This window comes from Amphritea sp. HPY, from assembly GCF_050870985.1.
In the GTDB taxonomy this organism is placed as follows: Bacteria; Pseudomonadota; Gammaproteobacteria; order Pseudomonadales; family Balneatricaceae; genus Amphritea.
On the sequence record NZ_CP194015.1, the window covers coordinates 3,791,817 to 3,849,487 of the forward strand.

General features: G+C 50.8%; 46 protein-coding genes, 1 tRNA gene and 3 rRNA genes (2 of these 50 cut by a window edge). 23 read left to right on the top strand and 27 right to left on the bottom strand.

Annotation, left to right across the window (positions count from 1 at the left end):
- The 6 genes from ACQUQM_RS16820 to ACQUQM_RS16845 all read left to right on the top strand — a co-directional run.
- Positions 1-888: the 3' portion of a 4Fe-4S binding protein gene (locus ACQUQM_RS16820; protein WP_432471034.1), read on the top strand. The gene continues 825 nt to the left of window position 1, outside the view; the window shows 888 of its 1,713 coding nt (coding positions 826-1,713); its start codon lies off the left edge, out of view; its stop codon occupies positions 886-888.
- Positions 889-1,004: 116 nt separating this feature from the next.
- A complete protein-coding gene (locus ACQUQM_RS16825; protein ID WP_432471035.1) occupies positions 1,005-1,637 on the top strand; it encodes a TorD/DmsD family molecular chaperone in 633 nt (210 codons plus the stop codon).
- Between the two features lie 47 nt (positions 1,638-1,684).
- Positions 1,685-1,888 (top strand): twin-arginine translocation signal domain-containing protein, encoded by a 204-nt coding sequence (locus tag ACQUQM_RS16830; protein WP_432471036.1) that lies wholly within the window; start codon positions 1,685-1,687, stop codon positions 1,886-1,888.
- Between the two features lie 193 nt (positions 1,889-2,081).
- Positions 2,082-4,943 carry a formate dehydrogenase subunit alpha gene (locus ACQUQM_RS16835; protein ID WP_432471037.1) on the top strand — a complete coding sequence of 954 codons (2,862 nt, stop codon included), beginning with the start codon at positions 2,082-2,084 and terminating at the stop codon, positions 4,941-4,943.
- Between the two features lie 13 nt (positions 4,944-4,956).
- Positions 4,957-5,583, top strand: a complete 627-nt coding sequence (gene fdh3B, locus ACQUQM_RS16840; protein WP_432471038.1) for a formate dehydrogenase FDH3 subunit beta — start codon at positions 4,957-4,959, stop codon at positions 5,581-5,583.
- A 58-nt stretch (positions 5,584-5,641) separates the two neighbouring features.
- The gene (locus ACQUQM_RS16845) at positions 5,642-6,622 is read left to right on the top strand and encodes a formate dehydrogenase subunit gamma (protein ID WP_432471039.1); all 981 of its coding nucleotides are present in this window, start codon (positions 5,642-5,644) and stop codon (positions 6,620-6,622) included.
- A gap of 210 nt (positions 6,623-6,832) precedes the next feature.
- Here ACQUQM_RS16845 and ACQUQM_RS16850 read toward each other — a convergent pair whose 3' ends face one another.
- Positions 6,833-8,032, bottom strand: coding sequence for an amino acid aminotransferase (locus tag ACQUQM_RS16850; protein WP_432471040.1), 1,200 nt, complete (start codon positions 8,030-8,032; stop codon positions 6,833-6,835).
- A 37-nt stretch (positions 8,033-8,069) separates the two neighbouring features.
- Positions 8,070-11,585, bottom strand: a complete 3,516-nt coding sequence (locus ACQUQM_RS16855) for an indolepyruvate ferredoxin oxidoreductase family protein (RefSeq protein WP_432471041.1) — start codon at positions 11,583-11,585, stop codon at positions 8,070-8,072.
- A 193-nt stretch (positions 11,586-11,778) separates the two neighbouring features.
- On the opposite strand from ACQUQM_RS16855, the gene ACQUQM_RS16860 reads away from it, so the two are divergent.
- Both ACQUQM_RS16860 and ACQUQM_RS16865 read left to right on the top strand, forming a co-directional pair.
- Positions 11,779-12,258, top strand: a complete 480-nt coding sequence (locus ACQUQM_RS16860; protein WP_432471042.1) for an Lrp/AsnC family transcriptional regulator — start codon at positions 11,779-11,781, stop codon at positions 12,256-12,258.
- A 53-nt stretch (positions 12,259-12,311) separates the two neighbouring features.
- Positions 12,312-12,926 (top strand): LysE family translocator, encoded by a 615-nt coding sequence (locus tag ACQUQM_RS16865; protein ID WP_432471043.1) that lies wholly within the window; start codon positions 12,312-12,314, stop codon positions 12,924-12,926.
- Between the two features lie 348 nt (positions 12,927-13,274).
- Here the strand turns inward: ACQUQM_RS16865 and ACQUQM_RS16870 are convergent, their stop codons facing one another.
- Positions 13,275-14,882, bottom strand: a complete 1,608-nt coding sequence (locus tag ACQUQM_RS16870; protein ID WP_432471044.1) for a methyl-accepting chemotaxis protein — start codon at positions 14,880-14,882, stop codon at positions 13,275-13,277.
- 233 nt (positions 14,883-15,115) lie between these two features.
- On the opposite strand from ACQUQM_RS16870, the gene ACQUQM_RS16875 reads away from it, so the two are divergent.
- From ACQUQM_RS16875 to ACQUQM_RS16890, 4 genes are all read left to right on the top strand, one after another.
- Entirely contained in the window at positions 15,116-16,261 is a 1,146-nt protein-coding gene (locus ACQUQM_RS16875; RefSeq protein WP_432471045.1) for a methyltransferase, read from the top strand.
- A 355-nt stretch (positions 16,262-16,616) separates the two neighbouring features.
- Positions 16,617-18,683: a TonB-dependent receptor plug domain-containing protein gene (locus tag ACQUQM_RS16880; RefSeq protein ID WP_432471046.1), complete on the top strand. Its 2,067-nt coding sequence runs from the start codon at positions 16,617-16,619 to the stop codon at positions 18,681-18,683.
- A 19-nt stretch (positions 18,684-18,702) separates the two neighbouring features.
- Positions 18,703-19,680, top strand: coding sequence for an ABC transporter substrate-binding protein (locus ACQUQM_RS16885; RefSeq protein WP_432471047.1), 978 nt, complete (start codon positions 18,703-18,705; stop codon positions 19,678-19,680).
- A complete protein-coding gene (locus ACQUQM_RS16890; RefSeq protein ID WP_432471048.1) occupies positions 19,677-22,376 on the top strand; it encodes an ATP-binding protein in 2,700 nt (899 codons plus the stop codon). Before ACQUQM_RS16885 ends, ACQUQM_RS16890 begins: the two co-directional genes overlap by 4 nt.
- Before the next feature lie 6 nt (positions 22,377-22,382).
- Here ACQUQM_RS16890 and ACQUQM_RS16895 read toward each other — a convergent pair whose 3' ends face one another.
- A complete protein-coding gene (locus tag ACQUQM_RS16895; protein WP_432471049.1) occupies positions 22,383-22,757 on the bottom strand; it encodes a hypothetical protein in 375 nt (124 codons plus the stop codon).
- Positions 22,758-22,764: 7 nt separating this feature from the next.
- Complete coding sequence (locus tag ACQUQM_RS16900) at positions 22,765-23,244, bottom strand: DUF2489 domain-containing protein (RefSeq protein WP_432471050.1); 480 nt, start codon at positions 23,242-23,244, stop codon at positions 22,765-22,767.
- A 206-nt stretch (positions 23,245-23,450) separates the two neighbouring features.
- Here ACQUQM_RS16900 and ACQUQM_RS16905 point away from each other — a divergent pair, with 206 nt between their 5' ends.
- A complete protein-coding gene (locus ACQUQM_RS16905; protein ID WP_432471051.1) occupies positions 23,451-23,891 on the top strand; it encodes a PaaI family thioesterase in 441 nt (146 codons plus the stop codon).
- Here ACQUQM_RS16905 and ACQUQM_RS16910 read toward each other — a convergent pair.
- The 6 genes from ACQUQM_RS16910 to tyrS form a co-directional block, all read right to left on the bottom strand.
- Positions 23,888-24,112: a hypothetical protein gene (locus tag ACQUQM_RS16910; RefSeq protein WP_432471052.1), complete on the bottom strand. Its 225-nt coding sequence runs from the start codon at positions 24,110-24,112 to the stop codon at positions 23,888-23,890. The two genes, ACQUQM_RS16905 and ACQUQM_RS16910, sit on opposite strands and share 4 nt — an antisense overlap.
- 764 nt (positions 24,113-24,876) lie before the next feature.
- Positions 24,877-24,992 (bottom strand): 5S ribosomal RNA (rrf, locus tag ACQUQM_RS16915).
- A 120-nt stretch (positions 24,993-25,112) separates the two neighbouring features.
- Positions 25,113-28,005 (bottom strand): 23S ribosomal RNA (locus tag ACQUQM_RS16920).
- A gap of 371 nt (positions 28,006-28,376) precedes the next feature.
- Positions 28,377-28,453: transfer RNA gene (locus ACQUQM_RS16925), tRNA-Ile, on the bottom strand.
- 170 nt (positions 28,454-28,623) lie between these two features.
- Positions 28,624-30,164 (bottom strand): 16S ribosomal RNA (locus ACQUQM_RS16930).
- The 16S, 23S and 5S rRNA genes sit together here with 1 tRNA gene alongside, the layout of an rRNA operon.
- 673 nt (positions 30,165-30,837) lie before the next feature.
- On the bottom strand, positions 30,838-32,157 hold the full coding sequence (gene tyrS, locus ACQUQM_RS16935; protein ID WP_432471053.1) for a tyrosine--tRNA ligase: 1,320 nt from the start codon (positions 32,155-32,157) through the stop codon (positions 30,838-30,840).
- A 236-nt stretch (positions 32,158-32,393) separates the two neighbouring features.
- Between tyrS and ACQUQM_RS16940 the strand changes: the two genes are divergently transcribed.
- Both ACQUQM_RS16940 and ACQUQM_RS16945 read left to right on the top strand, forming a co-directional pair.
- On the top strand, positions 32,394-33,725 hold the full coding sequence (locus ACQUQM_RS16940) for an OapA family protein (RefSeq protein ID WP_432471054.1): 1,332 nt from the start codon (positions 32,394-32,396) through the stop codon (positions 33,723-33,725).
- 30 nt (positions 33,726-33,755) lie between these two features.
- On the top strand, positions 33,756-34,865 hold the full coding sequence (locus tag ACQUQM_RS16945; protein ID WP_432471055.1) for an anhydro-N-acetylmuramic acid kinase: 1,110 nt from the start codon (positions 33,756-33,758) through the stop codon (positions 34,863-34,865).
- A gap of 425 nt (positions 34,866-35,290) precedes the next feature.
- On the opposite strand, the gene erpA is transcribed toward ACQUQM_RS16945, so the two are convergent.
- Entirely contained in the window at positions 35,291-35,641 is a 351-nt protein-coding gene (erpA, locus tag ACQUQM_RS16950) for an iron-sulfur cluster insertion protein ErpA (RefSeq protein WP_432471056.1), read from the bottom strand.
- 82 nt (positions 35,642-35,723) lie between these two features.
- Positions 35,724-36,755, bottom strand: a complete 1,032-nt coding sequence (argC, locus tag ACQUQM_RS16955) for an N-acetyl-gamma-glutamyl-phosphate reductase (RefSeq protein ID WP_432471057.1) — start codon at positions 36,753-36,755, stop codon at positions 35,724-35,726.
- Between the two features lie 127 nt (positions 36,756-36,882).
- Between argC and ACQUQM_RS16960 the strand changes: the two genes are divergently transcribed.
- The 4 genes from ACQUQM_RS16960 to ACQUQM_RS16975 are packed head-to-tail and all read left to right on the top strand — an operon-like array spanning position 36,883 to position 41,217.
- Complete coding sequence (locus ACQUQM_RS16960; RefSeq protein WP_432471058.1) at positions 36,883-38,625, top strand: chloride channel protein; 1,743 nt, start codon at positions 36,883-36,885, stop codon at positions 38,623-38,625.
- Positions 38,625-39,269, top strand: coding sequence for a thiamine phosphate synthase (gene thiE, locus ACQUQM_RS16965; protein ID WP_432471059.1), 645 nt, complete (start codon positions 38,625-38,627; stop codon positions 39,267-39,269). The genes ACQUQM_RS16960 and thiE overlap by 1 nt, the downstream gene beginning before the upstream one ends.
- A 24-nt stretch (positions 39,270-39,293) precedes the next feature.
- On the top strand, positions 39,294-40,574 hold the full coding sequence (hemL, locus tag ACQUQM_RS16970; RefSeq protein WP_432471060.1) for a glutamate-1-semialdehyde 2,1-aminomutase: 1,281 nt from the start codon (positions 39,294-39,296) through the stop codon (positions 40,572-40,574).
- 31 nt (positions 40,575-40,605) lie between these two features.
- Positions 40,606-41,217 carry a hypothetical protein gene (locus ACQUQM_RS16975; protein ID WP_432471061.1) on the top strand — a complete coding sequence of 204 codons (612 nt, stop codon included), beginning with the start codon at positions 40,606-40,608 and terminating at the stop codon, positions 41,215-41,217.
- Between the two features lie 82 nt (positions 41,218-41,299).
- Here ACQUQM_RS16975 and ACQUQM_RS16980 read toward each other — a convergent pair whose 3' ends face one another.
- From ACQUQM_RS16980 to ACQUQM_RS17015, 8 genes are all read right to left on the bottom strand, one after another.
- Positions 41,300-41,941, bottom strand: coding sequence for a Crp/Fnr family transcriptional regulator (locus ACQUQM_RS16980; RefSeq protein WP_432471062.1), 642 nt, complete (start codon positions 41,939-41,941; stop codon positions 41,300-41,302).
- Positions 41,942-42,089: 148 nt separating this feature from the next.
- Positions 42,090-43,952, bottom strand: a complete 1,863-nt coding sequence (locus ACQUQM_RS16985; RefSeq protein WP_432471063.1) for a nitric oxide reductase activation protein NorD — start codon at positions 43,950-43,952, stop codon at positions 42,090-42,092.
- Between the two features lie 27 nt (positions 43,953-43,979).
- Positions 43,980-44,792, bottom strand: coding sequence for a CbbQ/NirQ/NorQ/GpvN family protein (locus ACQUQM_RS16990; RefSeq protein WP_432471064.1), 813 nt, complete (start codon positions 44,790-44,792; stop codon positions 43,980-43,982).
- Positions 44,793-44,801: 9 nt separating this feature from the next.
- Positions 44,802-45,056, bottom strand: coding sequence for a cytochrome C oxidase subunit IV family protein (locus ACQUQM_RS16995; RefSeq protein ID WP_432471065.1), 255 nt, complete (start codon positions 45,054-45,056; stop codon positions 44,802-44,804).
- A 10-nt stretch (positions 45,057-45,066) separates the two neighbouring features.
- Positions 45,067-45,660, bottom strand: coding sequence for a cytochrome c oxidase subunit 3 (locus ACQUQM_RS17000; RefSeq protein ID WP_432471066.1), 594 nt, complete (start codon positions 45,658-45,660; stop codon positions 45,067-45,069).
- Complete coding sequence (locus tag ACQUQM_RS17005; RefSeq protein WP_432471067.1) at positions 45,657-46,607, bottom strand: 4Fe-4S binding protein; 951 nt, start codon at positions 46,605-46,607, stop codon at positions 45,657-45,659. The genes ACQUQM_RS17000 and ACQUQM_RS17005 overlap by 4 nt, the downstream gene beginning before the upstream one ends.
- A 53-nt stretch (positions 46,608-46,660) precedes the next feature.
- Positions 46,661-48,064 carry a cbb3-type cytochrome c oxidase subunit I gene (locus ACQUQM_RS17010; RefSeq protein ID WP_432471068.1) on the bottom strand — a complete coding sequence of 468 codons (1,404 nt, stop codon included), beginning with the start codon at positions 48,062-48,064 and terminating at the stop codon, positions 46,661-46,663.
- A 9-nt stretch (positions 48,065-48,073) separates the two neighbouring features.
- Complete coding sequence (locus ACQUQM_RS17015) at positions 48,074-48,508, bottom strand: c-type cytochrome (RefSeq protein WP_432471069.1); 435 nt, start codon at positions 48,506-48,508, stop codon at positions 48,074-48,076.
- A gap of 227 nt (positions 48,509-48,735) precedes the next feature.
- Between ACQUQM_RS17015 and ACQUQM_RS17020 the strand changes: the two genes are divergently transcribed.
- Positions 48,736-49,119 (top strand): hypothetical protein, encoded by a 384-nt coding sequence (locus tag ACQUQM_RS17020; protein WP_432471070.1) that lies wholly within the window; start codon positions 48,736-48,738, stop codon positions 49,117-49,119.
- A 122-nt stretch (positions 49,120-49,241) separates the two neighbouring features.
- Positions 49,242-49,724 (top strand): CBS domain-containing protein, encoded by a 483-nt coding sequence (locus tag ACQUQM_RS17025; RefSeq protein ID WP_432471071.1) that lies wholly within the window; start codon positions 49,242-49,244, stop codon positions 49,722-49,724.
- A gap of 61 nt (positions 49,725-49,785) precedes the next feature.
- On the opposite strand, the gene ACQUQM_RS17030 is transcribed toward ACQUQM_RS17025, so the two are convergent.
- Complete coding sequence (locus tag ACQUQM_RS17030) at positions 49,786-50,358, bottom strand: tetratricopeptide repeat protein (RefSeq protein WP_432471072.1); 573 nt, start codon at positions 50,356-50,358, stop codon at positions 49,786-49,788.
- Between the two features lie 23 nt (positions 50,359-50,381).
- Positions 50,382-52,727, bottom strand: a complete 2,346-nt coding sequence (gene mrcB, locus ACQUQM_RS17035; protein ID WP_432471073.1) for a penicillin-binding protein 1B — start codon at positions 52,725-52,727, stop codon at positions 50,382-50,384.
- 52 nt (positions 52,728-52,779) lie between these two features.
- On the opposite strand from mrcB, the gene ACQUQM_RS17040 reads away from it, so the two are divergent.
- Positions 52,780-54,306 carry an AAA family ATPase gene (locus tag ACQUQM_RS17040; protein ID WP_432471074.1) on the top strand — a complete coding sequence of 509 codons (1,527 nt, stop codon included), beginning with the start codon at positions 52,780-52,782 and terminating at the stop codon, positions 54,304-54,306.
- Positions 54,307-54,329: 23 nt separating this feature from the next.
- Here the strand turns inward: ACQUQM_RS17040 and ACQUQM_RS17045 are convergent, their stop codons facing one another.
- Both ACQUQM_RS17045 and ACQUQM_RS17050 read right to left on the bottom strand, forming a co-directional pair.
- A complete protein-coding gene (locus ACQUQM_RS17045; protein ID WP_432471075.1) occupies positions 54,330-55,085 on the bottom strand; it encodes a heme ABC transporter ATP-binding protein in 756 nt (251 codons plus the stop codon).
- 246 nt (positions 55,086-55,331) lie between these two features.
- Entirely contained in the window at positions 55,332-56,330 is a 999-nt protein-coding gene (locus ACQUQM_RS17050) for a FecCD family ABC transporter permease (RefSeq protein ID WP_432471076.1), read from the bottom strand.
- A 187-nt stretch (positions 56,331-56,517) separates the two neighbouring features.
- Between ACQUQM_RS17050 and ACQUQM_RS17055 the strand changes: the two genes are divergently transcribed.
- On the top strand, positions 56,518-56,835 hold the full coding sequence (locus ACQUQM_RS17055) for a Rieske (2Fe-2S) protein (protein ID WP_432471077.1): 318 nt from the start codon (positions 56,518-56,520) through the stop codon (positions 56,833-56,835).
- A 45-nt stretch (positions 56,836-56,880) separates the two neighbouring features.
- Here the strand turns inward: ACQUQM_RS17055 and sfsA are convergent, their stop codons facing one another.
- Positions 56,881-57,585, bottom strand: a complete 705-nt coding sequence (sfsA, locus tag ACQUQM_RS17060) for a DNA/RNA nuclease SfsA (protein ID WP_432471078.1) — start codon at positions 57,583-57,585, stop codon at positions 56,881-56,883.
- On the bottom strand, positions 57,585-57,671 hold the 3' portion of the coding sequence (locus ACQUQM_RS17065) for a pyridoxal phosphate-dependent aminotransferase (protein ID WP_432471079.1). It continues 1,071 nt past the right edge of the window; 87 of the gene's 1,158 nt are visible here — the last part of the coding sequence; the start codon falls outside the window, past its right edge; the stop codon is at positions 57,585-57,587. The genes sfsA and ACQUQM_RS17065 overlap by 1 nt, the downstream gene beginning before the upstream one ends.

Consider the following 57,671-nt stretch of genomic DNA (forward strand, 5'->3'; position numbering starts at 1 on the left):
CTGTTGCATGACCACGAGCAGGGCCGCGAGATCGTAAACCAGGTTCTCCCGCAACTGCCAGGCAACCTGATTCCGGTGGAGCTGGAAGAGCTTGCAGCTGCCGGCCAGGATATCTGGCTTACCGCGCTGGCAGGCGGCGCCAGCCACATTATTCTGCTGGATACGCCGGCGGTACCCGAATCAATGCGCAGTCTTCTGCAGCGTGAAATAGAGCTGACCCGAACCATACTCAGCGGCCTGGGATATGGCGCCTCACGGATTAATCTGCTGCAGCAGGCAGAGCTTTCACAAAACCTGGTAGCGGCACTCAATCAGCAATACGCCGGGCAGCAGATAGAAGCTCAGCCAGCAGCCTCAACTGAAAACAAAAGAGACCGCCTGTATAGCGCTTTAAACCACCTTATTACCCATGCACCACAGCCATTAGCCGATTACCTCACCCTGCCGGCGGGCTCTCCTTTCGGTCTGGTTACCGTTGATCAGTCAAGTTGCACACTTTGCTTGTCCTGTGTAGCGGTCTGTCCTACCCAATCCCTGACCAGTGGAGGAGAAAAGCCGGCGCTTAATTTTACCGAACAGAGCTGTGTGCAGTGCAATCTGTGCGAACGCGCCTGTCCGGAAAATGCGATCCAGCTGGAATCACGTTTACTACTGACTGACACGCGCAAGCAGACGGTTGAAATCCATACCGATGAAGCCTTTGCCTGTATCACCTGCAGCAAACCTTTTGCGCCGCGCAGCACAGTAGAAAAAATGATTGAAAAGCTGAGTGGGCATCGCTTGTTTGAAGGCCCGGCGATCAATCGCCTGAAAATGTGTGAAGACTGCCGGGTTACGGACATCTATGCAGACCTGACACAGCACCCTGAAAAGCAATTAGAACTGTAAGGATAAAGGAGAGTGACACGATGAATACGATCAATGCTATTCCTGCCCTTACAGGTAATCGACCTGACGCGGCAATGTCCGAAAAACAACTTGAACTGTAGGAACAGGAGTCAGACATGATGAATATGATTAACGCTGCCCCTGCCCTGCAGGAAACCGATCAGCTACGCGCCGATATTTACGCCCTGTTAGCTACGTTGTTACGTCAGCCACCCCAGGGAGACTTGTTGCAGTGGTTGTCCGGACTGGAACCGGACCAGGATGAAGACACCCCCATGGCCCGTGCCTGGAGCACTCTGGCCCTGGCTGCAAAACATAGCCGGCCACAGCAACTGGATGATGAATACCAGCACCTGTTTATTGGCGTAGGCCGTGGTGAGCTGATGCCATTTGCCTGCTGGTATCTGACCGGTTCGCTGATGGAGAAACCTCTGGTTCTGCTGCGTGAAGACCTCAGTTTGCTGGGCTTCGAGCGCCAGCCTGATGTGAAAGAGCCGGAAGATCATATCGCGGCCTTGTGTGAGGTGATGAGCCTGCTGATCAGCAATGGTCGGGGCTATGAGATACAGCACCGGTTCTGGCAGCAACATCTGCAGAGTTGGAGCAACCGATTTTTTACCGATTTGCAAAATGCGGAAAACGCGGTGTTTTACACCGCCGCTGGCCTGTTAGGCGCCGCTTTTATGCAACAGGAGGATAACTGGTTCCTGCAGCTATCCCCTGCCGCACTTGAGGGCGGACAACAATAAAAACAGGACGCTTACCCGGTAAGTGACTTATAGAGCGGAGATAAACAATGAGCCAGCAAAAGAAGCCTGACACAGGGCGCCGCGGGTTCCTGAAAACACTAGGTCTGGCAGGTACTGCCGTCGGAGCTGCTGCCGTTGCCGGTACAGTTCAGGCAAAAGTCACCACTGCTGAATCCGGTGAGAAACAGGAAAGTTCCGGTTACCAGAAAACTGAACATGTTCGTAGTTACTACGAAACGTTACGTAACTGATAACGCGCACAGATAAACAGATTAAAAGTTGAGGATTTAAGGACATGAGACTAACAACAAAGTCTGACCAATCTACAACTTCAATTCTGTTCCGGATATATCAGATAAAAACAGTCAATGTGCTTGTGCCATTACGATCAGCATTGACGTAACTGATAACCGCGCACAGATAAAAAGGTGAGGATTTAAGGACATGAGACTAACAAAAAAGTCTGATCAGCCCGCGGCATCAAGCGCATCAGGTTTAGGCCTGAGCCGGCGCCGTTTTCTGCAGAATTCAGGTATTGCTGCCGGTGGTGTAGCCACTGCCGGTATGATGGCACCGGGCATGATGCAACAGGCTGAAGCTGCAACTGTACCAACCGGTGCGCCAACGGAAATTAAGCGAACCATCTGCTCGCACTGCTCAGTTGGTTGTGGTGTCTACGCGGAAGTACAGAACGGTATCTGGACCGGCCAGGAACCCGCTTTTGACCACCCGTTCAATGCCGGCGCCCATTGTGCCAAAGGTGCAGCACTGCGTGAACATGGCCATGGCGACCGCCGCCTGAAGTACCCGATGAAGCTGGTTGACGGCCAGTGGAAGAAGCTGTCCTGGGACCAGGCGATCGATGAAGTCGGCGATAAGATGCTGCAGGTTCGTAAAGAATCAGGCCCGGATTCTGTTTACTGGCTCGGCTCTGCCAAGTTCAGCAATGAGCAGGCCTATCTGTTCCGTAAATACGCCGCCCTCTGGGGTACCAATAACGTCGACCATCAGGCCCGAATCTGTCACTCCACCACTGTTGCCGGGGTAGCCAATACCTGGGGCTATGGTGCGATGACCAACTCGTTCAACGATATCCATTTCTCCAAATCGATTATCCTGATCGGCTCTAATCCGGCGGAAGCACACCCGGTTGCAATGCAGCATATCCTGCGGGCCAAAGAGCGCAACAAGGCGCACATCATCTGTGTTGATCCACGCTTCACCCGTACTGCAGCTCACGCCAACGAGTATATCCGCATCCGTCCGGGCTCCGACGTCGCCTTTGTCTGGGGTCTGCTGTGGCATATCTTTGAAAATGGCTGGGAAGACAAACAGTTCATCCAGCAGCGCGTATATGGCCTGGATGAAGTTCGCGAAGAAGTTAAAAACTGGACGCCGGAAGAAGTTGAAAACGTTACCGGCGTTCCGGGCAGCCAGATGCGCCGCGCAGCTAAAGAGCTGGCGGAAAACCGTCCGGGCACCGTTATCTGGTGTATGGGTGGCACCCAGCACACCACCGGAAATAACAACACCCGTGCTTACTGCATCCTGATGCTGGCGCTGGGTAATATGGGCACCTCCGGTGGCGGTACTAACATTTTCCGTGGCCACGACAACGTTCAGGGCGCTACCGACCTGGGCATCCTGTCGCACACTCTGCCGGGCTACTATGGTCTCTCGGACGGCGCCTGGAAGCACTGGTCCAAGGTATGGGGGCTGGACTTTGACTGGGTGCAGAACCGTTTCGACCAGAAGGTTCATCGCAAGCTGAAACCGATTAATAACAAAGGTATACCAGTATCACGCTGGATCGACGGCGTACTGGAAGATAAAGCGCAGATCGATCAGAACGACAATCTGCGGGTGATGGTCTGCTGGGGGCACGCGGTGAACTCCCAGACCCGTGGCACCGAGATGAAGAAAGCGATCGAGAAACTCGATACGCTGGTAATCGTCGACCCGTATCCAACCCATGCTGCCGTAATGTCGGATCGTAAAGATGGCGTTTACCTGATCCCGGCCTGTACTCAGTTTGAAACTTACGGTTCCGTGACTGCGTCTAACCGCTCTCTGCAATGGCGTGACCAGGTCATCGAGCCGTTGTTTGAATCTAAGCCAGATCACGAGATCATGCTCCTGCTGTCGAAAAAACTAGGCTTCAGCGAGCAGCTGTTCAAGAATATCGAGATCAAAAATGGGCAGCCGCTGATCGAAGACATTACCCGCGAATTTAACAAAGGTATGTGGACCATCGGCTATACCGGCCAGAGCCCTGAGCGTCTGAAATTGCACCAGCAAAACTGGCACACCTTCAACTACGATACGTTGAAAGGCGAAGGCGGCCCGATCTCCGGCGAATACTACGGCATGCCGTGGCCTTGCTGGGGTACTGCGGAACAGGGCCATCCTGGTACGCCGATTCTGTACGATACCAGCAAGCCTGTAGCCGAAGGCGGCTTAACCTTCCGTGCCCGCTTCGGTGTTGAACGTGATGGCGTCAATCTGCTGGCTGAAAACTCCTTCGGCAAAGGTTCCGACATCAAAGATGGTTATCCGGAATTCAGCGATAAGCTGCTGAAAAAGCTGGGTTGGTGGAACGACCTTACCGCAGAAGAGAAAGCCCTTGCAGAAGGTAAAAACTGGAAAACTGACCTGTCCGGCGGTATTCAGCGGGTTGCGATCAAACATGGCTGCTCACCTTTCGGCAACGCTAAAGCCCGCGCCGTGGTCTGGACCTTCCCGGATAAAGTACCACTGCACCGCGAGCCGCTGTACACCCCGCGTCGTGACCTGGTGAGTAAGTACCCTACCTGGAACGATTCCGAGTCCCTGTATCGCCTGCCGACTATGTACAAGTCGATTCAGGACAAAGACCTGTCTCAAGAGTACCCGATCATCCTGACCTCCGGCCGTCTGGTGGAGTTTGAAGGTGGCGGCGAAGAGACCCGTTCCAACCCCTGGCTGGCCGAACTGCAACAGGAGATGTTTGTTGAAGTGAACCCGGTTGATGCCAATAACCTGGGCTTCAGAGATGGCGACGATGTCTGGGTCGAGGGCGCCGAAGGCGGCAAGGTCCGCGTTAAAGCGCTGGTTACCCGTCGCGTCGATGAAGGCGTTGTCTTTATGCCGTTCCACTTCGGCGGCCAGTTCCAGGGTAAGGATCTGACCGATAAATACCCGGCCGGAGCAGCGCCTTACGTTACCGGTGAAGCGGCTAACACAGCGACAACCTACGGTTATGACCCGGTCACTCAGATGCAGGAAACGAAAGTTACCTTGTGTCGTATCAACAAAGCTAACGCATAAGGGGTAACAGATTATGGCTAGAATGAAATTCCTCTGTGACTCCAAGCGCTGCATCGAGTGCAACGGTTGCGTCACGGCCTGTAAGAACGAAAACGAAGTTGAATGGGGCATCCAGCGCCGTCGCGTTGTTACCATCAACGATGGCGATCCCGGCGAAACCTCGATTTCAGTGGCTTGTATGCACTGTTCAGACGCGCCTTGTATGGCGGTTTGTCCGACGGATGTTTTCTATCAGACCGAAGATGGCATCGTACTGCACAATAAAGACGGTTGTATCGGTTGCGGTTACTGCTTGTTCGCCTGTCCGTTTGGTGCGCCGCAGTTCCCGAGCGATGCCGCTTTTGGTGAGCGCGGCAAGATGGACAAATGTACTTTCTGTGCCGGTGGCCCGGAAGAGGACAACAGTTCGGAAGAGAAAGCTAAATACGGTTCCAACCGTATCGCCGAAGGCAAACTGCCACTCTGTGCCGAAATGTGCTCGACCAAGGCCCTGCTGGCTGGTGATGCAAGTGAAGTGTCTGACATCTTCCGTGAACGGGTAATCTACCGCGGTCACAACGATGGTGCCTGGGCACAGAATCAAGCTGAACCTCAGCCGGAAGCAGACCTGGCTTACGACGCAACCCAGCAAAAAGTCTGAACACCTTAACCCTTAACGCCGCCGGAGCGATCCGGCGGCCTGATTCTGAGGGGGATCTATGATTCCTTATAAATGGCGAACAGCTAAATTGCCATTTCATATCATTCCGGTGTTATCGCTGCTGTTGGCGCTGGCATTTTCAGGCCTGACGCAGGCGGCAACGCCTTCTGAAGCCAAAGTAGCTGGCTTTGCCAGCACTGCATACTGGGAGGCTATCAGTGGAGGAGAAAGCGGCCGTACCCAGTCCCAGGCAAGAGAAGCGGGTCAGCTGATCAATGTCCAGGGCGAGGAATGGCGCCAGTGGCGTAACCAGTGGGTCACGCCTGCCGGGGCTTACGCACTGGGCGGTACTCTCGCTGCGCTGCTGATCTTCTATCTGCTGGTCGGTCAGAATAAGCTCGACTCAGCGCGTACCGGCAACACGATTGAACGCTGGAAACGCTTCGACCGGGCCATGCACTGGACTGTCGCAACCTTGTTTATCGTACTGGCGATTTCGGGGCTTAGCCTGCTGTACGGCAAGTTCTTTCTCCGCGACGCTTTAGGCGCTTCACTCTGGGGCAACTACGCCACATTGTGCAAGCTGGCCCATAATTATCTGGGACCGCTGTTTGTGCTGGGCCTGTTGCTGATGATTGTGAAGTGGATGAAACATAACTTCTTCAACCGCACCGATCTGATCTGGTTCCTGCAGGGCGGCGGCATGGTGGGTAAGGCTCACCCAAGTGCCGGGTATATGAACGGTGGCGAGAAAGCCTGGTTCTGGGTGCTGACGCTTGCGGGTCTGGTGGTTTGCGCCAGTGGTTTGGTGATGGACTTCCCGAACTTTGGCCAATACCGCGAGACAATGCAGCTGGCTAACCTGATTCATGGCGGCGCATCGTTGCTGTTGATAGCAGCCTCTTTTGGCCATATCTATATCGGCACCGCCGGTACAGAAGGCGCGCTGGAAGGGATGAAGACCGGCTACGTCGACGAAGCATGGGCGAAGCAACACCATGATCAGTGGTATGAGGAAATGAAAAAGAACAGCCGCTAGAACGCAAAGCAAGCTTTGCTAGCTAGAACGTCGCTTCGCGACTCGCTAGTGGCTAGTGGCTAGTGGCTAGTGGCTAGTGGCTAGAAAAATCAAAAGTTAAAAACCGAAAAACCGCCAGCAGGCGGTTTTTTTTATTCCCGCAACGCGGGAATGCTTGTTCTAGCTAGCCGAACTTGTTCGGCGGTCTAGCTTCTGTTTCTCACCGGCGGTCTAGCTACTTTTAAGAACATCAGCCAGTGCCGCTACGAAATAATCCATCCTCTGAGCGTTCAGTCCGGCGACATTCATCCGGCTGGAGTCGATCATGTAGATACTGTAGCGGGTGCGCAGCAACTCAACTTGCTGTGGTGTTATGCCCAGGAAAGAGAACATGCCGAACTGCTGTTCGATAAAGCTGAAGTCCCCATCTATTTCAGAGGCCGCGATATGTCGCACCAGACTCTCGCGTAAGCCCAGAATGCGCTGACGCATCCCTTGCAGTTCAGTCTGCCACATCTGATTCAACGGCTGATCGCCAAGAATAGTCTCGACAATAGCTGCGCCGTGGGATGGCGGCATGGAGTAATGGCTGCGAATTTTGCTGAACAGCTGGCTGCCCGCATTTGCCGCTTGTTCCCCGTTAGCGCCAACAATAAACAACGTGCCGGTGCGCTCGCGGTATAAGCCAAAGTTCTTCGAACAAGACGTGGCAATCAGCATCTCCGGCATCTTTTCAGCCAGCATGCGTACACCGAAAGCATCCTCATCGAGACCGCTACCCAATCCCTGATACGCCATATCGACAAACGGGATCAATCCCTTTCGGGCGCACAATTCAGCAACCGCCAGCCACTGCTCTCGGTTCAGATCCGCGCCACTCGGGTTATGACAGCATCCGTGTAACAAGACAAAGTCTCCGGCTACCGCTTGCTCCAGGGTATCCAGCATGGCCTGAAACTGGATACTTTTATTTTCATAATCGTAGTAGGGGTACTCTTTCAGCGGCAAGCCAGCACCACCCAGCAACGGGATATGGTTAGCCCAGGTTGGGGTACTGACCCAGACCGAGCTTGAGGTACTACAGCCACGTATAAACTCGGCGGCCATACGTAATGCACCGCAACCGCCCGGGGTTTGAGCAGATGCCACCCGGTTATCACGCAACACCGGATGATCGGCACCAAAGACCAGCTCACGAATACGCTGGTTATACAGCGGCGAGCCGGCCGGGGCGATATAGCTTTTAGTGGTTTCGCTCTGCAACAGCTGCTGCTCAGCTGTATGTACAGCCTGCATAATCGGCGTGTTACCCAGTTCGTCTTTATAGACGCCGATACCCAGGTCAAGCTTGGCCGGATTGTCATCCTGCTGGTATTTCAGCATTAGCGATAGAATCGGATCCTGGGGTAGTGCTTTCAATCCTTCAAACATCTGAATCTCCTCTGCTTATACTCTTATATCGCCGCCTTTAAAGAACAGCCTCTATTTCAATTTTATTAGCCTTGAACTGAGCCAGTAGTTGCTCCGCCTGCTGCAGTGCATTCTCTGCTGCCTGTTCTTTAACCAGGCCAAAACCGCGAATCTCTGCTGGCAACTGCGCCAGCTCGACGGCAGTAGTATAGTTATCACTGCGCAGGCCGCTGACCAGTGTGGCGATCTGTGCCTTATATTCAGTCAGTAACTGACGCTCCAGCTTACGATCAGCACTATAGGCAAACAGGTCCAGCGGGGTACCGCGTAAACCACGTATTTTCGCCAGCAGTTTAAATGCTTTCAGAGCCCAGCCACCTACTTCAATCTTACGTGGACGTCCATTCGCTTGCTTACGGGCTAATAACGGCGGCGCTACATGGAACTTAATCCGATAATCGCCGGTAAAGGTATCAGCCACTTCACTCAGGAAACTTGTTTCGGTGTACAGCCGCGCTACTTCGTACTCGTCTTTATAAGACATCAGACGGAACAGCTGGGTAGCAACCGCATCAGTCAGAGTATTATCAGCTGACACTTGCTGCTCAGCTTGAGTAACTGAATCAACCAGTGTTTTATACTTTTCAGCATACGCCGCGTTCTGATACTGGCTCAGGAAATTGATATTGCGCTTAATCCGGCTAGCCAGATCAGGCTCTGCAATTTCAACAACACCACCTGCAGCCTGCTCAACAAAGGCCATATCTACAGCCGCCAGACGACCCCAGTTGAAGGCTGTACGGTTCTTATCCACCGCTACCGCGTTTAGCTCAATAGCCCGACTCAGCGATGCCATCGACAGCGGAATCAGACCATTCTGCCAGGCAAAGCCCAGCATCATAACATTAGAAAATACGGTATCGCCCAGCAATGCTTCAGCCAGACGGTTAGCATCCAGAGTCGCCAGATTTTCGTCGCCGACAGCATCTGAGAGAATCCGGTTGCGACGGGTCGCCTGCATATCGGCATCGCGGTACAGCACGTTATCGGCTGTGGGCATCTGCGCCAGGTTCATTACCGCACGGCTATGGCCTCGACGTAACACGCTCAACGCCTTATCGGAGGTACCCACCACCATATCGCAAGCCACCAGCGCATCAGCTTGCCCGACATCGATTCGGACCTGATGAATGTCTTGCGGCGTCGGAGCCAGGCGCACATAACTCAGTACTGTGCCACCTTTTTGCGCAAAGCCCATGAAATCCAGCACGGAAGAGCCTTTCGCTTCAAGATGCGCCGCCATAGTTATCAGTGCCCCGACAGTCACGACTCCGGTTCCACCGACACCACCGACCAGCAGATTATAGGTTTTCTCCAGCGCTTTAATCTCAGGCTGAGGTAACGCGGCAACCTTATTATCGAACTGATCACCGGTAGAAACACCCGCTCCCCGCTTCAGCTCACCACCTTCAATAGTCACGAAACTCGGACAGAAGCCTTTCACACATGAAAAGTCTTTATTACATGAGGACTGATCGATACGGCGCTTACGCCCCAGCTCGGTTTCACGCGGAATAACGGACAGGCAGTTGGATTGCTCGGAACAATCACCGCAACCTTCACAAACATGGTGGTTGATAAAGGCACGTTTAGCCGGATCCGGAAACTGGCCGCGCTTACGGCGGCGACGTTTTTCTGCTGCACAGGTCTGATCATAGATCAGTACCGTTACACCCTGTATGTCGCGTAGCTCCAGCTGCACTTGCTCCAGTTCATCGCGGTGATGGAATGTTGCCTGCTGCGGAAAGATACTCTTATCGCTGTACTTCTCAGGCTCATCGCTGAGAATAGCGATCCGCTGAACACCTTCTGCGTACACCTGATTAGCGATCGCCGGTACTGTAATAACGCCGTCTACCGGCTGGCCGCCGGTCATAGCAACCGCATCGTTAAACAGGATTTTGTACGTGATGTTGGCCCCGGCCGCCAGCGACTGGCGAATCGCCATCGAACCTGAATGGAAGTAAGTACCTTCACCCAGGTTCTGGAATACATGGGTATTATTCAGGTAGCGGGACTTACTGATCCAGTTTACCCCTTCGCCACCCATTTGGATCAGTGACTCGGTTTTTCGGCCCATCCAGGAAGCCATGAAGTGACAACCGATACCCGCCTGGGCTTTACTACCATCAGGTACTTTAGTCGATGAGTTATGCGGGCAACCGGAACAGAAATAAGGTAACCGACGTACACCGCCGGGATCAGCAGCATCGCTACCGCGCTCACCTATAGTGGCCAAACGGGCACTGAAGTCGAGACCAAATAGTCGCTGCAATCGCTGGGCGATATAGCCCGCCAGCATATTCGGGCCGAGTTCGCCGACATAGGGGATCAGTGGCTCGCCTTTTTCATCCTGCTTGCCGGTAATCAGCACTTCGCCAGGATGATCCGGCTCGGACATATACTCTTTAATCTGACTCTCGATGATGCCGCGCTTCTCTTCCACCACCAGCACTTCCTGCTTGCCATGGACGAAATCCAGCGCACCAGTGCGCTCCAGCGGCCATACCAGGCCGACTTTGTAGATATCCAGGCCGATACTGCGTGCCTGTTCTTCATCCAGCCCCAGCAGTTCCAGCGCCGCCAGCAGGTCCAGATAGGCCTTACCGGTGGTCACGATGCCGAAGCGGGCATCGGGCAGGTCATAAATACGTTTATCAATCGGGTTGGCACGGGCAAAAGCGGCAACCGCGGCCAGCTTATGCTCAATACGGGTTTCCAGCTGTGGTCCCGGCAGGTCCGGCCAGCGGTAGTGAAGGCCACCTTCCGGCGAAACAAAGTCGGTCGGTATTTTAAACTCAGGCAGTTCCGCGATTTCAACCGATGCGGCACTTTCCACGGCCTCGGCAATCGCCTTGAAGCCACACCACATGCCGCTGAAACGGGACATAGCAAAGCCCCACAGGCCAAATTCAAAGTACTCAGAGATACTGGCAGGATTGATGGTTGGCATAAACCAGGACATAAATGCCACATCCGACTGATGCGGCATACTGGAAGAAACACAACCGTGGTCATCGCCTGCTACAACTAAGACACCGCCATTAGGGGAGCTGCCATAGGTATTACCGTGCTTGAGGGCATCACCGGCCCGATCGACACCCGGCCCTTTGCCATACCAGATGGAAAATACGCCATCCACGTTCTTATCGGCATCGGTCTCAACCTGCTGCGTACCCAGCACCATTGTCGCCGCCAGGTCTTCATTAATTGCGGGTATAAAATCGATATCGTGAGATTTCAACAGATCACCCGCCTGCCATAGCGCCTGATCATAGCCACCCAGCGGAGAGCCCCGATAGCCGCTGATAAAACCTGCTGTCTTGAGATTATTCTTACGGTCTAACTGGCGTTGCATCATCGGCAATCGAACCAGCGCCTGGGTTCCGGTCAGAAACACCCGCCCGGTCGGACGCAGGTAGCGATCATTCAGGGCGTAATTATCTAGAGAGTCATCGAGCAAAGAGTCATCTAACAAGGGGCTATTCGGAATTCGGGTTTCTGGCTGACCCATGGCATACCTCACATAGAACTTTTATTGTTATTCGCAGCGGCTTGCCCGCCTGCATATTTACTGTCCAGTGTAGTTTTTTTTGCCAGAAAGGTGCTTTCGAATATTGATATAAGGAACTATCATTTTGAAACAAACACTACTCTTTCACTTATTTTAAGATAGATTATTTCACCTTATAGAGATTTATATAAATATGAGCAGTTCAAAGGATATTTTTAAACCCGATAATTATGACCGCCACATCCTGCGTATCCTGCAACAGGATGGTCGTATATCAAACCAGCAACTGGCAGATGAAGTCGGCTTATCTACAGCAGCCTGCTGGCGGCGGGTGAAGGCACTGGAGGAGCGGGGAGTATTACGCCAGTACACCGCACTGGTTGACCCCCAGACCCTGAATTATGGTCTCTGCGTCTTCTTGCTGGTCAGCCTGACCCGTCACTCGAAGGATAACGCCCGGGAGTTTGAGGAAGCGGTAAAAGCCTGCCCTGAAGTGATGCAATGCTACGCGGTGACCGGCAATGCTGACTTTGTCCTGCGGGTAGTGATTCCGGATATGGCGACCTATGATAACTTCCTGACCGAGAATATTTTCTCGCTGCCGGGAGTATCCCAGGTGAAATCAAACTTCACTCTGCGCGAAGTAAAGTATGAAACGGCTATTCCGGTATAAGCGAGATCCGCTGTATACTTATTGACCAACACTGTTAACGCTGAAGCTGCACTATGACTTTCGAAAGCGCTGTGACTTTTTTTATCGCTATCTTTATTTTCGGAATTACACCGGGTCCCGGTGTATTTGCGATTTTGGCAAAGGCTATGGTCGAAGGTACTCGACGCTGCTTTATGCTGGCGTTCGGTATGGTGATCAGCGATATCATTTATCTGTTGCTGGCCTGCCTTGGCCTGGCCACTATTGCAGAGCACTGGGGAGGGTTATTTACAGTGATCCGCTGGGTGGGTGCAGCTTACCTGATCTATCTGGGTTATAAGATTTTTACCAGTAAGCCGACGACCGATGACACTACAATCAGCATTAATAAACGCAGTTCGCTGGAATTTATTCAGGGCTTTCTTATTTCTGCGTCAAACCCAAAAGTCATTCTGTTCTATATTGCCTTTTTGCCCACGTTTATGGACCTGACAATTCTAACGACCCAGGATGTAGCTCTGGCTGCAATCCTAACAATGGTCGCCCTGATGCTGGGTCTGATGCTGATCGCTTATTGTGCCCACTGGGCCAGTGCTAAATTGCGCACAGAGAGGGCGGTTAAACAGCTTAACCGTAGCGCAGGCAGTATTATGATGGGAGCTGGCGTCTATCTGGCCAGCCGAAATTAATAAAAATGCGTAAGCATTTTTATTATCAGTTGCTAGAACGGAAAAGGCAGTGGCTAGAGCGTCGCTTCGCGACTCGCTAGAACGGAGCGCAAGCGCACCTGCTAGTGGCTAGAAAAATCAAAAGCCAGGTCAAATACGACAATCAAAAGCTAAAAGCACAACCCTCTTACTCCTGCGTTTTCATTACATTCAATTAAGAAGGATTTTTCTAGCCACTAGCTACTAGCAGGAAGGTTTGCCTTCCGATCTAGCTAGCCGTGAAGCGGCGGTCTGCCCTTTTATTCTTGCGCTACGTTTTAGCGAGCGACGCAGTCGTGTTCTAACTAACTGTGCCAGCGAGCGTGGTACCTATTCATCCGAGGATAAGCGGAAGCGATGGGTCAGCTCATTAAGGTTCTGCACCTCTTTGCGAACCTGGCTGATCGCCTGTACAACTTCCTGAGCTTCCTGTTTGGTATGGCCTGCGACATCGGAGATATTTACGATGCGCTGATCAATATCGGTGGCCACTGCACTTTGCTGATCAGTGGCGGTCGATATCATCATATTCATATTCGATATTCTTTCAGCCGAACTGATAATCTCCTGTAGCGCCGAAGCTGCCGATTGCGCTAGTTCACTGCTGGTTTCTGCCAAAGAATTATTCACCGCCATTGAGCTGACCGCCTGCTCTGCTTTCTGTTGCAGCTGCAGTACAATCAGTTGAATCTGCTGGGTCGATTGCTGGGTACGCTGCGCCAGATTACGCACCTCATCGGCAACCACCGCAAACCCCCTCCCCTGCTCTCCGGCCCGTGCCGCTTCAATTGCAGCATTCAAGGCCAGCAAGTTAGTCTGCTCGGCAATTTCATCGATCACCGACGTCACATTACCGACCGAAAGGGTTTCCTGTTTCAGTGATTCGATCAACGCCGCGGTTTCCTGCAAAGTACTCTGCATCTGCAATGCCTGGGACTGAGATTGGACAACAATATCGCCCCCCTGCTTCGCCTGCTCGCCGGTATTAATCGCCGCAGACTCAGCTTCGGTTGTATTACTGGAAACCTCATGCACGGTCGCCGCCATCTCTGTCATCGCAGTGGCTACCAGTTCAATATCATCATACTGTCTGGACACGCCCTGTTCTGTCGAGTTCGTCGCCTGCACCACATTATTGATATGCCGTTCGGTGTTATCGGCAACCTGTTGCACTTTCTGTAACAGCTCACTGACATGACCCAGCATTCGGTTATAGGAATCGAACAGGTGCCCTACTTCATTATCGCTATGCAAAACCTGAAAGCGATGTGAGAAGTCGCCCTTGCCGACCTCAGACATACGAATTCGCAGTCGTTCAATATTATCCATCAGCGATCGCAGGCCAAACACCCGGCCCAGTACCACCAGCACAAGAATCAACACAATACAGCCGAATGACAGTAGTAGCTGGGTCCTCGTGGTACTGTTGGCCTGAGCGGTCATCATCATGACCGCAGCGTTCATCTGCTTCAGGACAATCGGAGACTGTTGCTGGATCTGCTGCAGAGTCGCCGCGCTATTTTCCTCTGTGTGCTTAATGATTAAGGTTTTATAATTCTGCCATAGAGATTCCACATGATTCATCTGAGCAATAATCTCAGGATCTGAAAGGGCATTCATACCGGAGCTGCTATCACCATTTACAATTCGCTGATGGGACTGTTCAAACAGTGCAATAGTTTTTTCGAGCGCTACCTGCTGCTCAATACCTGCGGCCACCAACATCGCCTCTTTCGCGATACGCTGACTGAGCATCCGTTGCCGCCCCGCCGTATTTATCGTCTGAGGATTGATCGCCATACTCATGTACAGAGATACTGCAGACACTGTTGCCAGTAAAAAAATCAAAGCGTACGACAACATGAACTGACGATTGATGGTTTTGCAGCCAAACAAGCGTAATAACCTATCAACAATGTTCGCCATAGAACTGTACATTTTGTATTCCCCACAAAACCTATATAACAACGAAAGGTATAGTAATCGGTCGTCATTTGATTTTAATGACCAAAAGCAACAAAAGGAGCGTTTTATACAGCTATTCTGCCCATACTGAGCAGACTACTGAGGTATCAGTATCTCTCTGAATAAAACCAGGACTAAAGCAGAGTCTGAATACACTTTGCTATATAATTCCCCCCTCTGTAATTACGGCAAAGATCGGCAAAGCGATGGAAACTCTGACTACTGCACAAGGCTCATTCAAACTGGATCGCTACCCGGTTCGGGCAAAAGAAACATTAAGAGCCTGGGACGCAGCGGATGAGTATGTTCTGCACTATCTTGCCGAGCAGCAGTTGCATGGCAAAAGCACGCTCATTCTGAATGATAGTTTCGGCGCGCTCTCAGTTGCCCTGGCACAAGACAGTCCGGTTATGCTCAGTGACTCCTATATTGCACAACAGGCAACGCTGCATAACTTGCAAGTCAACGGTATTGATCCGATACAGGTCAGCCTGACAGACAGCCTTTCTTACTCCGCTGAAAACGGGCCTGCCGGGGTAAAGTTCGACCTTATTATTATCAAAATAACCAAGAGTCTGGCTCAGCTGGAAGACCAGTTACACAGGATACGGCCACTGCTGAAACCTGACACTACAATTGTTGCGGAAGGAATGGTCAAAGGTATTCATACCTCAACACTGAACCTGTTTGAAAAAATACTGGGGCCGACGCATACATCCCTGGCGCGCAAAAAAGCCCGGCTGATATTCTGCCAATTTGAAGAGTCCCTCATACCACCGCTCAATAAATACCCGAAGCAGTATCTGCTGGAAGGCAGCCAATACCAAATAACCAACCACGCCAACGTATTCTCCCGGGAGAAACTGGACATCGGCACCCGGTTTTTTATTCAAAACCTGCCGGCAGACGGGCGTTTTAAATCAATTATCGATCTGGGCTGTGGCAACGGCATCGTCGGTCTGATGGCGGCGGAAAAAAATCCCGCAGCGACCCTGACGTTTGTCGATGAATCTCATATGGCCGTGGCCTCAGCGAAAGATAACTTTAATCGGGCCTTCCCGGATCGGGATGGTCTGTTTAAGGTAACGGACTGTCTGAACGGAATTAGCGAAGCCAGCGCCGACCTGATTCTAAACAACCCTCCGTTCCATCAACAAACGGCAATCGGTGACTTTATTGCCTGGCAGATGTTTAAAGAGGCCAGGCAGGTATTGAAGGTTGGCGGGGAGATGTGGGTTATAGGCAATCGTCATCTTGGCTACCACGTAAAATTGAAACAGTTGTTTGGCAACTGCCTCACTGTTGCCAGTAATAAAAAGTTTATAATTTTAAAGTCGGTAAAAGAAAAATAAATAAAACATTCGTTTTAAAAAACATTCTTTTTTTGCACTGCAGTTAATCGACCAGCTCTCCGTTCTTCGGTATATTAACGCTTCAAACTAATGCATCGACAGACCTGTCGCTGCAGACCTGATTTTGGCCCTTATGGCTCCCATCACGTAGTAGGTCTTATTAGAGATGGAATGGATTTTTGAAAATAACGGTTTTATTTTCGAAGCCATTCTTTTAAGCGTTATTATTGTCTGGGTTGGCACAAGGATCTGAGTAAACCTGCATATAAACTCTTGGAACTACACAATGCCACTGCGGTTACTTCACCAACCCGTTTGTTATTTAACATGCCTGCTGTTTATATCCTCATCTCCAATGACAGCAGCCAGTGAAAATATTATCACTGAAGCGGATTACCTCGATGATATTCCAATCATTTTCTCAGCTACCCGTCTGCCGCAGCATATCAGCGAGGCACCGGCATCGGTAACAGTGATTGACCGTACTATGATAGAGGCATCCAGCGCTCTGACGATACCGGATCTGTTACGTCTGGTCCCGGGTATGCAGTCCTATAATACTGCAACCAATACCTCAGCCGCGGCCTATCACGGTATGAGTGATAAATTTCCCCCGCGTATGGAGGTCATGCTGAACGGCCGTTCAATCTATGTACCACTATTCTCAACAGTAATCTGGGATACCCTGCCTGTCACTGTCGACGACATAGACCATATTGAAGTTATTCGCGGTTCAAATACAGTCACCCAGGGGTCAAATGCATTTCTCGGCGCGATCAATATCATCACTAATACCCCGCTAAGCCAACAGGGCAGTTCCCTGAAATACACCACAGGGGAATTTAATACCAAGAATATTGAACTACGGCATAGTGCTGATACTGATATCGGTCACTACAGTATTTCAGCCGGTACACTTGATAATAATGGTTATATTTTCCATAACGGAGATCGCGATCCAGCTGTACGCCGCTACTTTAACTTCAGCACTAAGCTGTCCCCGACGCTGCAAGATACTTTCACTCTCGAGCTGGGTCTAAGCAACGGCTTTACAACAGTTGGGGATATCGATGCAGAGCTTGAACTGGCACGGCGTGATTATGATACCCATTATCAACATCTCAATTGGAACCGCCTTGTCGGTGACAACAGCGAGCTCAATCTCAGCTACTCCCATACAGTTAATAATCTGGAGGCTGACAACCTGACTACGGCGTATGTGCGTAATGAGTTGGGCACTGACCCGCTGGCCGACGCTTACAGTGTTGACCGGGAAGAGTTTGCGCAAGAGTTTCTGGATGCCAACGCCCCGTTCAGAGCAGCTGCCGAAGTCGGTGATGTCGAGCAACACGATATAGAAGCATCGATTAAGCATCATTACTCGCCACTCAGCACCATTATTCTCGGCGCCGGATACAAGCTGGACCGTGCCCGCAGCCGGGAAATAATGGACACTACAGACTGGATTAGCAGTGAGCGCAGCCGACTATTTGCCAGCTGGGAATATAAAACGCTGAACGACTGGACTTTTAACTCCGGTGCGATGCTTGAGCATTCAGATATTGGCGGCACTAAAATATCTCCTCGATTGGCTGCTAACTACCAGCTAACACCACTGAGCACTTTAAGAACTTCATATACTCAGGCTTACCGGATACCTTCTCTGCTGGACGCCCACTATCAAAGCATCATCTATAACCCGGCAACTATTGTTGGCGATTTCGGGCCGATCTATGAGATTGACGTACTGGCCAACCCGGATATTGGCCCTGAGAAAATAAATTCGTTCGATATTGGTTATTTAGCACAATGGCCGGAATATAGCAGTCAACTGGATCTGCGCCTGTTCTATGAAGAGATCAGCAATGGCATTAGCACCTCTTACCAGATACTGGATACGCCTATCATCCAGCCCGGTGATATCGATGAGAAATACCGCACAGAATTAAACCGCGCCCAATGGATAAACAGGGGAATTGAAACACAGTATAAATATCAGCCAGACAGCCCTTTAAGGCCTCTTCTGGTGTTTAACTACGGTTATATCGATAGCCGTGGCTATCGTAACTATGGCGCTCAGAGCGGCCCTGGCACCGCCGACGTAATCGATCAATTAGAACAACGTAATCCGATGCACACAGCATCTCTGCTGGCCAGCATTACACTGCCCGGCGATCTGCAGATCAGTATGACAGGCTACTTCCTGAGCCAGGTCCGATGGCTTGAAGGGGGAGGAAAACTGCCGCATCCGACTTACCATCGTACCGATATAAAGCTCGCTAAAGCTTTACGTTTACAAGGCGATAAACAACTCAGGCTTTCTTTAATAGTACAAAACTTGCGGGATGACCCATATCCTGAATTTTACCAGCGCAACACCTTTGAGCGCAGGACATACTTACAAGCCAGACTGAGTTTCTAAAAAGGCGATAAACAGGGATATGAGAGAACAGGGAGCAGCGCCAAAAACACGCAGACCGGGGCAATTTATCGTTCTGGTCATGGTGCTGTTTTGCAACCTGCTGCTGGTACAGAATAGCTATGCTGAAACGGCCTACAAAGCACTTATTATTCTCAGTGAAGATAAATCGCCCTATCAACAAGTGGCAGACGCGGTCATCAGCCTGGGCCCGGCAATCAATATAGAAACCAGTAATACAGACGCTCTGAAAAGCAACACTGCTGCGCAACTGCAGCGATTTAATCTGATCATACCGATTGGCAGCAAAGCCACTGCACTCAGCCTGAAAAATGCTGCGCCACAATCGGCCCTGATTGCAACCTTCCTGCCCAGCTCCACTTATCAGCAACTTAAACAGCAGTACAGTAGTCATATCTCACAACAGCAGTTACAACTGTCGGCTGTTTTTCTTGATCAACCCTATAATCGACAACTGGCGCTGGCCAGAATAATCAGCCCGAACGCAGAAAGTCTTGGCGTGATCCTGGGACCCGATTCGAGTAAGAAATTTTACAGTCTGCATCAGGCCGCGCGGCAGCAAGAGTTCAACCTGTATTCCGATACTTTTAATGACGAAGACAACCCCGTAAAGCGGTTACAACCAATAATGAATAGTTCGGATATTTTTCTGGCTCTGCCCGATCAGACCATATTCAATCGCACGACGGCAAAGTGGCTGCTTTATATGTCACTGCGAAAAAAAGTCCCGCTTATAGCATTCTCCAGAAACTACGTTCGGTCCGGCGCCTTAGCTGCCGTTATTTCCGATCCGGCCCAGACTGGACGGCATACCGCAGAATTAATTACCCAGCTGGCCACTTCAGGTGCGCTACCCGCACCACAGCACAGCCGTTATTTCTCAGTCGTCGTCAACCGGCAGACAGCCCGACAATTACAAATTCAGATACCGGAACAGTCCATCATTGAAAAGATGTTGGGTGAGGAAGTACATAAATGAGTCTAACTAAGCTCAGACAGCAAGGTATCCGCCAACAAGTTCTGTTACTGACACTACTGCCTTTGGTCTTCATGACCCTGGTGCTGAGCGGTTATTTTGTCTCAACACGTATATCGGATACTGAAGCGACCCTGATTGAACGGGGAGAAACAATGTCCCGACTAATGGCAAAAGCGTCAGAATTTGGTCTGATCTCAGGGCTCACTCACCAACTAAATGCATTAAGTGAAGGCCCTATCCTCGAGCAGGATGTAGCGGATGTAATTTTCCTGGACAATAAACAAAAACTGCTCTTTCGTTCGAACAGTTTTGAGTTCCGGTTACAGCCAGGTAATACCCCGTTACATAGACATGAAGGGGATTTCTGGCTGTTTGCAACTCCAGTTCTGACCAGCGGAATTTTGGTTCAGGACTCACCGGAATACCCGGCTGCGGATAAAGACAGGCAGCTATTAGGCTGGGTTATCGTAGCCCTTTCTACAGAAACGATTCAGGCACGTCAAAACCAGATAATTACTAACAGCCTGGTTCTGCTGTTTGCAGTCCTGTTTGTCACTTTTCTGGTGGCGGTACGTTTTGCTGAAGCCCTGACCGGCCCTATTATCCGCCTGACGAATACCGTACAAAAACTACAACAGGGTGATCTTGGAGCCCGCACAATTACCGACTCAAGCGCAGAGCTTGGCTCACTACAAAGAGGCATAAATGAACTGGCAGAAAGGGTACAGACATCCAACCAGGTGCTTGAAAGCCAGGTAGATAAAGCGACGCAACGCTTGCGCAAAACAATGCAGCACCTTGAAACTCAGAATATAGCCCTGCAGCGGGCCCGACAAAAAGCAGATCAGGCCAACCTGGCAAAAGATGAGTTTCTGGCACGCATGAGTCATGAACTGCGAACCCCTCTGACTTCAGTATTGGGATTCACAGGAATGCTGCGGCAAACCGAACTGACTTTTGAACAACAGGAACATTGCAGAATTATCAATCAAACTTCGAATATGCTACTTTCGATCATTGATGATATTCTAGATTTTGCCAAGCTTCAGTCCGATGCCATTACGCTTGAACGAATACAGTTCAATCCCGAAAATGTCATTCATGAAGCGATAGAAATGCAGTCTCAAAGCGCGGCAACTAAAGGCCTGGAGCTGGCTTTTCTGGCGGACGCCTCTCTACCTCACGAAATTTTGGGTGATCCTACCAGGATTCGCCAGATAGCAACCAACCTGATCAGTAACGCGATCAAATTCACCGAGCAGGGACAGGTCATTATCCGGTTGGATCTGGCTGCGACAGATGCAGATTCCATTGTTATACAGCTCAGCGTTAAAGATAGTGGTATAGGCGTAACCGATGAGCAGCAGAAGCATCTTTTTAACGCATTCTCCCAGGCAGATTCATCAATTACCCGGCGATTTGGCGGCAGTGGTTTAGGGCTGGTTATTGTGCAAAAGCTGGTTAAGCTGATGCAGGGGCAAGTTCAATTCAGTAGCACTCCGGGGGCAGGGACCGAGGTAATATGTAGTTTCAGTTGTAAATCAACACCGCAGAACGCTCAGTTGATTTCAATATCATCCTTTAATCAAAACACCGACCTGATTATTTTCGACCGTCATCCTGCCAGCCTCGAGTCGTTAGTTAACCTGGTCACCCCTTTTACCAGCAAGCTGCACCCCTGCGCTACGCTCCAATCTCTCGAGGAGAACCTGACCAGTATAGATAGTAATCAAAGTTCTCTGATATTCGGTCTCAGCGCCAACCATGACATTGCCCATCAACAAAAGCTTAAGATTCCGGCCCTTTTCTCGGCATTTAAAGGAAATATCCTGCTGCTGGCTCCGGCAGTTAATGCCGAGATTAATCAGCTGATAGATATTCGCAATCATCAGAAGGTTGCCGTAACCAGTAAACCATTGCGTCGATCGCTGCTGAATAAGTGGCTGAGTCATGCCCGGCTTGATGTGCAAGAAAACAGGAAACAACTGCAACGCAAGATATTCAGCCCTGAAACACATATAGTCATCGCAGAAGATAACGACTTTAACCGACTACTGCTACGTAAGATTATAGAAGCGACCGGGGCCACAGTTTCGGAAGCCCGCACCGGTAAGGAGGCACTGCAACTGGTCAACCAGCAGGCCCCGGATGCTGTTCTGATGGATGTGCATATGCCTGTCATGGATGGTATCGAAGCAACCGCCAGAATACGAGAAATTCACAGCCAGCTACCGATAATCGCACTTACCGCCAACGTAATTTCCAGCGAAGAGCACGCGCTTCGCCAGGCCGGCGTGAGTCGTATCGAGTACAAGCCAATTAACGATAAAAAGCTTATCAACCTGCTCAAGTTACTATGCAAAACAACACCTGAAAGCGGCAACAAACCAGACTTCGAAAACGAACATGCACCGACTAATCTGAGTCAATACCAGCTAAGTAAGCAAGATTTGCAACTGGAACTGACCCAGCAGCTAAAAGCGCTACAGCAGGGGTTTACAGAGCATAATATGATTTTAATGCAGGATCACACTCATCAATTGACTGGACTGGCAGGGTTGCTTGAACTACCCGAATTGGAGTTGTGCAGTTGTGAGCTGAATGATGCAGTGAAGCAAAAAGACAGTAAAGCGATATGGCAGTTACTGTGGCGGCTGGAACGGCTGATTAAACACCAACAATATCTGGATGAATGAAAGCAACTAAAAATCCAGTGTCAGAGGCTGATCCTGAATTAATTGCTCAAGTTCCCGCGCAATACCCGCAATATATGTCCGGCCTGCCAGGTCATAAATATTCCCGTTGATACCGGGCCGCGCCCGGCCTTGATCGGAAAGTCCTTCATCAAACAGAAAGCAGCGTTTACGGAACGCTTCCAGTTCAGCATCGTGAGTTATTGGTGAGCTGAGAAACAGAGCCCAGCCTGGTTCTGGGGTGGATTTATCGGCAATTCCCTTTAACAGGGCCAATACCGAAGCACGGCTCGGCTGATACGCTGGAGCCCGCCCAAAGGCCAGGCCAACAACCAGTATTATTAATACCAGCAAGCAAACCAGAAAAACGACAACGAACTCCATTTGAGCCTCAACGATAGTGATTAAAATCCTGCAACCTGAGCGCTTTTGCTGCGGCACGAATCCTTTCGCTATAATCGCTCTCAAGCTGCTCCATTACTTGCATATGCTTAGCCTTTTCTATGCTTTTGAGCTTTTTCCAGGCCTCAAGTTTTGGAATATGCTTACTCTGCTGGTAAACCTCATTAAAGACAATATAAGCATCACTCTGCCCCAGCTGAGGATCAAGATTGTCCAGTAAAACCTTACAGCGAATAGATGCTTCGGTCAGGGGAATCTCACCATTAATGATAGACCCGCCAATGACCTGAAGACTTTCAATCAGATAAAGACGGTGCTTACGTACCTCTTCCGCAACAGCTTTCAATTTATCTTCTGCAGCCTGGCGCTGCAGTTTTTGCCGCCGCAACAACCGGAAAATATAAACAGCAAGCCCTGCCACAATGAACAAATTAACTGCAATCAATAGATAAACTGTTGTTTCAGACATATTCTGTCTTTCTCCGGCATACTGTTGCTATAAAGAAACTTAAAAGGCGCTGTGCGTGCTGATCCCTGATCAGTCCCCGGTTGGCGATATTATCCATGAAATAGAGCTAAAGCCCAGCGGATTATCAGTTAAGGGTAAACCTTGTATCAGCGGCCTGATGTAATCTACAACAAAGACTCAAAAGCATCATCTGCTAAGGGGAAGGTATGACTGACAGGACCAAGCAACATTATGCAAAACTCTGCAGAATGTACCTTTCTGCGGCAGTTAACCAGCTCTATAAACCTGAGATAGAGATCCGCAGAGCTGAAGCAACAATCATTACGCCGGTTCAGGAATGCTTCTTCCATGCTGGCGGTTCCTGGCATGGTTCTGCCTACTTTAAAGTGCTGGATGATGCGGCGTATTTTGCTGCAATGAGTCGACAGTTTGAAAGCTTCCTTCTCACTACTTCATTTAATACCTATATAACCCGGGCAGTCACCGGCGGCAAGCTGAGAAGTGAAGGAAGGATAATTAGCTATAGCAAACAACTGATTCTGGCTGAAGCAACAGCTTACGACGACCGGGGCAGAGAGGTCGCCAGAGGAAGCGGCACCTTTATGCCCTCTGCGAAATTACTCAATGAAGAGATAGGCTATATCTAACCAGCATGAACTTTAGCGAGCATTAGCAGAGTCTGACGAGCATGATCATCCGATTTCCGGAAGCTGCTAAGCAATTGCTTTTCTTCATCAGATAGAAGCTCTGGCTGTTCAGTATCCACAATACTCTTAATAAAAGAGCTCAGACTCTGCACCTGAGTTCCGTTTAGTTGTGGAATCAAATTATCAAGATCACCTTTTACCTGCACGTTCGATCCAGACACTGTACTACCTCAGTATGATTTAAATGACGGATGATTCTATAGGGATTAAAACCTGGGGTTATTGATCGAAGACAACTGTAACGGGTAAACAGTGGCTAGAACGCGACTACGTCGCTCGCTAGAACGGCGCGCAAGCGCACCTGCTAGTGGCTAGAAAAAGCCTTCTTAATTCAATGAGGTGCAAACGCAGGCGTAAGGAAATACGGTTGGTTTTCAAATATTGCTTTTGACTGTCGCTTTTGACTTTGACTTGGCCTGTCGCTTTTGACCTGGCCTTTGATTTTTCTAGCCACTAGCTAGCCGAGCTTATTCGGCGTTCTAGCGAGTCGCGCAGCGACGTTCTAGTCACTGTCTTTCGTTTTGGCACCGCCAAAACGAAAAAACCCCGATCACAAAGTGATCGGGGTTTTCCGTAATTAGGTGCTTGGCGATGACCTACTGAACGCGACTACGTCGCTCGCTAGAACGGCGCGCAAGCGCACCTGCTAGTGGCTAGAAAAAGCCTTCTTAATTCAATGAGGTGCAAACGCAGGCGTAAGGAAATACGGTTGGTTTTCAAATATTGCTTTTGACTGTCGCTTTTGACTTTGACTTGGCCTGTCGCTTTTGACCTGGCCTTTGATTTTTCTAGCCACTAGCTAGCCGAGCTTATTCGGCGTTCTAGCGAGTCGCGCAGCGACGTTCTAGTCACTGTCTTTCGTTTTGGCACCGCCAAAACGAAAAAACCCCGATCACAAAGTGATCGGGGTTTTCCGTAATTAGGTGCTTGGCGATGACCTACTCTCGCATAAGGAAACCCTACACTACCATTGGCGCTAAGACGTTTCACTTCCGAGTTCGGTAAGGGATCGGGTGGTTCCATCTCGCTATGGTCGCCAAGCAAAAACTGTTAACAAAAGTAATCCTGTAAGAGAAGGAGAGTACAAGCTCTAATCCTTCGTCTGTTCTTATCGAACAGTGTATCTTAATCTATCAGCTCAACAAACGCTTTTGGCGTTATATGGTCAAGCCTCACGAGCAATTAGTACTGGTTAGCTCAACGCCTCACAACGCTTACACACCCAGCCTATCAACGTCCTGGTCTTGAACGGCTCTTCAGGGGGCTCAAGGCCCCAGTGAGATCTCATCTTGAAGGGGGCTTCCCGCTTAGATGCTTTCAGCGGTTATCCTGTCCGAACATAGCTACCGGGCAATGCCATTGGCATGACAACCCGAACACCAGAGGTTCGTTCACTCCGGTCCTCTCGTACTAGGAGCAACTCTTCTCAAATCTCAAACGTCCACGGCAGATAGGGACCGAACTGTCTCACGACGTTCTAAACCCAGCTCGCGTACCACTTTAAATGGCGAACAGCCATACCCTTGGGACCGGCTTCAGCCCCAGGATGTGATGAGCCGACATCGAGGTGCCAAACACCGCCGTCGATGTGAACTCTTGGGCGGTATCAGCCTGTTATCCCCGGAGTACCTTTTATCCGTTGAGCGATGGCCCTTCCATACAGAACCACCGGATCACTAAGACCTACTTTCGTACCTGCTCGACGTGTCTGTCTCGCAGTCAAGCGCGCTTTTGCCTTTATACTCAATGCATGATTTCCGACCATGCTGAGCGCACCTTCGTACTCCTCCGTTACTCTTTAGGAGGAGACCGCCCCAGTCAAACTACCCACCACACAATGTCCTCGATCCCGATAAGGGACCTGAGTTAGAACCTCAATATTACCAGGCTGGTATTTCAAGATTGGCTCCACCTGAACTGGCGTCCAGGTTTCAAAGCCTCCCAGCTATCCTACACAAGTAATATCAAAGTCCACTGCGAAGCTATAGTAAAGGTTCACGGGGTCTTTCCGTCTAGCCGCGGATATACGGCATCTTAACCGCAATTTCAATTTCACTGAGTCTCGGGTGGAGACAGTGTGGCCATCGTTACGCCATTCGTGCAGGTCGGAACTTACCCGACAAGGAATTTCGCTACCTTAGGACCGTTATAGTTACGGCCGCCGTTTACTTGGGCTTCGATCAAGAGCTTCGCCGAAGCTAACCCCATCAATTAACCTTCAAGCACCGGGCAGGCGTCACACCCTATACGTCCACTTTCGTGTTTGCAGAGTGCTGTGTTTTTAATAAACAGTCGCAGCCACCTAGTATCTTCGACCACCAACAGCTTAGGGAGTAAATCCCATCACCGTCAGCGGCGTACCTTCTCCCGAAGTTACGGTACCATTTTGCCTAGTTCCTTCACCCGAGTTCTCTCAAGCGCCTTGGTATTCTCTACCTGACCACCTGTGTCGGTTTGGGGTACGATTTCTTGTTATCTGAAGCTTAGAGGTTTTTCCTGGAAGCATGGCATCAACCACTTCGTCCAAAAGAGGACTCGTCATCAGCTCTCAGCCGTATGAGATCCCGGATTTTCCTAAGATCTCAGCCTACTGCCTTAAACACGGACAACCAACGCCGTGCCGGCCTAGCCTACTCCGTCACCCCATCGCAATAACAAAAAGTACAGGAATATTAACCTGTTTCCCATCGACTACGCTCTTCAGCCTCGCCTTAGGGGTCGACTCACCCTACCCTGATTAGCATTGGATAGGAACCCTTGGTCTTCCGGCGGGGGAGTTTTTCACTCCCCTTATCGTTACTCATGTCAGCATTCGCACTTCTGATACCTCCAGGATGCTTCTCAGCTTTCCCTTCAACGGCTTACAGAACGCTCCTCTACCACGCAATAAATTGCGTCCGTAGCTTCGGTGTATGGTTTGAGCCCCGTTATATCTTCCGCGCAGGCCGACTCGACTAGTGAGCTATTACGCTTTCTTTAAAGGGTGGCTGCTTCTAAGCCAACCTCCTAGCTGTCTGAGCCTTCCCACATCGTTTCCCACTTAACCATAACTTTGGGACCTTAGCTGACGGTCTGGGTTGTTTCCCTTTTCACGACGGACGTTAGCACCCGCCGTGTGTCTCCCATAATTGCACTCTACGGTATTCGGAGTTTGCATCGGGTTGGTAAGTCGGGATGACCCCCTAGCCGAAACAGTGCTCTACCCCCGTAGGTGAGATATGAGGCGCTACCTAAATAGCTTTCGAGGAGAACCAGCTATCTCCGAGCTTGATTAGCCTTTCACTCCGATCCACAAGTCATCCGCTGGCTTTTCAACGACAGTCGGTTCGGTCCTCCAGTTGATGTTACTCAACCTTCAACCTGCCCATGGATAGATCGCTCGGTTTCGGGTCTAATCCTAGCAACTGTACGCCCTATTAAGACTCGGTTTCCCTACGGCTCCCCTAAACGGTTAACCTTGCTACTAAAATTAAGTCGCTGACCCATTATACAAAAGGTACGCAGTCACGGTCTCAAGGACCGCTCCCACTGCTTGTACGTACACGGTTTCAGGTTCTATTTCACTCCCCTCACAGGGGTTCTTTTCGCCTTTCCCTCACGGTACTGGTTCACTATCGGTCAGTCAGGAGTATTTAGCCTTGGAGGATGGTCCCCCCATATTCAGACAGGATATCACGTGTCCCGTCCTACTCGATTTCACTGTAAGTAAGTTTTCGCATACGGGGCTATCACCCACTATCGCCACACTTTCCAGAGTGTTCTGCTAACTACATTACAGCTTAAGGGCTGGTCCCCGTTCGCTCGCCGCTACTAGGGGAATCTCGGTTGATTTCTTTTCCTCCGGGTACTTAGATGTTTCAGTTCCCCGGGTTCGCCTCTCAAAAGTTATGTATTCACTTAAGAGATACCCAGCTTATACTGGGTGGGTTTCCCCATTCGGAAATGTTCGGATCAAAGCCCATTTACCGGCTCCCCGAACCTTATCGCAGGTTAACACGTCCTTCATCGCCTCTGACTGCCAAGGCATCCACCGTGCACGCTTAGTCACTTGACCATATAACCCAAAAGGGTCTGATCGAAGAGACTGATAAAACTTCATGTCATTTTTCAATGACGATGAAATAACGATACATTTACGCCGGATTAGCGCTTGTACATATTTTTCATTCTCGTTACAGGATTCAATTGTTAAAGAGCGTTTAAAGCAAAAAGCTTTAAAAGATAGCTGCAAACTGCGCAGATATTTTTTAAAACTCTGTCTTTACAGAGCGGATTGACCAGATAATATGTGATTACTTGGCAGGCCTGAGTGGACTTGAACCACCGACCTCACCCCCTTCTTTTAGATGAAGTGTGGGATGCGTTCTAACCAGCTGAGCTGGCTTTCAGTTCTAACTAACCATCTACCTAGCCGAAGCTTTAAAATGGTAGGCCTGAGTGGACTTGAACCACCGACCTCACCCTTATCAGGGGTGCGCTCTAACCAGCTGAGCTACAAGCCTATTTCATAACCTGTTCTCTTATCGGTTTGACCTCACCCACTCTTTATTAAAAGCAGGGGTGCGCTCCAACCAGCTGAGCTACAAGCTTTTACATTGGTTAGAACCAATTCGCTCTCTCTATCAGTGATCAGATAATTCGTGTGAACGCTTGCTAAGATTTCGCTATCGTTTAAGGAGGTGATCCAGCCCCAGGTTCCCCTAGGGCTACCTTGTTACGACTTCACCCCAGTCATGAACCACACCGTGGTAACCGCCCTCCCGAAGGTTAAGCTAGCTACTTCTGGTGCAATCCACTCCCATGGTGTGACGGGCGGTGTGTACAAGGCCCGGGAACGTATTCACCGCGACATTCTGATTCGCGATTACTAGCGATTCCGACTTCATGGAGTCGAGTTGCAGACTCCAATCCGGACTACGACCGGTTTTCTGAGATTAGCTCCCCCTCGCAGGTTTGCAGCCCTCTGTACCGGCCATTGTAGCACGTGTGTAGCCCTACTCGTAAGGGCCATGATGACTTGACGTCGTCCCCACCTTCCTCCGGTTTGTCACCGGCAGTCTCCTTAGAGTTCCCACCATTACGTGCTGGCAAATAAGGACAAGGGTTGCGCTCGTTACGGGACTTAACCCAACATTTCACAACACGAGCTGACGACAGCCATGCAGCACCTGTCACAGAGTTCCCGAAGGCACTAAGCTATCTCTAGCGAATTCTCTGGATTTCAAGAGTAGGTAAGGTTCTTCGCGTTGCGTCGAATTAAACCACATGCTCCACCGCTTGTGCGGGCCCCCGTCAATTCATTTGAGTTTTAACCTTGCGGCCGTACTCCCCAGGCGGTCTACTTAGTGCGTTAGCTGCGCCACTAAGAGATCAAGTCTCCCAACGGCTAGTAGACATCGTTTACGGCGTGGACTACCAGGGTATCTAATCCTGTTTGCTCCCCACGCTTTCGCACCTCAGCGTCAGTATCAGACCAGGTGGTCGCCTTCGCCACTGGTGTTCCTTCCTATATCTACGCATTTCACCGCTACACAGGAAATTCCACCACCCTCTTCTGTACTCTAGTTTGCCAGTATCAGATGCAGTTCCCAGGTTGAGCCCGGGGCTTTCACATCTGACTTAACAAACCGCCTACGCGCGCTTTACGCCCAGTAATTCCGATTAACGCTTGGACCCTCCGTATTACCGCGGCTGCTGGCACGGAGTTAGCCGGTCCTTCTTCTGCAGTTAACGTCACAGGATGCCGCTATTAACGACACCCCTTTCCTCACTGCTGAAAGTGCTTTACAACCCGAAGGCCTTCTTCACACACGCGGCATGGCTGCATCAGGCTTGCGCCCATTGTGCAATATTCCCCACTGCTGCCTCCCGTAGGAGTCTGGACCGTGTCTCAGTTCCAGTGTGGCTGGTCATCCTCTCAGACCAGCTACGGATCGTCGCCTTGGTGAGCCATTACCTCACCAACAAGCTAATCCGACGCAGACTCATCTAATAGCACGAGGTCCGAAGATCCCCCGCTTTCTCCCGTAGGACGTATGCGGTATTAATCCAAATTTCTCTGGGCTATCCCCCACTACTAGGTAGATTTCTACGCGTTACTCACCCGTCCGCCGCTCGTCATCTTCTAGCAAGCTAGAAATGTTACCGCTCGACTTGCATGTGTTAGGCCTGCCGCCAGCGTTCAATCTGAGCCATGATCAAACTCTTCAGTTTAAATCAAGAATGTCGGAAAAAGACATTCTGTAAATCTAGCTCAAAGTACTAAACAACTACATGTAAATGAATTCACATATGGTCGCTTTGTCTTTGATAAAGCTTTTGTGCTCCATCTCAACAAGCGCCCACACGAATTATCTGATCAATCTGTTAAAGAGCGTGCCTGAGTGACTCAAACCGTTGCCGGTGTGTCGTCTCAAGCGAGGTGCGTATTCTACTCAACACCCTGTTGAAGTCAACCGTTTTATTTGAGAAGTTGTAATAAACTTACAAACAAACCGTTGTGCTTCATGTTGTGATTAATTCGTTTAAAAAACACTGTTTTTCAAAGAGTTAAACTCAACACCTCAACCTGTCTCAGTGGCCGTTGCCGGCTGCTGTCTCAAGCGAGGAAGCGCATTTTACATCGACTGGCAGAGGAGTCAACAGGGGAGGCCCGATAAACTGCAAAAAGGTCGAAAAAACTGTAGTTTCGATGGACCAGTAGCTAGACCGCGACTGCGTCGCTAGCTAGAACGTCGCTACGCGACTGCTAGTGGCTAGAAAAAGCCTTCTTTATAGGTATTGGTCAACAAGCACTACGTAAGCCGGTTCGCTTTTCTATCTTTTATAAACCAAAAAACCGCCTTGCGGCGGTTTTTATAAATATCATTTTAAGGCTTCCCTTAACTTAGCCTCTATCTCGGAGACTTGGAGAATAAGTGAAGATGTGATGCTTCTTCTTCCCTAGCTTCACAAGATAATACTTACCAAACTTCGCATTTTCTTCAGTGAAAATGGACTCAACATTATTGATAGCATCTAAACCTAAGGCCTCACCATTAATGTGTACAGCATTTCGCTGTAACGCATCTTTGACTTGCTTGCCTGTGCCCATATCAGCACTTGATAACAAAGACGTCAGAGGGGTCTCAACTAAATCAAGTCCTCCTAATTCAGATGTAGGTAATCCATCCTGACATATTTGCTGATAGTCACCGTCACTTAAATTTGAGGTATCGCCGCTGAACAGCGCTTCGGTAATTCGTTTGGCAGCCACCAGGCCTTCTTCACCATGCACCAGACGAGTAACCTCTTCTGCCAGCACAGCTTGTGCCTGAGGACGGCCTTGCGCTTCTGCATCTTCCTGTTCAATGCGCTCAATCTCTTCGATCGGCAAGAAAGTAAAGTAACGCAGGAACCGGTGAGCATCGGCATCGGCGGTATTGATCCAGAACTGGTAAAACGCATATGGGGATGTCTTATTAGCAGACAACCAGATTGTTCCACTCTCGGTTTTACCAAACTTAGTACCGTCAGCCTTGGTAATCAGCGGTAGTGTCAGACCGTAGGCACGATTACCGTTCATACGCCGGGTCAGCTCGGTACCACCGGTAATATTGCCCCACTGATCAGAACCACCGATCTGCAGAGTACAGCCATGACTCTTATTTAGCTGCTGAAAGTCATAGGATTGCAGAATCATATAAGTAAACTCTGTATACGAGATGCCGGCTCCGTCACGATCAATACGCTGCTTAACCGATTCTTTTGCGATCATCTGATTGACAGAAAAGTGCTTACCGACATCGCGCAGAAAGCTCAGAATATCCATATTGCGGGTCCAGTCCAGGTTGTTTACAACCTCAGCACTGTTTGCACCACAATCGAAATCTATAAACTGACTGACCTGGCCTTTCAGCTTTTCCACCCAACCGGCGACAGTTTCGTCATCATTCAGCTTACGCTCTTGAGCTTTAAAAGAGGGATCGCCAATCAGACCTGTTGCACCACCTACCAGCGCCAGCGGCTTATGGCCCGCTTGCTGAAAACGCTTCAACGCAAGCAGAGGTACCAAGCTGCCAATATGCAGACTGTCTGCGGTAGGGTCAAAGCCACAATAGAGGGTGACAGAACCATCAGTCAGGTGTTGCGCCAGCTCATCTTCACTGGTCATCTGCGCGATAAGTCCGCGTGCGGTCAGGTCCTGTAACAGCGTTGTGTCAGTCATTGCCTCTATTTACCTTTAAATTTGGGTCTGGATTACGGTTTGGGCGCATATTCTACCTGCCCGCAATTGATCTCACAAACTATGATAATAACCGCCTCCGCAAATGCACCTCAAACACCCTCACTAAACTTCACTTTCAGGCGTTTCTGCCGACACAATGAATCATATATTTAGAATACCCGGTTGCTTCCGGTATACTGCGGCGCTGATAAGATAATTCACCGAGGTTAATGGCTGTGTTTTTGTCCAAGCAGTTAACAAACAAGCTTCCGCTCACCCATCTGGCTGCGGCACTGATCTGTATTTTATTGATCAGTATCACTCTCTCTTTATTGCCGCAAAGTAGTGCTGCCGTAATCCCGTTTCAATTGCCTGATGCGGGCCAGCCTGCTCAGCCTGGCACAGCTGCAGTGGGGACCACCTCTATAACAACGACAACTAGCAGCACTCTTGCTTCTGTTACTCCTGAAGTATGGCAGGACCATAAGATAAATAACGGCGATACTCTGACATCCTTATTCAAACGCGCAGGCCTGAATGCCCGTGACGTTTATCAGGTAAGTCAGGCGGTAAAAGGTACTGATGTACTGAGCCGGCTATATCCCGGCCAGACCCTTAGTTTTATTATCGAAGACGGCAAACTGATTAAACTCAAACATATCAAGAACCGCCTCGAAAGTTCCCTCATAAAACAGACCGAAGAGGGTTACAAAACAGAAGCAATAGCCCGTACCCCGGAAATCATTCCACGCTTTGCCGAAGGCACTATCGATAACTCGCTGTTCTACGACGCGTCACAGGCAGGCCTCTCAGATCGGATGATTATGGAGCTGGCTGCAATCTTTGGTTGGGATGTGGATTTTGCACTCGATCTGCGGGCAGGTGATAGCTTCAACCTCATCTATGAAGAGAAACTCCTGGATGGGGAACTGATTGGGGAAGGCAACATACTGGCCGCTCAGTTTGTAAACCGTGGTGAGACCTACACGGCTATTCGTTATACCGACAGTCAGGACAATACCAGCTACTTCACACCTGAAGGCAATAGTATGCGCAAGACATTCCTGCGCAGCCCAATCGATTTTGCCCGTATCAGCTCAAGCTTCAAGAGCCGTCGCAAACATCCGGTACTGGGTCTGACCCGGGCCCACAAAGGTACCGATTATGCGGCCAGAACCGGAACGCCTATTAAAGCCACTGGTGAAGGAAAAATCATCTGGCGCGGCACTAAGGGTGGTTATGGGAAATGTGTCATCGTCCAGCATGGCAGTAATATCACAACCCTGTATGCACATATGAGTAACTACCGTAAAGGGCAACGCAGCGGAAGCCGGATAAAACAAGGCGATGTGATCGGCTACGTGGGTAAAACCGGATTAGCATCGGGTCCTCATTTGCATTACGAATTCCGTTTAAATGGAGTTCACAAAAACCCACAGACTGTTAAACTGCCCCATGCAGCACCGATTGCCGAATCGGAAAGCGATGCGTTCTTCGCTACAGCCGAGAATGCGATGGCTCAGCTGGAAACCTATAAAGCCACTCAACTGGCCTCTACTTCCAACTGAGATACCTGAATACAGTAGAAAAGGACTCCTATGAGCGCCCCCGTTTATATTGGCCTGATGTCCGGCACCAGCCTTGATAGTATCGATGCCGTCGCCGTCAGGTTTGAGCCCGGCTTTGAACTGATTGCCAGCCATAGCGAACCGATTCCTGCTGCTATAGACCGTCGCATCCATTCGATGCTGAATGCCGGTGAAAATGAGATTGAGCGACTAGGTAGGCTGGACCTGGAGCTGGGAGCTCTTTTTGCAAAGGCGGTGCTAAAACTGCTGGATAACAGTGGTATCAAAGCCAATGAAGTTGCCGCTATTGGCAGCCATGGCCAAACCATACGCCACCGGCCAGAGGCCGGGTTCACTATGCAGATTGGCGATCCCAATGTCATCGCGGAGCTCACCGGCATAACTACAGTGGCTGATTTCCGGCGCAGGGATATGGCTGCAGGTGGCCAGGGTGCGCCGCTGGTTCCCGCCTTTCATGATGCCCTTTTCCGCAGCAAAGAACACAACCGGGTATTGGTGAATATCGGTGGTATGGCAAACCTGACAATACTGGAAGCCGATCAGAACAAACCTGTGCTGGGCTATGATACAGGCCCGGGCAATGTATTAATGGATAGCTGGATTCAACTCCACCACCAAAGCAGCTACGACTGCGATGGACAGTGGGCAGCATCCGGTCAGGTCATACCAGCCCTGTTAGAAGACATGCTAGTGCTGCCCTTTTTCAGCGAGCAACCGCCGAAAAGCACAGGACGGGAACAATTTAATAATCTCTGGGTACGCCAGATGGTACGTAAACTCGACAGCGAACCTCTGGCGGTCGATGTGCAGGCAACCCTGCTCGACCTGACAGCCATCAGCATCACGGAAGCGATTAACAATCACAACCTTGATCAGCCGGTAATATATCTGTGCGGCGGCGGCAGCCATAACGCCCGCCTGAAAAACCAGCTAAGCTTCCTGCTCAAACCCTGGCAAGTCAGTACCACCGCCGACCTCGGGCTCGATCCGGACTGGGTTGAAGCCGCGGCTTTTGCCTGGCTGGCTTATCGCAGCATTAACCGACAAAGTGGTAACGTCCCGGAAGTAACTGGCGCTAAAGGCTTCAGACCTCTTGGTGCGATTTACTGGGGCGACTGAGTAGAGACAAAACGAATAATTGCAGGCAAAAAAAAAGAGCTACAGTTCCCTGTGCTCTTTTCATACCGGCTAGTGAATTATCCTTAATCTAACCTCTTCTCAATCCCGGAAGAGGCTTCCCATCCATGGAAATTTAGTGCGAAATATCTGTCAGCATCCTGCCAATAGATAAAATCCGTTTCGCGTTGTGACATCCTTGTAAGCCAGTTTTTACTTTACTGTTTTATAGTTCTTCTATTCCCTGAAGAGAGTCGATCCAACGGTGTTAATTATGCTGATGTAACAGCTCTATAGATATAGGAAAAAGTCTTAATCTGTCTTCAAATAGCGACTAATTCATACTGTATTTCTTTCACCGTGAATTTCACACGCACAAAAAAAGCCTGCAGATCATTCTGCAGGCTTTTTTGTAGAACCTGAACCTATCAGATAGAGAAAGAGGATCCACAACCGCAGGTAGTGGTAGCGTTTGGATTATTAATCACAAACTGAGAGCCTTGTAGCCCCTCTTTATAATCCACTTCAGAGCCCGCCAGGTATTGGAAGCTCATAGGATCGACAACCATAGTGACACCACCATTTACGATCGTAGTATCATCATCAGCCACCGCCTCATCAAAGGAGAAGCCATAAGAGAACCCCGCACAACCACCGCCGGTAATAAATACCCGCAACTTCAGGTTATCATTTTGATCCTCTTCGATCAGACTCTTTACCTTGGCCGCTGCAGAATCTGTAAAGACCATGCTCGGTTCCTGGTTAATCGCCTCTGTCATATCTACTCCACTAACTACAATAAACCTCTAACAAGGGCGTATTATCTAATTACCCAAGCAATTCAGTCAAGTATTAACTGCGTTATGGCATTATTCCGACCTGACGCAGACCTTCATCTTCAGCCAGACCGAACATGATATTCAGATTTTGAATTGCCTGACCCGCAGCACCCTTAACCAGGTTATCGATCGCCGACAACACCACAACGGTATCATCATTCTGCGGCCGAAAAACACTGATACGACAAACGTTAGCACCTTTAACACTGCGCGTTTCTGGATGACTTCCCGCAGGCATAACATCGACAAAAGGCTCGTCTGCGTAACGCTCTTCGAAGAGTTCCTGCAAGCCATCCATCGGATCTTTCAACTTACCGTACAGTGTCGCATGAATACCACGGATCATCGGTGTCAGGTGCGGAACGAAAGTCAGCCCTACCGGACGACCTGCCGCCTCACTCAAACCTTGCTTAATCTCCGGCAGATGGCGATGACCAGCGACACCATAGGCTTTCATACTTTCACTCGTTTCGCACAACAGAGAACCGACGTTGGCGCCGCGACCGGCACCGCTGACACCAGACTTGCAATCGGCAATCAGACGACGATGATCGATCAACTTGTTTTCAACCAGAGGCAGGAAGCCCAGTTGTGCCGCTGTCGGATAACAGCCTGGGCACGCAATCAACTGAGCAGTTTTAATCGCCTCACGATTAACTTCCGGCAAACCGTAAACAGCTTTCGCTGCTAACTCAGGGCTGGTGTGCTCCATACCGTACCACTGTGACCAGACATCCAGATCTTTAATCCGGAAGTCAGCCCCCAGATCAATCACTTTAACCCCGCGATCGACCAGCTCAGGAGCCATCTTCATTGCTACACCGTGGGGCGTGGCAAAAAACACCGCATCGCATTCAGCCAGTGAATCAACGCTGGGCACAGTGAATCGCAGATCGTAGTGGCCGCGCAGGTTCGGGTACATATCATCGATACGCACGCCTTCTTCGGAGCGGGAGGTAATGACCTCAACTTTAACTTCCGGATGGTTGGCTAACAGTCTGAGCAGCTCAACTCCGGTATAACCGGTGCCGCCTACGATACCTACTTTGATCACTTTGACCTCACATATCTCTCTACGGTTTGATATTCTGCATGCGTATAATACAAACCCTCGGCGCCCTTTACTATTCCGGGGCCGGTAAAAAACCGTTCTTTTAACATCAGACAGGCCAAAATTCTTAATGTTTAAGGATTCACTCTCATTCGAACACTTTCGTAATCGCCTGGCCCATGCCGAAGCACTGCCGCAGCTGGTATTGCTCGGGATAATGTCCGGTCTGGTAACGGGGCTGGTAATTCTGGCTTTTCGCCTGATGATCGACCTGCCGCTGGAAGCATGGTTACCGGGCAACAATAATGAGAATTTTGAAGGACTGCCTGTCTGGATACGATTTATCTTACCTGTTATTGGCGCCATTCTGTTACTGGTTTTATTTCTTAACCTGCGACCCGCAACCCGTAAAGTCGGCGTAGTACATGTGTTAGAGCGACTCAGTTACCACCAGGGCCACCTACCCGCTAAAAACATGCTGGTTCAGTTCTTTGGTGCCGTTATGGCCATCCTCAGTGGTCAGTCTGTGGGACGTGAAGGGCCAGCAGTTCATCTGGGTGCAGCCTGTGGCAGTCTGGTCGGACAAACCCTGAAACTACCAAACAACTCGCTACGCATCCTCGTCGGTTGTGGTGTCGCAGCGGCAATATCTGCTTCATTTAACACCCCGCTGGCAGGCGTCATCTTTGCCATGGAGGTTATCCTGATGGAATACACCGTCATCGGTTTTACTCCGGTACTGGTGGCATCAGTGACTGCAGCCCTGCTTATCAAGGCAGCCTATGGCGATGAACCGGCATTCTCTATACCGGCAGTGCAGATTCAATCCCTGGCTGAACTGCCCTATATCATTATCCTTGGTCTGGTGACTGCGCTCATGGCCGCTGTGTTTATCCGGATCATGGTACAGACCCAACGGACCATCAAATGGTCGATGGCTGCCCGCTTCCTTACCGCAGGCACTCTCACCGGCATTGTCGCGCTGTTTTACCCCCAGGTAATGGGCGTAGGTTATGACACCGTTACAATGGCCCTGGAGGGCAATACCGAACTCAAGCTATTGATCGGACTGTTAATCGCCAAATGGCTATTGACCCCCTTCGTGCTGGGCCTGGGTATTCCCGGCGGACTGATCGGCCCGACTTTTTATATCGGCGCCGTTACCGGCGCTTCATTCGGCGTTGTAATCGCACTGCTCACTGGGGAATCGCATTCAGGAATAGGCTTTTATGCCATGCTCGGCATGGGAGCAATGATGGGCGCAGTGCTGAATGCACCGCTGGCAGCGCTGATCGCGTTGCTGGAGCTGACCGGCAATCCCAACATCATATTCCCTGGCATGCTGACTATCGTCGTAGCAACAACCACGGTACGTTATTTTTTCAATCAGCCGTCAATTTTCCTTACATCTCTCAAAGCTCAGGGGCTGGACTACCGTCAGGAACCACTGACCCAGGCATTGTCCAGACTGGGGGTTTCCAGCATTATGCATACCGATTTTATTCGTTCAGGCTACATTGCAACGGCTGATGCAGCACTGCACGTTCTGGAAAGCCAACCGGAATGGATGATTCTGGAAGATGAAAACGGCAAACCAACCGACATCCTGTTCCCGGCAGATCTGGAGTACTTTATTCAGGCCATATCCGAGCGCGATGGCTTTAACCCCGACCTGAGACTGGACCTAACCGAAGTTCCCGCTGTACGTAAAGATATAGCTCCTCTGCCGATCAATGCCACGCTCAAAGAAGCACTGGATAAGATGAACTATGAACGGCTGGACGCACTTTATATCGAGAAGCTGAACCATGAAATCGCCGGGATTATCACCCGCGAACAGGTTGAACATTTTTATACACAGAAGCTGCACTGATGACCGACTTAAAATTAAAGAGCCAATTACAAGGGCTATATGCCATCACCGACAGTAAGCTGATGCCTGATACCGACAGCATGCTATTTCAGGTAGAGCAGGCACTGCGTGGCGGGGCCAGTATTATTCAGTACCGTGACAAGTCCGACGACATTGAAAAACGCCGGCAACAAGCTCGCGCACTGTTAGACCTGTGCAACCAGTTTAACCGCCCTCTGCTAATCAATGATGATGTTAAGCTGGCAAAAATCGTGGGTGCCCACGGCGTACATCTGGGCCAGAGTGATGGCGCAGTGATTCAGGCAAGGGAATATCTGGGTAGCAACAGTATTATCGGTAACACCTGCCATGACTCGATTGAGCTGGCCCGCCAAGCCTGTCAGCAGGGTTGTGATTATGTCGCATTTGGCGCTTTTTTTGCGTCAAGCACCAAACCCGATGCCAGTCCTGCGCCGATGCAGTTGCTGGCTGAAGCCAGATCAACACTACCTGTTCCGGTAGTGGCGATTGGCGGCATTAATATGGATAATGCAGGGCAAGTTATAACTGCAGGCGCAGATATGGTGGCCGTTATACACAACCTGTTTGCCAGTGAAGATATTTGCGCCCAGGCGGGCCGTTTCGACAGCCTGTTCACCCGTTAAGATTTTATCAGAGAGAAATTTATCATGTCCCGTTCAGAAGAGCTGTTCCAGGCTGCCCAGAGCCATATTCCAGGCGGTGTAAACTCACCGGTTCGTGCCTTTAAAGGCGTCGGCGGTTCACCAGTATTCTTTAAGCGCGGTGAAGCGGCTTACCTGATTGACGAAGACGATAAAAAATATATCGACTATGTCGGCTCCTGGGGACCGATGATTCTCGGCCACGCCCATCCTGCGGTGATGGATGCGGTACGCAACATGATGGACAGCGGCCTGGGCTTTGGTGCACCAACCGCAATAGAAATTGAAATGGCAGATAAAGTCTGCGACATCATGCCGGGCATGGACCTGGTACGGATGGTTAACTCCGGCACCGAAGCCACCATGAGTGCGATTCGTCTGGCCCGCGGTTATACCGGCCGCGACAAGATCGTGAAATTCGAAGGCTGCTACCACGGTCACTCCGATTCGCTGCTGGTTAAAGCGGGCTCCGGCATGCTGACTCTTGGCGAGCCTAGCTCCCCTGGCGTTCCTGCCAGCCTGGCCGAGCATACCATCACCCTGACTTATAACGATATCGACAACGTGCGTCAGGCATTCGCCGAAATCGGTAACGAGATCGCCTGCATCATCGTTGAACCGGTTGCCGGCAACATGAACTGCATTCCACCGGTACCGGGATTCCTGGAAGGCCTGCGCGAAGTCTGTGACGAACATGGCACGGTATTGATTCTTGATGAAGTAATGACCGGTTTCCGGGTCTCCCTGACCGGCGCCCAGGGCCATTACGGCGTAATTCCTGATCTGACCACTATGGGCAAAGTCATCGGCGGCGGCCTGCCGGTCGGCGCTTTCGGTGGCAAGCGGGAAGTCATGGAATACATTGCACCTCTGGGCCCTGTCTATCAGGCAGGCACATTGTCCGGCAACCCGCTGGCAATGGCTGCAGGTCTGGCCATGCTGAACGCCCTGCAGGAAGAAGGTTTTCATGAGAAGCTCAGCGCCAAGACAGAGCTGTTGACCCAAGGCTTCGAAGCGATGGCTCTACGCCATGGCGTCCCTTTCACTACCAGCCAGGTAGGCGGAATGTTCGGCCTGTTCTTCACCGATCAGGAGCAGGTAACCAGCTTCGAACAAGTCATGAAGTGCGATGCCGATAAGTTTGGCCGTTTCTTCCACGGCATGCTGGAAGAAGGTATCTATCTTGCTCCATCCGCATTTGAGGCGGGTTTCATGTCTCAGGCACACAGTGAAGAAGATATAAACGCTACTATCGAAGCGGCCGGCCGAGTTTTTGCACGACTATAATTAAGCGGTAACTGAGTCGGAAAAGCCAATAATGACAGCTATCACATTCAGCGTACTGTTCCTCAGTACGCTGGTCAGCGCTATCTGGTTACAACGCAGCAGCAAAGGCTTAGCGGAGCAGCCCAGAGCAACGGTTCAGGCCGCTGCGCTGAGTTGCCTCTTTATAGCACTGGCAGCTTTAACAGAAACCCTGTTCAGCCAAAGCACTAACGACATGCAAACCCTGCATCGTATGCTGGGCAATCTGGCCTACTATGCAGCACTGCCTATGCTTGTCAGCGCTCTACTGGTGTCAGCGCTGCAGCAACACTGGTCTCGCCCCGCCTGGGGACGCTGGCTAATCGGGCTGTTTGCCCTGTTTGAACTGCTGCGCAGAATGGAGCAGGGAGAGCTATATACCCAGACCATTGCGGTACTCGCCTGTGCGACGATGCTGTTCGCTGCGGTGAAGATAAGGCAGCCACTATTACGCGGTATCGGCGTTATCGCAACTATTAATATGTCACTGGCGCTGCTGCTGTTTGGCCCCGGCACATTGGTTGCCGAACTGAGCAATCCATCAGCCTACGCCGTGCTACTGGCCTCCGCAGTACCTATTACAGCCCATGTAATAAGACTGAATATTCAACAGCCTGAGCATTAAAAGTCTGAACGAAAAAAGCCTGACTTAGTCAGGCTTTTTTTTATGCTCGAAAGATTATTCGAACGACAAGCAAATATAAAAATCAGTGACCAAATTCCCGGAGCGCCTGCATATCGTTAACACTGATCTCCGCTCCATTTACCTCGATAATCCCCACCCCTTTCATCTCTTTAATCAGGCGTGAAAAAGTCTCCGGCTGCATACCCAGCTGAGAAGCGATCAGCTGCTTTGCCATCGGCAGGCGGAAGATGCAGCTTTTCGCCGCGGGGTCGGGCGCCAGACCGAACAGATAATTACCGAGACGGTGCCGGGTATTCTGCAGGGTCAGGGTCTCGATCTCATTGATCCGGCGGTGTAACTTAACCGCCATATTGCCCATCAGGCGCAGACCACACTGGGGCTCAGCCAGCAGAATCTCTTTATAAAACTGGTTCGGGATAACCAACACTTCGGTTTTACCCATCGCAGCAGCGTTCAGAGGGTAGCGGTGCTGTTCCATAAACATCAGCGCCTCGGCAAAGGCATCACCGGGCTTGATCATTTCGATCACTTTGGCCTGACCATCGGGTGAGACCCGGAACAGTTTTACATTACCGCTGAGAACGACATAAAAACTGTGCGCATCATTGCCCTGATGAAACAAAGTTTCATCATTTTTCAGGTTTACGGTGCGACAGTGATGGCTCAATTTCAACAGTGCGCCTTCCGGTAGGGAAGAAAACAACAGATGATTCGTTAAGCAAGCTTGGATTTTATTCGCGGGCATTGGGTATTCACAATCAAATCAGAATTATTTACGCATCATATCGAGAATCAGGGCATCACCGCCAGCCCAGGCTCGGTTGTAATACCATTTTTTTTGTTTCCACCGATCATGATCCCCCGAGAAGGGTACCTGTCAGGGTCATATAAAGCTGAGGCAAACGCTTAGGCAGCTGATCAGCCTTACGGATAAAAGTATAACCTTGTCGGCCAAACAGGTAGGGGAGATACTGATTAGCCGCTTCATCAATGGTAATACAGAACGGAATCAGGCCCTGGTTACGCGCCTCCAGAATGGCCTTACGGGTATCTTCTACTCCATGACGCCCTTCATAACGGTCCAGATCATTCGGTTTACCGTCGGTCAGAATCATTAACAACTTCTTTTGAGCAGGTTGTTTACCCAGCAGCTCGGTGGCATGGCGGATCGCCGCCCCCATCCGGGTATAAAATCCCGGGCTGATATCGGCTATACGGCCCCGCACCTGGGCATTATAGGTTTCGTCAAAATCCTTAATGCAGTTAAACCGCACATGCTGGCGACGACGGGATGAAAAACCATGTATAGCAAACTGATCGCCACTGGCGTGCAGACTTTCGGCAAACAGATGCAGACTATCGCGGATCACATCGATAACCTGATTATGACTATTGACCCAGGCATCGGTGGATAACGACAGGTCAGCCAGTAACATACAGGCCATATCCCTAACCAACGGCCGTTTCTGGTAATACAGACGGGGATCGCCGGTACCGGCGCCGGTCGCTACTGAGCCTCGGAAGTCGAGATAGGCATCCAGATCCAGTTTATCACCTTCGTATTGTCCGCTTACCCAGACAGGCCGGGCAGACAAGCTTTCAAATTGCCGCCGTAGACGACGCGCTGTTTTCTGTAGATGTTCGGGTATAGGGCAAGGCTCGGCATTACGGCTGATCATAGGGATAATATTGCAATGATCTTTCAGCATCTGCTGCTTTTTAAAATCCCACTCCGGATACAGAATGCCTTCGCTAAGTGGAATATCATCCTCTTCTGCCGAAGGCAGATCGAGATCAAATTTGATCTTACTGGCAACGGTGCTGTTATCTTCGGTCACCGCCATATTATCGCTGTCGTTAGCGATGTTCTCGGCCTGATCCAGGTCATCTTCTTCATCCGTCGAGCGATCCAGCTTGCTGAACTCGGAAAATGAGAACAGGTCGGCTTCATGGCGTACCCCCATGGTAAAAGCTTGATCTTCCGGCTTTTCGACCCGTTCGGCCTGACGTCGACGCTGTTCCGCCTGACGGGTTTCACCTTTTGATCCGCTGCGATCACTACCGTTATTCTGGCTGCTGAAGCCTGCCGATCTTGGCGGATAAGGATGAAGCCACAAGGGTACCGGAATAGGTGCGAAATCGGAGGGCGGCATCTCACTAATCCCACCGGGGTTTAACAACGCAGTCTGAATTGCCAATTCCTGCGCGGCCTCCATAGGTTTGAGAGTTTCCGGAACCGGTCGCAATTGAATCAGGCCAGTCACCAGCCGTTGGTAACGTTGCTGTAAACCACGAAACTGCTTTAACGTTTGCAGTGTGCGCTGCTGATTATCTCTGATCCAGTTCCGTCCCTGGTGCACTTCTGCGGTTGCCGGTGTACCCGCCAACGCAGCCAGCCAGTAGTACAGTTCCCGATTCAGTTCCCGCTCGGGATACACATCCAGCTTTTGTGGCAGATAGAGACAGGTTTCATCGTACCAGGCCAGCTCGACCTTACTTCCGGTTCCTGCGACCCGGTGCAGCCAGCTACGACGGGCATTATGTAGCGTCGGCGTTGTTGCGGTGATTCGCAAAGCACTGTCACCGCCTAAGGCCCGGTAAAAAACCCCCAACGGCGCTTTAACTTCATCCAGATCGACCGCCGCTTCAGGGTAGCCCTGATAGGCTATATTGGTAATAAAACGATCCCAGGCCTGACCAACGCGCTCTTCCATCGAAACCTCTTACTGCTCTATTTCGGGTTATTCGCTACCGAAGGCAGCCTGCACCAGCTCCATCAAACCGACAACGGTATCGACATCATCGCTGAGTGGTTCGATCATACCTGCCCGGCAAGCTTTAACCGGATCAAAGCCGGAACTGATCAGGGTCGCGGTATAGACCAACAAACGGGTGCTGGCGCCCTCTTCCAGATCCTGATCTTTCAGCTCGCGGAGTGTGCCTGCTAATGTCACCAGACGGGTTGCCATCTCACTGTCAATTTCTGTCTCGTTCAGCAACACATCGATTTCAGCGGACGGCTCAAGATAATCAAAACTCATCGACAGGAAACGTTGCCGGGTACTTGGTTTCATGCCCTTCAGCAGATTTTGATAGCCCGGATTATAAGAAACCACCAGCATGAAGTTATCCGGCGCATGGAGAATTTCACCGGTGCGATCGATGGGTAAAATACGCCGATCATCGGTCAGGGGGTGAATAACAACCGTAGTATCTTTACGCGCTTCAACCACTTCATCCAGATAGCAGATACCACCTTCACGTACCGCACGGGTCAGTGGACCATCGCTCCATACTGTCTCACCATCACCGATCAGGTGGCGACCTACCAGATCTGAAGCACTCAGATCATCGTGACAGGCAACGGTGTGCAGGGGCAGGCCCAGCGTCTCCGCCATATAACTGATAAAACGCGTCTTACCACAGCCGGTCGGACCTTTTATCAATACCGGCAGCTGATGCTTATAGGCGTGTAAGAACAGCTCGACTTCGTTGCCTTGCGGCTCGTAAAAAGGCAGCTCTTCGGTTTTTTCCAGCTGAGTTACTGAATTCATTTCTTACTCCTAAAACAGATACGTCAGGGTAACGATAATTCCAATGACAGGGGCATAAGCCAGTAACAGACAACGCCACATCAGCGGTGCGTTACTGAGCCCCATGAAAGAGTCCACCAGCACTTTTGCTTTCACTACAGTGACTGATAACACCAGAGCTACCAGCCCGATCGTTGCGGCATAAGACTCTGCAAAAACAGCTGTTATCGCGGTTAACACCATCAGTAAAAGCCATAACAGAAAGATACTTAAATTCTGCGCCATCATATATACCTCATGGGTGTAACACGTAGACCAGTGGGAACAGAATCAACCACAGCAGATCCACCATGTGCCAATAACAGGCACCACTTTCAAACTCATTCATCTGCCGGGCATGGTAGTTCTTGCGCGCAACCTGAATACCGAGCAGCAATAACACCAACATGCCCAGTATCACATGCAACATGTGGAACGCCGTCAGCGCAAAATAGAAAAAATAAAAGTCATTACTGCTTAAGCCAAAACCCAGCGCCGCGATATGCTGATATTCATAGCCTTTAATGGTCAGGTAAACACAAGCACTGGCAATCGCCAGCGCCAAACCGATTAAGGTTTTTCTGGTCTGTCCTTTTGCCAGGGCATGCTGCGCAAACACCACAAAATAGCTACTGGTCAGCAATGCCAGAGTATTACCCAGCCCGGCTTCAATACTGATGTTTTGCTGACCTTCAGCAAACATCTCAGGAAACCGCGCACGGGTCACAGCGTAGAGAATAAACAGCAGAGCGAACACGCTCAGCTCGGCCAGGATAAACAGCCAGACAGCGAAGTCGCCCGGCAATGTCCGGATCGGTTTACTGACTAGAGCAGTAGGTATTGCGGTCATTTTGACCCTCGCTTAAGTTCTTTCGTCAAGTCTCGCTTCGGATCATCCACTGACAGTGTCGGGATCATCCGGTCGCTGTCAGCAGGCCTGCGCAGGTCACCGGGTGTCCAGTGCAGCAAACCGCCGTCAGGATTATCTTTCTGCACCTGGTTGCAGGCATGAATACACTCACTGCATTGGGTACAGGTAAATTTCTTACGTTTGATACTGCGCGTTGGTAAACGCATCGGACAGGCCGTATCGCAGGCCTTATTACAGTCCTTGCACAGATCAGCTCTGGAGCTGTCAAAGGTTACCATCAGCGCCTTCGGGTTCATCATCCATAACAGGCTCTGAAACACCCCAAGAGCACAGCCAAACTTGCAAAACAGGTGCCGGGCAACGAGGAAGTCGGTCATAAATACCAACGTCGCCACCGTCACAAAAATCGCCCTGCCACCAGCCAGATCGCCAGACAACAGGTCCTGATAGACCGCAACCGGCGGCATCAGGTAACACAACAGGCTTACAGCCCAGACAAAGGCCATCGCCCCTGCCGATAAAAACAGTATGATCCAGGCCGGATAACTATGGGGTTTACTGCCCCGTTCCCAGATAGTGGGACGACCCAATAACTTCTGCATCTGGCCATTTATTAACTCAACCACGGAAAAGTGCGGGCAGAGCCAGCCGCAATAAACACGCCCATATTTGGCTGCGATCCAAATTCCCATGATGATCAGCAAAATGATTGGCACCAGCACACGCAACAGAATATGCAACGCAGCATCGGTAGTCGACGTCTGCAATTCAGCACTATCCAGCCCCAGACCTAATGGCTGACCAAACAGGATAAAGTGCCCCTGAATCAGGTCATAGCGGAACAGGTCAGTGACCGGAGCGATCAGAAACAGAACAAAGAAACCACTGCGGGTAATATTGCGGAAAAACTGCTTTGGTTGAATCATGAGTTTACATCAGGAGAGTCCTCCGCCCGGAATGGGCGGAGGGAGTCACGGTATTATACCGTAATTTTTTGTTCAGCTTCAGTCAGACGTGCTTCAGGGCCTTTAACAAAGAAGCTTGCGATGTAAGTACCCAAACCGATCAGGAAGAATACACCGGCAACTTCACGCATCCAGTAGAACAGTGCGATCTGATCCTGTACCACCATGAATGGCAGTGGTGTCTCGCTGTAACGCTGCAGATAAACCTGCAGGATACCGGCACCGGTCAGGAACAATGTGATAAACACCATTGATACTGTCATCAGCCAGAAGCCCCACATCTCAACAACCTGAGACTTATTGCTGTTAGCCGCATCACGACCACGCAGAATCGGCATCGCGTAAGATATCATACACAGTACGACCATTACGTAAGCACCGTAGAAAGCCATGTGACCGTGTGCTGCTGTAATCTGAGAACCGTGAGTGTAGTAGTTAACCGGAGCCAGAGTGTGCAGGAAGCCCCATACACCAGCACCCAGGAATGCCATTACACCAGTACCCAGTGCCCACAATGTGGCGACGCGGTTCGGATGCTGACGACGACGCTTGTTCACCATATTGAACGCGAACAGAGTCATCATGAAGAATGGAATTGGTTCCATTGCAGAGAACACAGAACCGATCCACAGCCAGTACTCAGGAGTACCGATGAAGAAGTAGTGGTGACCCATACCCAGCAGACCGGTGATCAGCGCCATCGCAATAATCACGTACAACCACTTCTCGATAACTTCGCGGTCGACACCGGTAATCTTGATCAAAGTGAACGCCAGCATTGAGCCCAGAATCAGCTCCCATACACCTTCAACCCAAAGGTGAACCACGAACCACCAGAACATCTTGTCCAGCACCAGGTTTACCGGATTGTAGAAAGAGAACAGGAAGAATACTGCCAGACCAACCAGGCCCAGGAGCATAACCATTGAGATAACGGTTTTACGACCGCGCAGCATGGTCATACCGATATTGAACAGGAAGCCCAGGGCGACTATGACTATTCCGATCTTAGTAATTGTCGGCTGCTCAAGGAACTCTCGCCCCATGGTCGGCAGCAGGTCGTTACCGGTGATCTTAGCCAGAGTAGCGTATGGTACAGCCAGGTAACCAACAATTGTCAGTGCACCAGCAACCAGGAATACCCAGAATAGCAGCAACGCCAGCTTCGGCGAGTACAGTTCGGTCTGAGATTCCTCAGGAATCATGAAATAAGCGGCACCCATGAAGCCAAACAGCAACCATACGATCAGCAGGTTAGTGTGCACCATTCGGGCAACGTTGAACGGAATCTCCGGAAACAGGAAGTCGCCGATGACATACTGCAGGCCCATAATCACGCCAAACAGGATCTGTCCGACGAAGAGGCCTATCGCCGCGATAAAGTACGGCTTAGCTACGGATTGAGATGTATACTTCATATTCGCCCCTTACCCTTGAATATTTGGTGGCCAGTTATTGGTATTAATCTCTGAGGTGTACTTCAGGAACTCGGCTACTGCGTCAAGCTCTTCCTCAGACAGATTAAACTGCGGCATACTGCGACGGCCCGGTATACCATCCGCTGGTCGACTCATGATAAAGCCTTTAATCGCATCTTTACTGCGACCAAAGCGTTCGTAAACATTACCCAGCTCCGGCGCAAAGTACGCACCTTCACCCAACAATGTGTGGCAACCGATACAGTTATTGTCTTCCCAAACTTTTTTGCCTAGAGCAACTTCAGGCGTTATGTTTTGGCGATTATCCCGTTCAGGCAAGACCTTCACGGTGTGAAAGGACAGGCCTATCAACACCAGCAGGAAGAACAGACTCCCGCCGTAGAAGATATTCCTGGCCATCGATTTAGTAAAAGTTTCATTCATAAGGCGTCTCCAACCCTAAGCTGAGCCAAACAGTCCCTGTTACAGGTGCTGTCAGATATAGTGAATTACTATGTGGCACCAATTTTCCCTCCTGACCCGTTAACCAACCTTGACCATAGTCAATTAACAAAAATACCTGACCAAATTAATTGGTTTTACTCCCAAGGGGGTAGATAAGTGCTATGTTCTAATCAGAACAGGTACGTAAAATCAGGATTGCAAATGCTATGAACAACGCTCAGGAAAAGCCATCTTTACGACTGGCGATTGCCGCCCAGTCTCTCTACCTGATTAACCTGCTGCTCCTGCCTGGCGTGACGCTTATCGCTCTGCTCTATATGGCCTGGCGTTATCGTAACGATGCCGATCAACTGGGCAGCTGCCATCTGCGCCAGAGTGCTATTGTCAGTGGCTGGTTTATTCTATTGGTGGTTGGCGGAGGCTTATTGCTCTGGTTTATTCTCGGCAGTAACCCCACCGGATTATCTATGACACTGTTATACCTGATCGTCATGCATACCGGTTTTGTCTTGCTGGGTATTATTGGCCTGGCCCGGGCTATCAGCGGCCAGCACTTTCATCCAACGCCAAAAACCAGCTGCACCGCTTGATGAGAGGCTTTTTCTATCAACCATCAGCGCTAATACCACTATGTGATATCGCCCGACCTATCAAGTCAGAAAAGGGTCAGATAATCTGTCCATATTAAGATAACAATCTGAGGTCCTAAACAATGGCTAACTTAAACCAAATAACCGCTGGCGATATCATGTCTGCAGAGCTGCTGACGGTCGCTGATCATTGGTCGGTCAAAGCCCTGATCGAATTTTTCAGCAAGCATAAAGTAACCGGCGCGCCGGTACTGTCCGCCGAGGGTGAGTTAGCAGGCGTGGTCAGCCTGAGCGACATAATCCGCCTGGACAGCCAGCCGGAACAGCCAAAAAAAGACAACACCCTGAGCCAGTACTATCTGGCCACCCTTGAAGGCTATACGCCGGATGATCTGGGATTGAAAAAAGGCGACCTGCATACCCAGCACCTGGTACGCGAGATTATGACGCCGGAAGTTATATCAGTTGAGGATAACGCTGCCCTGCCTGAAGTCGCACGTCTGATGAGCGACAAAGGCATACACCGGGTATTTGTCACCAGCAACGGCGGCCTGCGCGGTGCGGTATCCACTCTGGATATCGTACGTCAGGTAGCAGCCTGCTAAAGTAACAACGCATACCGCACGTCAGTTAATAAACAATGCCTTAGCAGGCAATGGCCGGCAATCAGATCCTGCCGGCCTGCTGACGGGCATCCTTCGCGCCCCTGCTGTCCCCGCCTTCCTGGCGGATATCAGCGATCAGCAGCCATAACTTACGCTGCATAGCACGGTTATCTGAAGCCACAGCCAGTCCTTTACGGGCCAGCTGCTCGGCCTGCAGATACTGACCCTGAATACGCCGCAGATCAGCCAGTTGAAGATAAACCTTAGGATCCCTAGGTGCTATCCGCTGTGCCCGCTCCAGACTGCTCTGAGCGGAGCTGTATGCCCCCTGACTTTGTTGCTGCCGGGCGTTGTCCAATAACGCAATAACAGCCGGATTACTGACGGCAACCGGCTCCGGCGCAGCTACTTTCGGCGACGCTACACTGAAAGAACTCACCGGTGCTACAGCCGTAGTTACCGCAGTATCATCATGCACTCTACGATCTATCACCACCTGCTCCGCCGACCGGTCAGTGCTACCGCTTACACTACGATCTTCTACCGGAGGCATGAAGCCACTCGTCGCCATACAGCCGCTCAGTAGCAGCGGCAGGGTACAGAAGGCTATTTTTTTCAGTTCGTTAATCTGCATTATCACTATTCCGTTCTGAATCGCTATTCAGTTCTGAACCAACGTTTAAACCAATCCAGCGGGGCTGCCAGAGGGTCACCACCACAACCGGATGATTCACGGGGCTCAGTATCTTTAATAAAAGGTAACTGGCGAGCGCCTTCACAGCCCTCGCCGGACAATTTGCCGGTACTCTCTTCGACCCAGATATAATCAATATTCTGTGGTCGCTCAGCCATAAAGGACTGCGGCTTTTCCAGCCGCATAAACTCACTCCACACCTTTAACGCACCACTGCTGCCGGTCAGCGGCAGGGCCGCATTGTCATCCCGTCCCAACCAGACTACCGCCAGGCGGTTGCCGGTAAACCCGGCAAACCAGCTGTCACGCTGATCGTTGGTGGTACCGGTTTTACCCGCTACGTTAAGGTCTTGCGGCAGCTTCTGATACACCGAACGGGCGGTGCCTTCCCGGGCTACTTCCTGCAGGGCGTATTGAATCAGATGGATAGCCGCCGGATCAACTGTTTGTAATATCTCAAACGAATACCGGGACAGCTCTTCATTACCGCTATCGGTGACCATCCGAATTGCCCGCATCGGCACCTGAAAGCCATTCCCGGCGATCGTCTGATACAACTGTGCCACTTCCAGCGGCGATAGTGACGTCGCCCCTAAGAACAATGAAGGGAACGCTTGCACCTCTCGCTCCAACCCCAATCGCTGCAGCATATCGACCACCTTATCGACGCCAACATCCAGTCCCAGTCGGGCGGTGGACTGGTTATATGACAGCGCCAGTGAGCGGTGCAACGGCACCAGACCATGGCTGGAACGATCAAAATTATTCGGTGACCATTCATCGCCGTTAGGCAAGGTGACCGTAATCGCTTCATCCTCCAGCAATGAAGCCAGGGTATAGCCCTGTTCAAGCGCCGCCAGATAGACCGCTGGCTTAACCAGAGAACCGATAGGACGTACCGCATCCAGCGCCCGGTTAAAGCCCTGATAGCGAGTATTCCGGCCACCAACGATAGCCAGAACCTCGCCGCTATGCGGATTACTGACGACCATCGAGCCTTGCAATTGATCCAGCTTTTTACCGTAACCTTTACTCAGCCCGTTAAGCGTCGTTACCAGACTCTGCTCCGCCCGAACCTGGGCGATCGGGTCCAGCGCAGTGAACACTTTCAGGCCTTCACTGTTCAGCGCCTCTTCCGGATATTCTTCGCGTAACTGGCGTTTCACCAGATCCAGGTAGGCCGGATAAGCCCCCTTATGCAAACTCTGCTGCTTCACTACCGCAAGCGGCATTTTCTCTGCATCAAAGCGCTGCGCCAGCGTAATAGTGCCCTGTTCCTGCAGTACCTTCAGCACCAGGTTACGACGTTTCTTTGCCCGTTCAGGGTTACGCCGTGGGTCATAGTAAGACGGTCCTTTCACCATCGCCGCCAACAGCGCCACCTGATGCAGTTTCAGCTCCTGAATTGGCTGAGCAAAGAAATACTGACTGCCCAGACCGAAGCCGTGGATCGCACGCAGGCCTTCCTGCCCCAGATATACCTCGTTGAGATAGGCTTCCAGAATCTCATCTTTGCTGTAGTGGCGATCCAGCAGAAAAGCCATCGGGATCTCCATCAACTTGCGCAGGAAGGAACGATCCGAACTGAGATAGAAGTTCTTAATCAGCTGTTGAGTCAGCGTGCTACCGCCCTGCACCACCCGACCCGCTTTAATATTGACGAACATCGCCCGAGCGATCCCCTTCAGGGAGACGCCATAATGCTGATAATAGTCCCGGTCTTCGATCGCAATCAGCGATTCCAGCAGGTACTGCGGTGCCTGCTGCAGTTGAATCAGATCCCGGTCCTCATTATCGCCGGGATAGATACCGCCGATCAGTATCGGCTCCAGCCGGGCTAAAGGAACAGTCCTGCCCTTATCATCACGGATCCGGCTGATCTGACCGGCAGAAAAATCGATCAACAGACTACGTGCTGGCTCCAGCCCATCGGGAAAATCAAAACCGCGGCTATACAGGCGTACCCGGTGCCTCCCCAGCTCGGCGGTGCCTGGCTGGTCTGCCTTACGCAGAAACTGGTAGCCAAGCCCTTTAAGCTCTATCTTCAAATCATCCCGCGCTAACGGCAATCCAGGATACAACTCCAGCGGGCGGGCATATACTTTAGCCGGCAGCGCCCAGCGCTTGCCCTCAAACTTAGCTCTGATCTGCGCATCCAGATAGAGCAAACCGATACCGGCGAAAATCGCCATCAGAATACTCAGTTTCAGAAACAGCCCAAGCAGGCGCCGACGCAAGGAAGGCTTTCTCACCGACCTGGAACCGGTCTTTTTCCGGCTTTTGCCGGCAGACGCTCTCTTTTTTGCCATTGCCTACGTATAATCCTTTTAAAATTCCGGTCGATAAGTTTAAAAAATTAAAATGTATCCAGCTTTGATTGCAGCCCTGAGTAAGCCTGATCACTATCCTCATCCGGTGAGCCAGATAGAAGTAATCGAAACCCATATCTCCTGGATTCTGCTGACCGGTGATATTGCCTACAAAATAAAAAAGCCGGTTAACTTCGGCTTCCTCGATTTTACCAGTCTCGCCGACCGCAAACACTACTGTTATGAAGAACTTCGCCTTAACCAGCGCTTAGCACCGGATATTTATCAAACGGTGGTTGCAATATGCGGAACGCCTGAAGCTCCCTTGCTGGGAGGCGAAGGTGAACCTTTTGAGTATGCCGTGCAGATGCACCAGTTTGATGAAAGCCTGCGGTTAGACAGACTATTGCAAAAAAGTGCCCTCACCGAGCAACATATTGACGCCCTGAGCCAGCAAATTGCAGATTTTCACCTTGCAGTCCCGCATGCCAGCACCGATGGTCCATGGGGTGAACCTGACACCATCTGGCAGGTTGTGAGCGATAATTTTGTTCATACCGGTGATCATCTGGAAACGCTGGACGACTGGATGCAATTGCAGCAACTGGCTTACCAGATCAGCCAGCAGTTCCGCAGCCTTACACCAAAGCTGATCGAACGCAAACAACAAGGTCACATCCGGGAATGCCACGGGGACCTGCATCTGGCAAATACCACCTTGCTACAGGATCAGGTCAGACTGTTCGACTGTATAGAATTCAATCTCGAGTTTCGCTGGATCGACACCATCTGTGACCTGGCATTCCTGCTGATGGACCTGGAAGCGAACGATCAGCCCGGCTACGCCCACCGCTGTCTCAATCGGTATCTGGAACTGACCGGTGACTATGATGGCGTGCAACTACTCAATTTCTATAAGGGCTACCGGGCTATGGTGCGGGCCAAAGTTGCCATGATCGGCGTAGAAAAAGATTTCTCCGGTTACCATCACTACATCAGGCTCGCGCTGGGCTACGCCAATAAACCCGCCGCAACACTCTTCCTGATGCAAGGGATATCCGGCAGCGGTAAAAGCCATCTCAGCCAACAGTTATTAGAACAAACCGGCGCAATCCGCTTGCGCTCAGATGTTGAGCGCAAGCGCCTGCACCGGGAGCTTAGCTTGCGGGGACAGAATCTGGAGCTGTACGGTCATGAGATGAACGTACACACTTACAACCGGTTAAAAAGTCAGACTGAGAAGTTACTGAGAGCCGGCGAATCAGTGATTGTCGATGCCACTTTCATTCTTGAGAGAACGCGCAACAGCTATATCGAGCTGGCACAAAAACTCGGCACACAAGTGCGAATAATCAACTGTCACTGTGATCCGCAACTGATGCGGCAACGGCTTACTCTGCGCCAGCAGGAAGGACTTGATCCATCTGATGCCGATATCAGTATCATGCTCCAGCAGAAAAACAGCCAACAGCCGTTAACGGATAGTGAGAAAGCTCTTACTTACATCATAGATACCGGTTCAGAAGCACCTCTGGAATCACTGCTGCAACAGATCGCGCAAGACCCTGAGTTATCCTAATTTCACATCATGAATTTCACAACTTAGCCGCTGACGAATACAGGATAATAGTCATTTTCGATACAACGAACCGGCAACTGATACAGCTCACTTAAACGGGCTTCTGTCATCACCTCTGCACGCGGGCCCGATGCGACCAGCCTACCCTGCTGCAATAACGTAACCTGGCCAGCGTACTGAGCCGCCAGATTCAGATCATGCAGCACACAGATCACAGCAACACCCCTGCCCGCCAACTGTCGTAACAGCCCCATCACCATTTGCTGATGTTTAAGGTCCATCTCACTCACCGGCTCATCGAGCAACAGCAGCTGACACTGAGGGCCGACCTGGGCTAACACCCGGGCTAATTGCACCCGCTGCCTTTCACCTCCGGAGAGCGAGGTATATTCACGCGCTGCAAAAGCTTCCAGTTCCAACTGTTGCAGGCAAAGCCTGACCTGCTCACGCGCCTGCCCGACGCTCAGCGCCAAAGGGTAACATCCCAGCGCAATCACCTGCTCGACCGTAAAAGGAAAGTTCAAGGGCTGCTGCTGGGTATACATCGCCAACTTACGGGCTCGCAATTCGGGTTCCAATTCGGATAGTGGTTTTCTCTCAAGGGTAACGCTACCGCTATCCGGTGCTCGGAGTCCCGACAGTAGTGACAGCAATGAAGATTTACCCGCACCATTTGGCCCGAGCACCACCATCATCTCGCCAGCTGCCAGCTGCAGATCAATATCCTGCAACAGCTGAGCCGCCCCTGCATTGAGGGATAACTTATCAGCACTTAGCATCACCAGCCCCCTCCACAACGACACAATGACACAACACTCCGAAGCCCCTGCGCCAGGAGTGATAACTTATCTGCACTATTCATCACCAGTCCCCTCCGCAACGACTCCGCAACACAGCACCCCGAAGCCCTGCGCCAGGAGTGATAACTTATCTGCACTATTCATCACCAGCCCCCTCCGCAACGACTCCGCAACACAGCACCCCGAAGCCCTGCGCCAGGAGTGATAACTTATCTGCACTATTCATCACAAGGCGCTCCGACGACGATGCAGCAGCATTAACAAGAAGAACGGACCACCCACCAGCGCAGTAACAACACCTACCGGTAGCTCGGCTGGCGCCACCAGCACGCGAGATAGAACATCAGCCAGCGTCAACATAGTCGCACCCAGCAAAGCCGAGAGCGGTAATAAACGACGATTATCCGGCCCGAACATCAACCGGATCAGGTGCGGCACAACCAGGCCCATAAAACTAATTATCCCGGTCAGCGCAACAACAGCGCCAACACCGAGCGCAATCAACAGAATTATCACCCGTTTACAACGTAAGACATTCAGCCCCAGCAAACTGGCCTGCTGTTCACCCAACAGCAACAGATTTAACTTCTGCCCAAAACGCGGCAATAACAGCAGCACAGGCACCGCCACCAGCGCCAGCACCAGCAGATCCTGCCAACGGCTATGGTTGAGACTACCCAGCAGCCAGAAACTAAGCTGGCGTAGCTCCTGATCGGCAGCCAGGTATTTCAGCCCGCCCAGCCCCGCCGCTGCAATGGCGTTGATAGCGATACCACAAAGCAACATTGTCGTCACCGAAACACCCTGCAACGAGCCAGCCAGTCTGGCGACCAGCAAAGTAGTGGCAACACCACCCAAAAACGCCGCTAATGGCAACAGAAAACCACCCAGCAGGCTGATATAACTGCCCAGCAATACCATCATCAGGCCAGCACTAAGAGCCGCACCTGCTGAGACACCAATTAATCCCGGGTCAGCCAGCGGATTACGAAACAGGGATTGTGCCGCACCACCGGTAATCGCCAGCAGCGCTCCGGCCATCAGAGTCAGCAATAAACGAGGCAGCCGTAGCTGCCAGAACACTTGCCCGGCAACACCATCTCCGGTTATTGCAGACCAGTTTAATTCCACCGGCCCAGTGCTTAGGGATAGCAAAACAGATAGCGGCAAGCTCAGCAGCAATAACCAGAACCATTTGTCAGAGCGCAGTATGTACCATTCCATCAGCGGGCATCCAATACGAAGTTAACCGGTATTCAGAAATCTGGGGCAGCAGGCTATTCACAAGTCAGTTACACAGAAGAATAAAACGATTAAATTTATTCCGATTAAGGAGATCCGAATTATAATAGCAGCTTAGCTGCTACAGCCTGGCCTTTACCCAAGACAACACGCATGACAGAGGATAATCATGACAGCACTGTGCAAACTGCAGGACCTTGTGGATAATGCCGCAAAAGGCTTCGAGCTGGACGGCCGAAAACTGTTTGCCGTACGCCGCGGAAATGAGGTTTTTCTGTACGAGAACCGCTGCCCCCACAAAGGCATCCCTCTGGAGTGGATGCCCGATACCTTCCTCGATCCGGACAAACAGTTTATCCAGTGCTCGACCCATGGAGCCCTGTTCACTATCGATGCAGGACTCTGCATTGCAGGCCCCTGTAACGGAGCCCATTTGCAACCTGTTGCCTTTGAACTTAGCGACGATCAGATAATTCTTCAGGGCTAATTTAAAGAGCCCATTTAAATAGCTAAGCAGTCGTGCATTAGCCGCTTACAGGTTGACCGGTAAAGGGGAATTGATGGTCACCTCTGCTGGTGTAATTTTCGCCCCGTAAGCATAGATCTCAACGCCGGCAGAAGCCGCTTCACGCAGTAACTGGCCATATTCCGGGTCAATATGATCCGCCGGTCGCACCCGCTCAATACCGGTATGGGGCACACAAAACAGCAGCACGGCACGATGCCCCTGCGCCACCATCAACATCAATTCACGCAGATGTTTGGCGCCACGGGTAGTTACCGCATCAGGAAAAGCTCCGATGCCATTGGCTTCCAGTAAGGTAACGTTTTTGATCTCCACGTAACACAAAGGCTTATCATCATCTTCCAGCAGCAGATCAATACGGCTGTTCTCATCACCGTATTTAACCTCCTGCCGGATAGTCCGGTAGCCCTGCAATTCAACAATTACACCGTTTTCAATCGCTTCACGGATCAGACTGTTAGCCCTGCCGGTATTGATGCAGGCCCAATGCCTGCCTTCAACCTCAACCAATTCCCAGCCAAACAGGTATTTGCGTTTCAAATTACCTGAGTCCTGAATCCACACCTGACTCCCCGGATCTGCACAGTTTTTCATTGATCCGGTATTGGGACAATGCACGGTCAATTCACGGCCATTTTCCAGTTCGATATCCGCCAGAAAGCGTTTATAGCGTTTGATCAATCGCCCGCTCTGCATATTATCCAATAACATCAGGAAAACCTTCTGCGCAGACGAACCAATGCTTTCTCTATCTGTTCAATACCGGTGGTATAAGAGAAGCGTATAAACTGGTTAGC

Excerpts from the sequence above, each read along its gene's own strand:
- ACQUQM_RS16885 (WP_432471047.1), top strand. The coding sequence starts at position 18,703 with ATGAGAGAACAGGGAGCAGCGCCAAAAACACGCAGACCGGGGCAATTT.
- ACQUQM_RS17040 (WP_432471074.1), top strand. The coding sequence starts at position 52,780 with ATGTATCCAGCTTTGATTGCAGCCCTGAGTAAGCCTGATCACTATCCT.
- ACQUQM_RS16860 (WP_432471042.1), top strand. The coding sequence starts at position 11,779 with ATGAGCAGTTCAAAGGATATTTTTAAACCCGATAATTATGACCGCCAC.
- ACQUQM_RS16905 (WP_432471051.1), top strand. The coding sequence starts at position 23,451 with ATGACTGACAGGACCAAGCAACATTATGCAAAACTCTGCAGAATGTAC.
- ACQUQM_RS16880 (WP_432471046.1), top strand. The coding sequence starts at position 16,617 with ATGACAGCAGCCAGTGAAAATATTATCACTGAAGCGGATTACCTCGAT.
- ACQUQM_RS16985 (WP_432471063.1), bottom strand. The coding sequence starts at position 43,952 with ATGGAAGAGCGCGTTGGTCAGGCCTGGGATCGTTTTATTACCAATATA.
- mrcB (WP_432471073.1), bottom strand. The coding sequence starts at position 52,727 with ATGGCAAAAAAGAGAGCGTCTGCCGGCAAAAGCCGGAAAAAGACCGGT.
- ACQUQM_RS17015 (WP_432471069.1), bottom strand. The coding sequence starts at position 48,508 with ATGAATGAAACTTTTACTAAATCGATGGCCAGGAATATCTTCTACGGC.
- ACQUQM_RS16960 (WP_432471058.1), top strand. The coding sequence starts at position 36,883 with ATGTTTAAGGATTCACTCTCATTCGAACACTTTCGTAATCGCCTGGCC.
- ACQUQM_RS17010 (WP_432471068.1), bottom strand. The coding sequence starts at position 48,064 with ATGAAGTATACATCTCAATCCGTAGCTAAGCCGTACTTTATCGCGGCG.
- erpA (WP_432471056.1), bottom strand. The coding sequence starts at position 35,641 with ATGACAGAGGCGATTAACCAGGAACCGAGCATGGTCTTTACAGATTCT.
- ACQUQM_RS17025 (WP_432471071.1), top strand. The coding sequence starts at position 49,242 with ATGGCTAACTTAAACCAAATAACCGCTGGCGATATCATGTCTGCAGAG.
- ACQUQM_RS17020 (WP_432471070.1), top strand. The coding sequence starts at position 48,736 with ATGAACAACGCTCAGGAAAAGCCATCTTTACGACTGGCGATTGCCGCC.
- ACQUQM_RS17005 (WP_432471067.1), bottom strand. The coding sequence starts at position 46,607 with ATGATTCAACCAAAGCAGTTTTTCCGCAATATTACCCGCAGTGGTTTC.
- ACQUQM_RS16895 (WP_432471049.1), bottom strand. The coding sequence starts at position 22,757 with ATGGAGTTCGTTGTCGTTTTTCTGGTTTGCTTGCTGGTATTAATAATA.
- ACQUQM_RS16855 (WP_432471041.1), bottom strand. The coding sequence starts at position 11,585 with ATGGGTCAGCCAGAAACCCGAATTCCGAATAGCCCCTTGTTAGATGAC.
- ACQUQM_RS16870 (WP_432471044.1), bottom strand. The coding sequence starts at position 14,882 with ATGTACAGTTCTATGGCGAACATTGTTGATAGGTTATTACGCTTGTTT.
- sfsA (WP_432471078.1), bottom strand. The coding sequence starts at position 57,585 with ATGTTATTGGATAATATGCAGAGCGGGCGATTGATCAAACGCTATAAA.
- thiE (WP_432471059.1), top strand. The coding sequence starts at position 38,625 with ATGACCGACTTAAAATTAAAGAGCCAATTACAAGGGCTATATGCCATC.
- ACQUQM_RS16995 (WP_432471065.1), bottom strand. The coding sequence starts at position 45,056 with ATGGCGCAGAATTTAAGTATCTTTCTGTTATGGCTTTTACTGATGGTG.
- ACQUQM_RS16865 (WP_432471043.1), top strand. The coding sequence starts at position 12,312 with ATGACTTTCGAAAGCGCTGTGACTTTTTTTATCGCTATCTTTATTTTC.
- tyrS (WP_432471053.1), bottom strand. The coding sequence starts at position 32,157 with ATGACTGACACAACGCTGTTACAGGACCTGACCGCACGCGGACTTATC.
- ACQUQM_RS16875 (WP_432471045.1), top strand. The coding sequence starts at position 15,116 with ATGGAAACTCTGACTACTGCACAAGGCTCATTCAAACTGGATCGCTAC.
- fdh3B (WP_432471038.1), top strand. The coding sequence starts at position 4,957 with ATGGCTAGAATGAAATTCCTCTGTGACTCCAAGCGCTGCATCGAGTGC.
- ACQUQM_RS16845 (WP_432471039.1), top strand. The coding sequence starts at position 5,642 with ATGATTCCTTATAAATGGCGAACAGCTAAATTGCCATTTCATATCATT.
- ACQUQM_RS17000 (WP_432471066.1), bottom strand. The coding sequence starts at position 45,660 with ATGACCGCAATACCTACTGCTCTAGTCAGTAAACCGATCCGGACATTG.
- ACQUQM_RS16900 (WP_432471050.1), bottom strand. The coding sequence starts at position 23,244 with ATGTCTGAAACAACAGTTTATCTATTGATTGCAGTTAATTTGTTCATT.
- ACQUQM_RS16975 (WP_432471061.1), top strand. The coding sequence starts at position 40,606 with ATGACAGCTATCACATTCAGCGTACTGTTCCTCAGTACGCTGGTCAGC.
- ACQUQM_RS16835 (WP_432471037.1), top strand. The coding sequence starts at position 2,082 with ATGAGACTAACAAAAAAGTCTGATCAGCCCGCGGCATCAAGCGCATCA.
- ACQUQM_RS16825 (WP_432471035.1), top strand. The coding sequence starts at position 1,005 with ATGATGAATATGATTAACGCTGCCCCTGCCCTGCAGGAAACCGATCAG.
- ACQUQM_RS16890 (WP_432471048.1), top strand. The coding sequence starts at position 19,677 with ATGAGTCTAACTAAGCTCAGACAGCAAGGTATCCGCCAACAAGTTCTG.
- ACQUQM_RS16850 (WP_432471040.1), bottom strand. The coding sequence starts at position 8,032 with ATGTTTGAAGGATTGAAAGCACTACCCCAGGATCCGATTCTATCGCTA.
- ACQUQM_RS16990 (WP_432471064.1), bottom strand. The coding sequence starts at position 44,792 with ATGAATTCAGTAACTCAGCTGGAAAAAACCGAAGAGCTGCCTTTTTAC.
- ACQUQM_RS16945 (WP_432471055.1), top strand. The coding sequence starts at position 33,756 with ATGAGCGCCCCCGTTTATATTGGCCTGATGTCCGGCACCAGCCTTGAT.
- ACQUQM_RS16830 (WP_432471036.1), top strand. The coding sequence starts at position 1,685 with ATGAGCCAGCAAAAGAAGCCTGACACAGGGCGCCGCGGGTTCCTGAAA.
- ACQUQM_RS17050 (WP_432471076.1), bottom strand. The coding sequence starts at position 56,330 with ATGGAATGGTACATACTGCGCTCTGACAAATGGTTCTGGTTATTGCTG.
- ACQUQM_RS17055 (WP_432471077.1), top strand. The coding sequence starts at position 56,518 with ATGACAGCACTGTGCAAACTGCAGGACCTTGTGGATAATGCCGCAAAA.
- hemL (WP_432471060.1), top strand. The coding sequence starts at position 39,294 with ATGTCCCGTTCAGAAGAGCTGTTCCAGGCTGCCCAGAGCCATATTCCA.
- ACQUQM_RS17030 (WP_432471072.1), bottom strand. The coding sequence starts at position 50,358 with ATGCAGATTAACGAACTGAAAAAAATAGCCTTCTGTACCCTGCCGCTG.
- ACQUQM_RS17045 (WP_432471075.1), bottom strand. The coding sequence starts at position 55,085 with ATGCTAAGTGCTGATAAGTTATCCCTCAATGCAGGGGCGGCTCAGCTG.